Origin of the sequence: Bradyrhizobium sp. AUGA SZCCT0222, from assembly GCF_018130205.1 — a bacterium.
Taxonomy (GTDB): Bacteria; Pseudomonadota; Alphaproteobacteria; order Rhizobiales; family Xanthobacteraceae; genus Bradyrhizobium.
Genome location: NZ_JAFCLX010000019.1, coordinates 1 through 56,407 on the forward strand (window position 1 = coordinate 1; position 56,407 = coordinate 56,407).

The 56,407-nt window shown below is 63.3% G+C and carries 52 protein-coding genes, 1 tRNA gene and 1 riboswitch; of the genes, 22 read left to right on the plus strand and 31 right to left on the minus strand.

All coding sequences use genetic code 11. From position 1 onward, the window contains the following. Window positions 1-264: 264 nt before the first annotated feature. Window positions 265-666 carry a GFA family protein gene (locus JQ629_RS18185; RefSeq protein WP_212031907.1) on the minus strand — a complete coding sequence of 134 codons (402 nt, stop codon included), beginning with the start codon at window positions 664-666 and terminating at the stop codon, window positions 265-267. 156 nt (window positions 667-822) lie between these two features. Between JQ629_RS18185 and JQ629_RS18190 the strand changes: the two genes are divergently transcribed. Beyond that, a complete protein-coding gene (locus JQ629_RS18190) occupies window positions 823-1,308 on the plus strand; it encodes a DUF4240 domain-containing protein (RefSeq protein ID WP_212413838.1) in 486 nt (161 codons plus the stop codon). 45 nt (window positions 1,309-1,353) lie between these two features. Here the strand turns inward: JQ629_RS18190 and JQ629_RS18195 are convergent, their stop codons facing one another. The 8 genes from JQ629_RS18195 to JQ629_RS18230 all read right to left on the minus strand — a co-directional run bounded on the left by JQ629_RS18195 (window position 1,354) and on the right by JQ629_RS18230 (window position 7,705). Beyond that, window positions 1,354-2,166 (minus strand): DUF3658 domain-containing protein, encoded by an 813-nt coding sequence (locus JQ629_RS18195; RefSeq protein ID WP_212413839.1) that lies wholly within the window; start codon window positions 2,164-2,166, stop codon window positions 1,354-1,356. A gap of 197 nt (window positions 2,167-2,363) precedes the next feature. Further along, window positions 2,364-3,824: an ammonium transporter gene (locus tag JQ629_RS18200; RefSeq protein WP_212413840.1), complete on the minus strand. Its 1,461-nt coding sequence runs from the start codon at window positions 3,822-3,824 to the stop codon at window positions 2,364-2,366. Between the two features lie 36 nt (window positions 3,825-3,860). Beyond that, a complete protein-coding gene (locus tag JQ629_RS18205; protein ID WP_008142813.1) occupies window positions 3,861-4,199 on the minus strand; it encodes a P-II family nitrogen regulator in 339 nt (112 codons plus the stop codon). A 383-nt stretch (window positions 4,200-4,582) separates the two neighbouring features. After that, window positions 4,583-5,185 carry an ATP-dependent Clp protease proteolytic subunit gene (locus JQ629_RS18210; RefSeq protein ID WP_212389501.1) on the minus strand — a complete coding sequence of 201 codons (603 nt, stop codon included), beginning with the start codon at window positions 5,183-5,185 and terminating at the stop codon, window positions 4,583-4,585. 56 nt (window positions 5,186-5,241) lie between these two features. Further along, window positions 5,242-5,601, minus strand: a complete 360-nt coding sequence (locus JQ629_RS18215) for an SRPBCC family protein (protein ID WP_212413841.1) — start codon at window positions 5,599-5,601, stop codon at window positions 5,242-5,244. Then, a complete protein-coding gene (locus JQ629_RS18220; protein ID WP_212268531.1) occupies window positions 5,598-5,912 on the minus strand; it encodes an ArsR/SmtB family transcription factor in 315 nt (104 codons plus the stop codon). The genes JQ629_RS18215 and JQ629_RS18220 overlap by 4 nt, the downstream gene beginning before the upstream one ends. 55 nt (window positions 5,913-5,967) lie before the next feature. Next, the gene (locus JQ629_RS18225) at window positions 5,968-7,275 is read right to left on the minus strand and encodes an ammonium transporter (protein ID WP_212413842.1); all 1,308 of its coding nucleotides are present in this window, start codon (window positions 7,273-7,275) and stop codon (window positions 5,968-5,970) included. A 91-nt stretch (window positions 7,276-7,366) separates the two neighbouring features. Continuing rightward, window positions 7,367-7,705, minus strand: coding sequence for a P-II family nitrogen regulator (locus tag JQ629_RS18230; protein WP_192740630.1), 339 nt, complete (start codon window positions 7,703-7,705; stop codon window positions 7,367-7,369). Window positions 7,706-8,042: 337 nt separating this feature from the next. On the opposite strand from JQ629_RS18230, the gene JQ629_RS18235 reads away from it, so the two are divergent. Continuing rightward, window positions 8,043-8,960, plus strand: a complete 918-nt coding sequence (locus tag JQ629_RS18235; protein ID WP_212413843.1) for a DUF4339 domain-containing protein — start codon at window positions 8,043-8,045, stop codon at window positions 8,958-8,960. Between the two features lie 20 nt (window positions 8,961-8,980). Here the strand turns inward: JQ629_RS18235 and tesB are convergent, their stop codons facing one another. Beyond that, window positions 8,981-9,844, minus strand: coding sequence for an acyl-CoA thioesterase II (gene tesB / locus JQ629_RS18240; RefSeq protein WP_212413844.1), 864 nt, complete (start codon window positions 9,842-9,844; stop codon window positions 8,981-8,983). A gap of 179 nt (window positions 9,845-10,023) precedes the next feature. Here tesB and JQ629_RS18245 point away from each other — a divergent pair, with 179 nt between their 5' ends. Further along, on the plus strand, window positions 10,024-11,244 hold the full coding sequence (locus JQ629_RS18245) for a ubiquinone biosynthesis hydroxylase (protein ID WP_212413928.1): 1,221 nt from the start codon (window positions 10,024-10,026) through the stop codon (window positions 11,242-11,244). A gap of 120 nt (window positions 11,245-11,364) precedes the next feature. Here the strand turns inward: JQ629_RS18245 and JQ629_RS18250 are convergent, their stop codons facing one another. Then, window positions 11,365-11,559, minus strand: coding sequence for a Trm112 family protein (locus JQ629_RS18250; protein ID WP_212268540.1), 195 nt, complete (start codon window positions 11,557-11,559; stop codon window positions 11,365-11,367). 43 nt (window positions 11,560-11,602) lie between these two features. Then, on the minus strand, window positions 11,603-12,142 hold the full coding sequence (locus tag JQ629_RS18255; RefSeq protein WP_212413845.1) for a TetR/AcrR family transcriptional regulator: 540 nt from the start codon (window positions 12,140-12,142) through the stop codon (window positions 11,603-11,605). Window positions 12,143-12,236: 94 nt separating this feature from the next. On the opposite strand from JQ629_RS18255, the gene JQ629_RS18260 reads away from it, so the two are divergent. The 3 genes from JQ629_RS18260 (at window position 12,237) to JQ629_RS18270 (ending at window position 15,700) form a co-directional block, all read left to right on the plus strand. Continuing rightward, window positions 12,237-12,587: a hypothetical protein gene (locus JQ629_RS18260; protein WP_212210265.1), complete on the plus strand. Its 351-nt coding sequence runs from the start codon at window positions 12,237-12,239 to the stop codon at window positions 12,585-12,587. Window positions 12,588-12,653: 66 nt separating this feature from the next. Then, complete coding sequence (locus tag JQ629_RS18265; RefSeq protein ID WP_212413846.1) at window positions 12,654-12,980, plus strand: hypothetical protein; 327 nt, start codon at window positions 12,654-12,656, stop codon at window positions 12,978-12,980. Window positions 12,981-13,198: 218 nt separating this feature from the next. Further along, window positions 13,199-15,700, plus strand: coding sequence for a bifunctional diguanylate cyclase/phosphodiesterase (locus JQ629_RS18270; protein WP_212413847.1), 2,502 nt, complete (start codon window positions 13,199-13,201; stop codon window positions 15,698-15,700). A gap of 10 nt (window positions 15,701-15,710) precedes the next feature. On the opposite strand, the gene JQ629_RS18275 is transcribed toward JQ629_RS18270, so the two are convergent. Next, window positions 15,711-16,388, minus strand: coding sequence for an LON peptidase substrate-binding domain-containing protein (locus JQ629_RS18275; RefSeq protein ID WP_212413848.1), 678 nt, complete (start codon window positions 16,386-16,388; stop codon window positions 15,711-15,713). Between the two features lie 89 nt (window positions 16,389-16,477). Further along, window positions 16,478-17,401: a thioredoxin gene (trxA, locus tag JQ629_RS18280; protein WP_212413849.1), complete on the minus strand. Its 924-nt coding sequence runs from the start codon at window positions 17,399-17,401 to the stop codon at window positions 16,478-16,480. A gap of 469 nt (window positions 17,402-17,870) precedes the next feature. Here trxA and JQ629_RS18285 point away from each other — a divergent pair. The 6 genes from JQ629_RS18285 to JQ629_RS18310 all read left to right on the plus strand — a co-directional run bounded on the left by JQ629_RS18285 (window position 17,871) and on the right by JQ629_RS18310 (window position 24,991). Next, window positions 17,871-17,945, plus strand: a tRNA-Gly gene (locus tag JQ629_RS18285). 190 nt (window positions 17,946-18,135) lie between these two features. Continuing rightward, window positions 18,136-19,422 (plus strand): DUF2157 domain-containing protein, encoded by a 1,287-nt coding sequence (locus JQ629_RS18290; RefSeq protein ID WP_212413850.1) that lies wholly within the window; start codon window positions 18,136-18,138, stop codon window positions 19,420-19,422. Further along, window positions 19,422-20,033 carry a GDYXXLXY domain-containing protein gene (locus JQ629_RS18295; RefSeq protein WP_212413851.1) on the plus strand — a complete coding sequence of 204 codons (612 nt, stop codon included), beginning with the start codon at window positions 19,422-19,424 and terminating at the stop codon, window positions 20,031-20,033. The genes JQ629_RS18290 and JQ629_RS18295 overlap by 1 nt, the downstream gene beginning before the upstream one ends. Before the next feature lie 106 nt (window positions 20,034-20,139). Next, window positions 20,140-22,467: a T6SS phospholipase effector Tle1-like catalytic domain-containing protein gene (locus tag JQ629_RS18300; RefSeq protein ID WP_212413852.1), complete on the plus strand. Its 2,328-nt coding sequence runs from the start codon at window positions 20,140-20,142 to the stop codon at window positions 22,465-22,467. 485 nt (window positions 22,468-22,952) lie between these two features. Then, window positions 22,953-24,215 carry a PQQ-dependent sugar dehydrogenase gene (locus JQ629_RS18305; protein ID WP_212413853.1) on the plus strand — a complete coding sequence of 421 codons (1,263 nt, stop codon included), beginning with the start codon at window positions 22,953-22,955 and terminating at the stop codon, window positions 24,213-24,215. Window positions 24,216-24,412: 197 nt separating this feature from the next. Further along, the gene (locus tag JQ629_RS18310) at window positions 24,413-24,991 is read left to right on the plus strand and encodes a c-type cytochrome (RefSeq protein ID WP_212413854.1); all 579 of its coding nucleotides are present in this window, start codon (window positions 24,413-24,415) and stop codon (window positions 24,989-24,991) included. 136 nt (window positions 24,992-25,127) lie between these two features. On the opposite strand, the gene panE is transcribed toward JQ629_RS18310, so the two are convergent. The 4 genes from panE to JQ629_RS18330 all read right to left on the minus strand — a co-directional run bounded on the left by panE (window position 25,128) and on the right by JQ629_RS18330 (window position 28,340). After that, a complete protein-coding gene (gene panE / locus JQ629_RS18315) occupies window positions 25,128-26,048 on the minus strand; it encodes a 2-dehydropantoate 2-reductase (RefSeq protein ID WP_212413855.1) in 921 nt (306 codons plus the stop codon). A 148-nt stretch (window positions 26,049-26,196) separates the two neighbouring features. Next, complete coding sequence (locus JQ629_RS18320) at window positions 26,197-26,934, minus strand: SDR family oxidoreductase (RefSeq protein WP_212413856.1); 738 nt, start codon at window positions 26,932-26,934, stop codon at window positions 26,197-26,199. 106 nt (window positions 26,935-27,040) lie between these two features. Next, window positions 27,041-27,646, minus strand: a complete 606-nt coding sequence (locus tag JQ629_RS18325) for a 2-hydroxychromene-2-carboxylate isomerase (protein WP_212413857.1) — start codon at window positions 27,644-27,646, stop codon at window positions 27,041-27,043. Between the two features lie 88 nt (window positions 27,647-27,734). Next, window positions 27,735-28,340, minus strand: coding sequence for a DUF2239 family protein (locus JQ629_RS18330; RefSeq protein WP_212413858.1), 606 nt, complete (start codon window positions 28,338-28,340; stop codon window positions 27,735-27,737). 135 nt (window positions 28,341-28,475) lie between these two features. On the opposite strand from JQ629_RS18330, the gene JQ629_RS18335 reads away from it, so the two are divergent. Beyond that, a complete protein-coding gene (locus JQ629_RS18335; protein WP_212413859.1) occupies window positions 28,476-29,141 on the plus strand; it encodes a glutathione S-transferase family protein in 666 nt (221 codons plus the stop codon). Between the two features lie 94 nt (window positions 29,142-29,235). On the opposite strand, the gene JQ629_RS37540 is transcribed toward JQ629_RS18335, so the two are convergent. From JQ629_RS37540 to ggt, 4 genes are all read right to left on the minus strand, one after another. Next, window positions 29,236-30,096, minus strand: coding sequence for a serine hydrolase domain-containing protein (locus JQ629_RS37540; RefSeq protein WP_349631284.1), 861 nt, complete (start codon window positions 30,094-30,096; stop codon window positions 29,236-29,238). Beyond that, a complete protein-coding gene (locus JQ629_RS37545) occupies window positions 30,096-30,608 on the minus strand; it encodes a hypothetical protein (protein WP_283815942.1) in 513 nt (170 codons plus the stop codon). Before JQ629_RS37545 ends, JQ629_RS37540 begins: the two co-directional genes overlap by 1 nt. Window positions 30,609-30,639: 31 nt before the next feature. Beyond that, window positions 30,640-31,530: an SDR family oxidoreductase gene (locus JQ629_RS18345; protein WP_212413860.1), complete on the minus strand. Its 891-nt coding sequence runs from the start codon at window positions 31,528-31,530 to the stop codon at window positions 30,640-30,642. Between the two features lie 96 nt (window positions 31,531-31,626). Further along, entirely contained in the window at window positions 31,627-33,375 is a 1,749-nt protein-coding gene (gene ggt, locus JQ629_RS18350; RefSeq protein ID WP_212413861.1) for a gamma-glutamyltransferase, read from the minus strand. Between the two features lie 129 nt (window positions 33,376-33,504). Here ggt and JQ629_RS18355 point away from each other — a divergent pair, with 129 nt between their 5' ends. Then, entirely contained in the window at window positions 33,505-34,893 is a 1,389-nt protein-coding gene (locus tag JQ629_RS18355) for an MFS transporter (protein WP_212413862.1), read from the plus strand. Window positions 34,894-35,069: 176 nt separating this feature from the next. Here JQ629_RS18355 and purH read toward each other — a convergent pair whose 3' ends face one another. From purH to JQ629_RS18370, 3 genes are all read right to left on the minus strand, one after another. Continuing rightward, window positions 35,070-36,662, minus strand: coding sequence for a bifunctional phosphoribosylaminoimidazolecarboxamide formyltransferase/IMP cyclohydrolase (gene purH / locus JQ629_RS18360; RefSeq protein WP_212413863.1), 1,593 nt, complete (start codon window positions 36,660-36,662; stop codon window positions 35,070-35,072). Between the two features lie 19 nt (window positions 36,663-36,681). Beyond that, window positions 36,682-36,762: riboswitch (ZMP/ZTP riboswitch) on the minus strand. Window positions 36,763-36,811: 49 nt separating this feature from the next. After that, window positions 36,812-38,566 carry a heparinase II/III family protein gene (locus JQ629_RS18365; RefSeq protein WP_212413864.1) on the minus strand — a complete coding sequence of 585 codons (1,755 nt, stop codon included), beginning with the start codon at window positions 38,564-38,566 and terminating at the stop codon, window positions 36,812-36,814. A 116-nt stretch (window positions 38,567-38,682) separates the two neighbouring features. Further along, window positions 38,683-40,029 (minus strand): RsmB/NOP family class I SAM-dependent RNA methyltransferase, encoded by a 1,347-nt coding sequence (locus tag JQ629_RS18370; protein WP_212413865.1) that lies wholly within the window; start codon window positions 40,027-40,029, stop codon window positions 38,683-38,685. A 205-nt stretch (window positions 40,030-40,234) separates the two neighbouring features. On the opposite strand from JQ629_RS18370, the gene JQ629_RS18375 reads away from it, so the two are divergent. Together JQ629_RS18375 and JQ629_RS18380 are read left to right on the plus strand one after the other, a co-directional pair. After that, the gene (locus tag JQ629_RS18375) at window positions 40,235-40,459 is read left to right on the plus strand and encodes a DUF1674 domain-containing protein (protein WP_212413866.1); all 225 of its coding nucleotides are present in this window, start codon (window positions 40,235-40,237) and stop codon (window positions 40,457-40,459) included. 48 nt (window positions 40,460-40,507) lie between these two features. Then, window positions 40,508-41,095: a thermonuclease family protein gene (locus tag JQ629_RS18380; protein WP_212413867.1), complete on the plus strand. Its 588-nt coding sequence runs from the start codon at window positions 40,508-40,510 to the stop codon at window positions 41,093-41,095. Window positions 41,096-41,261: 166 nt separating this feature from the next. Here JQ629_RS18380 and JQ629_RS18385 read toward each other — a convergent pair whose 3' ends face one another. Next, the gene (locus JQ629_RS18385) at window positions 41,262-41,774 is read right to left on the minus strand and encodes a L,D-transpeptidase (RefSeq protein ID WP_212035715.1); all 513 of its coding nucleotides are present in this window, start codon (window positions 41,772-41,774) and stop codon (window positions 41,262-41,264) included. Window positions 41,775-42,155: 381 nt separating this feature from the next. On the opposite strand from JQ629_RS18385, the gene JQ629_RS18390 reads away from it, so the two are divergent. Next, window positions 42,156-42,653, plus strand: coding sequence for a hypothetical protein (locus JQ629_RS18390; protein WP_212413868.1), 498 nt, complete (start codon window positions 42,156-42,158; stop codon window positions 42,651-42,653). A 58-nt stretch (window positions 42,654-42,711) separates the two neighbouring features. Beyond that, the gene (locus JQ629_RS18395; RefSeq protein ID WP_212413869.1) at window positions 42,712-44,433 is read left to right on the plus strand and encodes a S8 family serine peptidase; all 1,722 of its coding nucleotides are present in this window, start codon (window positions 42,712-42,714) and stop codon (window positions 44,431-44,433) included. Between the two features lie 121 nt (window positions 44,434-44,554). Here the strand turns inward: JQ629_RS18395 and acs are convergent, their stop codons facing one another. Further along, window positions 44,555-46,501 carry an acetate--CoA ligase gene (gene acs / locus JQ629_RS18400; protein WP_212413870.1) on the minus strand — a complete coding sequence of 649 codons (1,947 nt, stop codon included), beginning with the start codon at window positions 46,499-46,501 and terminating at the stop codon, window positions 44,555-44,557. Between the two features lie 372 nt (window positions 46,502-46,873). Here acs and JQ629_RS18405 point away from each other — a divergent pair, with 372 nt between their 5' ends. Further along, a complete protein-coding gene (locus JQ629_RS18405; RefSeq protein ID WP_212413871.1) occupies window positions 46,874-48,055 on the plus strand; it encodes a DNA topoisomerase IB in 1,182 nt (393 codons plus the stop codon). Between the two features lie 101 nt (window positions 48,056-48,156). Here the strand turns inward: JQ629_RS18405 and JQ629_RS18410 are convergent, their stop codons facing one another. The 4 genes from JQ629_RS18410 to tsaD form a co-directional block, all read right to left on the minus strand. Continuing rightward, window positions 48,157-49,476 carry a GGDEF domain-containing protein gene (locus JQ629_RS18410; RefSeq protein ID WP_212413872.1) on the minus strand — a complete coding sequence of 440 codons (1,320 nt, stop codon included), beginning with the start codon at window positions 49,474-49,476 and terminating at the stop codon, window positions 48,157-48,159. A gap of 247 nt (window positions 49,477-49,723) precedes the next feature. After that, window positions 49,724-50,137 (minus strand): EVE domain-containing protein, encoded by a 414-nt coding sequence (locus JQ629_RS18415; protein WP_212413873.1) that lies wholly within the window; start codon window positions 50,135-50,137, stop codon window positions 49,724-49,726. Further along, the gene (locus tag JQ629_RS18420; protein ID WP_212413874.1) at window positions 50,138-51,118 is read right to left on the minus strand and encodes an NAD(P)H-dependent glycerol-3-phosphate dehydrogenase; all 981 of its coding nucleotides are present in this window, start codon (window positions 51,116-51,118) and stop codon (window positions 50,138-50,140) included. It lies immediately after the preceding gene. 2 nt (window positions 51,119-51,120) lie between these two features. Continuing rightward, a complete protein-coding gene (gene tsaD / locus JQ629_RS18425) occupies window positions 51,121-52,194 on the minus strand; it encodes a tRNA (adenosine(37)-N6)-threonylcarbamoyltransferase complex transferase subunit TsaD (RefSeq protein ID WP_212413929.1) in 1,074 nt (357 codons plus the stop codon). A 152-nt stretch (window positions 52,195-52,346) separates the two neighbouring features. On the opposite strand from tsaD, the gene JQ629_RS18430 reads away from it, so the two are divergent. Genes JQ629_RS18430 through JQ629_RS18440 form a run of 3 tightly spaced genes read left to right on the plus strand, consistent with a single transcriptional unit; the run spans window position 52,347 to window position 56,202 of the window. Beyond that, window positions 52,347-53,093 (plus strand): uroporphyrinogen-III synthase, encoded by a 747-nt coding sequence (locus tag JQ629_RS18430; RefSeq protein WP_212268605.1) that lies wholly within the window; start codon window positions 52,347-52,349, stop codon window positions 53,091-53,093. A 53-nt stretch (window positions 53,094-53,146) separates the two neighbouring features. Further along, window positions 53,147-54,421 (plus strand): COG4223 family protein, encoded by a 1,275-nt coding sequence (locus JQ629_RS18435; protein ID WP_212413875.1) that lies wholly within the window; start codon window positions 53,147-53,149, stop codon window positions 54,419-54,421. A gap of 8 nt (window positions 54,422-54,429) precedes the next feature. Next, window positions 54,430-56,202, plus strand: a complete 1,773-nt coding sequence (locus tag JQ629_RS18440; RefSeq protein ID WP_212413876.1) for a heme biosynthesis protein HemY — start codon at window positions 54,430-54,432, stop codon at window positions 56,200-56,202. The last annotated feature ends 205 nt before the right edge of the window (window positions 56,203-56,407 follow it).

The window sequence follows — 56,407 nt, forward strand, 5'->3', positions numbered from 1 at the left end:
CCAACGTCCGTGACGACGGCCGACGCCCTTCTGAGTAGGACGGGATGGGCGAATATATGCCCCTGATTTGTGTTCTGGTAAACAGAAATATTTTTAATCTTGGGGGCTTGACACGAATTCCGAAAAACAGAACTGATTTGCCCGTCGTGTTGTTTTTGTCACAGCTAAGCGTCATTGCGAGGAGCGAAGCGACGAAGCAATCCACAATCGCTATGACGCGCTATGGATTGCTTCGCTTCGCTCGCAATGACGATGCTGGAACACCTACCGCTGCGGCAACCGCTCGAAACTCGGCATGCCCTCGGGAATGTGGTGGAAGGGCTGCTTGTCGACTGTGTAGATGGCGATCTGCGGCGTGATCAAAGCAGGGTTATCGAGGGTTCCGACCTTCACCACCACGACCGGCCGCTGCGGCCGGGTCACCATATGCGTGCCGCATTCGGCGCAGAATTCGCGTGTCACCGGCTTCTCAAGGTCCTTGCGTGAAAACTGCTTCGGCCCACCTTTGGTGTATTTGAAGCCGTCGGGCGGCATCACAACGAACATATTGGGCGAACCGCCGGTAACGTACTGGCATTCGCGGCAATGACATTGCGCCTGCATCATCGGCTCGCCCTCGGCCACATAGCGCACAGCGCCGCAATAGCATCCGCCTTCGAGTTTCATGACGTTCTCCCGGTTATCGTTGCAGTCAATTCTGCGCCGCGTGCCGAATTTGGCAATGCTTTTTTAGCCCTGGTTTCTGTTCCATCGTGATTTCTGCCGTTCCCGGATTAGTCTGTGCATGACGCCGGAAGGCGAGCTCGTTGGCAGGAGCATGTGATGGACGAGGACCGTTTTTGGAAGATCGTGCAGCGCGCGCACGATAATTCGGGCGGCGACATGGATCAAAAATGTGATGTGCTGCGCCAGCAAATCGCAGCGCTGCCGAAGGACGAGGCGCTTGAATTCGCGCAGCACTTCGATGCGATGATGGACAAGGCCTATTACTGGCCGCTGTGGGGTGCGGCTTACGTCATCAATGGCGGCTGCAGCGACGACGCCTTCTCCGATTTTCGCGCGGCGTTGATTTCCAGGGGACGTCAGGCCTTCAAGCGCGCTCTGTCGGATCCGGACTCACTGGCGGACGACGGTTTTGATGAATTGGACTGGTTCTACGAAGGCTATCAATACGCCGTCACCGATGGCGTCGAAGCGGTTGCCGGCAATCCACCGCAGCGGAGTGCGCCGGCCCAGCCTTCCGGAACCGAGTGGCAGGAAGACGAGGTCTACGACCTGTATCCGAAACTCAGTGCGAAGTTCGGCTGACAGTTCGAGCAACGTAAGCGCTGCCGGGCTTTCGCTGCAGTTTGCCTATTGTGTTCTCGGCAGTCTCACGAGACTCTGCATTTCAAGAGCAGATTCGCCCTGAATTTCCAGCTGACCGCTCGCAGCCATGGCATCGATGCGTGCCGCCAGGACGACATCTCCGACCTGAAGGACTTCATCGTCCATCTCTGCAGCCAAAACCTCTCCGACGATCATCGCTACCTTTTGCCAGTCGTTCGTTGCGTAAGACATCAACCGCTCGTCGAAGAAGGAGATTGGCGCCGATACAAGCTCGCCACCTTCGATCACACGCAGCGGGGCGTTTTCGAAGCGAAGCCGCTGCCAGAGATCCCGATATCGCTGCCGTTCGGTCGCCGGCAAAGGTTCGGCCAAATCCCAAAGCTTCTCTTGGCGTATCGTGTTCGCGTTGATCAAGCCGAGACTCATGGGCAAGGCGGGCGGTCGAGATAAGCCATTCTCCGGTGGGCAGGCTATTCTGACTTCGCTCAGGTCGACTACTTCGCACGATGCGTCGTGCATTCGCCACAGCAACTCGAGAAAGCCGGCATATTCCATGGCCGATCGCCGCGACAGCCAGGCGACCTTTCGGCGGCCAGGGGAAAGCGCCTCGCGCCAGAACGCCTCTGTTTCGGGAGCGATTTTGTTCCATCCCGTCCAGCCAAGCTCATCCTCAACCCATTTCGATCGCAACGGCAATTCGAGAGGATTTATTGGCCCGAAGCTGAGGCAGTCGAACGAGGAGATGACCTGATCGTCGCGGCCGGCATCTTCCAACGCCGTTCTCAGGCTCTTGGCGCCGGAAGGCGTGAAAACGACGTGGAGCAGGCCGTGCGTCATCGAGAGTCCTCGGTAGATGCTTCCGATGCCATGGTCCGAGTTGAGCGTCCACTCAAGTTCGATTCAATTTCCAGAGGGCAACAAAAAGAAAGGGGCTCCAACTTGCGCTGGAGCCCCTCAACGGTCAGGGCATTGCCGGGTATGTGCCCGAACCGGAGTTGTGGGAGCGATCTTGTGAGATCGCTCCCCGGGAGAACTCACATATTGTAAGCGCGCTCGGTGTGCTCAGTGACATCGAGGCCTTCACGTTCGGTCTCGACGTTGACGCGCAGGCCGACGATGACGTCGACGACCTTGAAGAGGATGGCAGAACCGATGCCCGACCACACCAGCGTGGTGCAGACGCCCCAGAGCTGCGAAACCATCTGGGCTGAGAAGTCGTATTCCGCGATCTTGCCGATGGTGTAGTCCATGACGCCGGTACCGCCGAGCGCCGGGTTCACCAGGATGCCGGTGCCGAGCGCGCCGACGATGCCGCCGACGCAGTGGACGCCGAACACGTCGAGCGAGTCGTCATAGCCAAGCGCATTCTTCACCACGGTGCAGAAGAACAGGCAGACGACGCCAACCACGAGACCGAGCACGATCGCGCCCATCGGACCGGAGTAACCGGCCGCGGGCGTGACTGCCACGAGGCCCGCCACCGCACCCGACAACGCGCCGAGCACCGAGGGATGACCCTTGACGATCCATTCCGCGAACATCCAGGCCATCGCCGCCGCTGCGGTTGCAACGAAGGAGTTGGTCATGGCGAGCGCGGCGCCACCGGAGGCTTCGAGGTTTGAACCGGCATTGAAGCCGAACCAGCCGACCCAGAGCAGCGAAGCGCCGATCATGGTCATGGTCAGCGAGTGCGGAGCCATCAACTCCTTGCCGTAACCGACGCGCTTGCCGATCAGGAGCGCACCAACCAGACCGGCGATGCCGGCGTTGATGTGCACCACGGTGCCGCCCGCAAAGTCGATCGCGCCCTTCTTGAAGATCCAGCCCTGGTCATCCCCGAACGCGGTCTTCGCCGCATCGAAGGCAGCCTGCGCAGCCGCCTTGTCTGTCGCGGCTTCGAAGGTCTTGAGCGCGGCGGAGATCGCGTCCGGTCCGGCCCAGTACCAAACCATGTGCGCGATCGGCAGATAGATCAGCGTTACCCAGAGCGGCACGAACAGCGCGACAGCCGAGAACTTCATGCGTTCGGCGAAGGCGCCGACGATGAGTGCGGGGGTGATGCACGCGAAGGTCATCTGGAAGCAGATATAGATCAGCTCCGTGATGTTGACGTCGGCGGAGAAGGTCGCCGCCTGAGCGTCGAGAATCGTCTTGCCTTCCGGCGCGATCTTCAGGAACGCCTTGGAGAAGCCGCCGATGAAGTCCGATCCGCCGGTGAAGGCGAGGCTGTAGCCATAGACCGACCAGATCAGGGTGACGATGCAGACGGTGTAGAAAACCTGCATCAGGACCGAGAGCATGTTCTTGGAGCGGACCAGACCACCATAGAACAGTGCAAGGCCGGGGATCGTCATCAACAGCACCAGTACCGTCGACGTGAGCATCCAGGCGTTGTCGCCCTTGTTGACAGTGGCTTCCGCGTAAGCGGAGGTCGCGGCGAACATGCCGACGGCGAGGGCCGTCAATCCCGCGCTATAGGGACGTTTGAACGTCATTTGTTGTACTCCTGAGTGGTATGATTGAGCGCGAGATCAGAGGGCCGCGGCATCCGCCTCACCGGTGCGGATGCGAACCGCATGGTCGAGGTTGATGACGAAGATCTTGCCGTCGCCGATTTGTCCGGTTTTTGCTGCCGAGGTGATGGCGTCGATGGTCTTGTCGACCTGGTCCGAGGCCACCGCGACCTCGATCTTGATCTTGGGCAGGAAGCTCACCGCGTATTCAGCGCCGCGATAGATTTCCGTGTGGCCTTTCTGCCGACCATAGCCTTTGACTTCCGTCACCGTGAGACCGTGAACGCCAATGGCGGTCAGGGCGTCCCGGACTTCTTCGAGTTTGAATGGCTTGATGATCGCCATAACAATTTTCATGGGTCCTATCCCCGCTTGGCCCGGTTCAGACAGACCGGGCGTTCTCGACTGAGGTTCACCACGCGGAGAAGTTCACTTCGCGGGCACAGCCAGGACCCATAGAATCAAATGCCGTGCCAGAACGGCGGATTTCCCTAACGGTTTATGAATCCGGGGCTTTTCGGGGTTTCGGGGAGGGGAACCAAACTGCGCTATTCCGTCGCGCCTAAAAAATAGGCGCGTCTGGTCAAGGCGCGGGCACGCCAGACTCCGGACATAATCCTGCCCAGTGCGAGGGCAGGAAGGCGGTATCCAGATAGGTAGTTCTACTGAAGCGCCTCGCCGTGCTGCGAAATCTCCAAGCACTTTAGCTCCTGCTGCACCGAGACCTGGACGCGGACCCGTCAGGCGGCATCGCGTTCCGCGAGAACCTTGTCGATCAGTCCCCACGCGAGCGCCTGCTGGGCGGTCATAAAGTGATCGCGGTCCAGCGTCCGTTCCACCTCCTCTTCAGGACGTCCGCAATGCTGCGCATAGAGCCGGGTGATGCGCCGCTTGGTCTCCTGCATTTCAGTGGCATGGATCAGGACGTCGGACGCCTGGCCCTGGAAGCCGCCGAGCGGCTGGTGCACGTGAAGGCTGGCGTTGGGCAAGGCGGCGCGGTGACCGGGCTCGCCCGCCATCAGCAGGAACGATCCCATGGAGCGCGCGGTGCCCATGCACAGTGTATGAACCGGTGCCTTGATGAACTGCATGGTGTCGTACATCGCAAGCCCGCTGGTGATCACGCCGCCATAGGAGTTGATGTAGAGATTGATCGGCTTGTTCGGGTTCTCGGCCTCGAGGAACAGCAGCTGCGCGCAAACAAGTCCGGACATGGCATCATTGACCTCGCCGTTCAGGAAGATGATGCGCTCGCGCAAGAGTCTGGAATAGATGTCGAAGGAGCGTTCGCCGCGGGTAGACTGTTCAACGACCATCGGGACGAGTTGCATCATGTCGCGCATCGGCGACCTCCGTTTTAGTAGGTTGATGAAGTCTCAGAAGGTGATGGTGTCTGCGATCAAGCCGCGCGCATCATGCAGCCGCTCTTGCTGTTGCTGTTGGCTGGCCGCGGCCGAATTCTGCGGATATCGCAGGCCTCTTGAATGATGCGGAAGCGGGTGCCGCCGGCCTCGTTTGGCGCGATCTTGAAGGTGACGTGGCTTTCGCGGAACGGCGGTTCTTGCTCGCGCAGACGATAGCGGACCTCCTCGCCCGCGACTGACGATTCCGGTTCGGCTCCGGAAAGATCGCAATCGGGAAGCCAGCGTTCGCGCAGCGCAGGAATGGTCACCGCGCGCCAGACTTTCTCGGGCGGCGCATCGAGTTCGTATTCGAGCTCGAGGGCCTCAGTGTGATCAGGCTCGACGGCATCGCTCATTGATCCATGTCCTTCAAAAGGTCGGAGAGCGCCTCGATGCGCTTCGGCCAGTAGGCGCGGTAGCGCGCAAGCCACGTCCCGATGCTGGCGATACCGTCCGGATCGACTTCGTAGTTCACGAAGCGGCCGTGCCGCTGTTCGCGCACGAGTCCGGCCGCGCGCAGCACCGCGAGATGCTGCGACACCGCCGGTTGGCTGATCTCCATTCCATCGCGCAAGGCGCTGGCGTTGAGGCTTCCGCCGGCGAGCTTCTCAAAGACCTTGCGGCGGGTGGGATCCGCCAGCGCCTTGAAGATGTCGGTTTCGATCATGTCAACACATAAGCACACACTTATGTGTTGTGCAAGCCCGACGCGACGCGGCGGCTTACTGAAGCGCCTCGCCGTGCTGCGAAATATCGAGGCCTTCGAGCTCCTGTTGCATTGAGACCCGCAGCGGCACGAACGCGCTCACCAGCTTGAGCAGCACGAAGGTGACGCCGCCCGACCACACCAGGGTGACGCCGATGCCGTAGAGCTGGATCAGCACCTGCTGCGGATGGCCTTCGATCAGGCCGCCGGTGCCGCCGATGGCGGCGGTGGCAAAAACGCCGGCGAGCAGGGTGCCGGTCATGCCGCCGATGCCGTGGACGCCGAACACGTCGAGCGAATCGTCATACTTGAAGCGGTGCTTGAGCCAGGTGCAGGCCCAGAAGCACACCAGACCCGCCACCAGACCGATGATGATTCCGTGCCACGGTGCGACGTAACCGGAGGCCGGCGTAATCGTGCCGAGGCCTGCGATCGCGCCGGAGATCATGCCGAGCACGGAGGGCTTGCGCCGCGTTGCCCATTCGATCGCGCCCCAGGTCAGCGCGCCGGCGCAGGCAGCCAGATGCGTTGCGGTGATGGCCATGACGGCGCGCGAATTCGCGGCCAGCGCCGAGCCGCCGTTGAATCCGAACCAGCCGACCCACAGCAATCCGGTGCCGATGACGGCGAGCGACAGGTCGAACGGGGAGAGATTGTCGCTGCCATAGCCGTGACGCTGCCCCATCACCTTGGCGGCAACCAGACCGCCGATGCCGGCGGACAGATGCACGACGAGACCGCCGGCAAAATCCAGCACGCCCATGGCGGCGAGGAAGCCGCCGCCCCACACCCAATGCGCCAGCGGCACATAGACGAACATGAACCAGCCGATCGAGAACAGCAGATAGGCCGAGAACCGCATCCGGTCGGCTACCGCGCCCGCCACCAGCGCGACCGTGATGATCGCAAACGTCATCTGGTACAGCATGAAAAGCGCTTCCGGAATCGTCTTCGCCGCCGGGTTGACGCTGTCCATGGTGATGCCGATGAGGAACCAGCGGTCCAGCGTGCCGATCCAGGGACCGTCGCCGACGAACGCCAGCGAATAGCCGAAACACACCCAGAGAATGGAGATGATCGCGACCGCAGCGAGACTCTGCGCCATCGTCGCCAGCACGTTCTTCTTGCGCACCATGCCGGAATAGAACAGCGCCAGGCCCGGTATCGTCATCATCAGGACGAGCGCGGTGGCGACGATCATCCACGCGGTGTCGGCGGCGTTGATGGTCGATGTCTGCGCAAAGGCCGGCGTCGCCGGCGAGACGTTCATCGCAAGAATGCTGAGCGCAGCGATCTTCGCTGCACGAATCGAGAGTGCCCCCATGGAATTTCCCCGGCCTGTTGTCGTTCTGTTGTCGTTTTTTGTTCGCGCGTCAGGCGTCGTTGCCCGCGCGCGTTGAACTGAAATGAAAACTTTAGAGCGCGTCGCTGTCGGTCTCGCCGGTGCGAATGCGAAGTGCGTGATCGATCGGCGTCACGAAGATCTTGCCGTCGCCGATCTGGCCGGTGCGCGCATGCGCGGTGATGACCTCGACCGCCTTGTCCGCGACGTCGGAGGCGACCGCGATTTCGATGCGCAGCTTGGGCAGGAAGTTCACGACATATTCGGCGCCGCGATAGATTTCGGTGTGGCCCTTCTGGCGGCCGTACCCCTTGACCTCGGTGACGGTCATGCCGTGCACGCCGATGGCGGTCAGCGCCTGGCGGACCTCGTCCAGCTTGAATGGTTTGATGATCGCGACGACGAGTTTCATGGTCAGGCCTTCATGTCTCTTGGGATGCAACTCTTTGGAAGTTCGCTTGGAAGTTCTCGGATGGTCTTTTGGATGGTCTGTTTAGACGTTGTTTTTGACGATCTTTTTGACGTTCTTTCGGCGTGGCCGGCAGGCTGGCCGCCCGGCGGCTCGCTGCCAAAATCCAAATCTGGCATCTTTCTATGCAAATGGCACAAAAAACTTGCAGGTTTAAGGGGAAAACATTTGCAGCTGGTGACCTCAGTCCCTGTACAGGGAATATGATCCTCCGACAGAATGGGTTTTTCGCCAGCCGCCCCGCCGGCTTCCCCCGTTTCCACGACCAAAGGGATTTAAAATGTCGAACCGATCGTGGTTTTATGCAGCGAATGGCCAGCAACAGGGGCCCTTTCCGGAAGCCCAGCTGCGCGATCTCATCACAAGGGGCACGGTCAGGGCCGATACGCTGGTCTGGTCAGAGGGAATGTCCGGCTGGCAGCGCGCGGGGGAAATTCCCGGCCTGATGCCGGCAGGCGGCGCCCCGCCACCGGTTGCGCAACCGGGCGGCCCGCCGCCGATGAGCAGCGGCGCTGGCGGTGGCTATGCGGGCGGAGGCGGTTACGCCGGCGGTCCGCTTTCGATCGATTTCGGCATCCTGGAGTTTGTCTGGCGCAGCCTCGTGATGATTATCGGAATGCTGCTGGTGATCCCGGCGCCGTGGGTCCTGGTCTGGTACCTCAACTGGCTCGTGCCGTGCATCAAGGTGCCGGGCCGGCCGAACCTCAGCTTCACCGGCAATGCGATGACCATCGTGCCCTGGTATTTCGGGGCTATCGTGCTTCTCGTTGCGGTAACCTTCCTCGGCAGTGACGTGCTCAGCAATCTGGCGAACCTCGTCCAGTTTGTTCTCTACTGGCTTTTCCTGAAATGGTTCATCGCCAACCTCGCGTCCAACGGGCAGCCGCTCGGGCTCAGCTTCACAGGTTCGATCTGGGCCTATCTGGGATACTCGATCCTCGGGGTGCTCGCCATCTTCACCATCATCGGCTGGGCGTGGGTTTATACCGCGATGATGCGTTGGGCTTGTCGCAATATCCAGGGCACGCAGCGTGAGGTCCTGTTCATCGGCACCGGGCTGGAGTTCCTGTGGCGCGCGATCGTGGCCGGAATTGCCTCGATCTTCATCATCCCGATTCCGTGGGTGTATCGGTGGATGTGGCAGTGGCTGGCGTCGCAGACGGTGTTGGCCGAGCGAGGCGCGCAGCCGAACGGGTAAGGCGTAATCGCTCGAAAACGCTATGCCCGGCGCTGGCGGATCGAGCCTTCCTGGGCCACCGACGCCACCAGCGTGCCGTCGGGCTTGAAGATCAGGCCGCGGGCCAACCCGCGGCCGCCCTGTGCGCTCGGTGAATCCTGCGAATAAAGCAACCATTCGTCGGCGCGGAATGGCCGGTGAAACCACATCGCGTGATCGAGGCTGGCCGGCATCACGTTGCTGTCGAACAGCGTGCGGCCGTAGCGCGCCATCACGGCGTCGAGCAGCGAGAAATCCGACGCATAGGCCAGCGCGCACATATGCAGCGCCGGATCATCCGGGAGTTTTGCCGCGGTGCGGATCCAGACATTGATGCGGCCGTCGTCGATCCGCTCGCCGAAATAGCGGCCGAGTTCGACCGGGCGCAACTCGATCGGCCGGTCCATCTCGTAATAGCGCTGGATGAACTCCGGCATCTCCTTGAACACCGGCTGCTTGGCGACTTCCTCGGCGGAGAGTTTTTCCGGCGGCGGCACGTCCGGCATCTTGTCCTGGTGGTTGAAGGCGCCTTCCTCCTCGGCGTGGAACGAGACCATGATCGAGAAGATCGCGTTGCCATGTTGAATGGCGGTGACGCGGCGGGTCGAATAGCTCTTGCCGTCACGTAAGCGTTCGACCTGGTAGATAATCGGGACCTGCGGGTCGCCCGGCAGGATGAAATAGCAGTGCAGCGAATGCGGCAGCCGGCCTTCCACGGTGCGGCACGCCGCCACCATCGCCTGTCCGATCACCTGGCCGCCGAACACCCGCTGCCACGCCGTTTTCGGACTGTTGCCACGAAACAAATTCACCTCGATCGGTTCGATGTCGAGGATCGAAATCAGGTCGGTCACGCTTGCGGACATGGCGGCACTTTCGGTTTTTCGGGTCATTCCGGGGCGACACGTAGCGTCGAACCCGGAATCTCGAGATTCCGGGTTCACGCGAAGACGCGTGCCCCGGAATGACGTGATTACCCTTGTTTCTCACCTCTGTTTCACCCAGCTATACTCCGGTAGCAAGAGTATGAATGAAGCAGGTCCCTATGCCGGCACAGCGAAGTATTGTCATCTGCGGCGGCGCCTTTGCGGGGCTGGCGCTGGCGCTGGCGCTGCGTCAGGGCCTGGGCCGCGATATTCCGGTTATCGTGGCCGATCCGGCGCTGGCCTCAAAGCCGAGCCGCGATCCGCGCGCCACCGCGATCGTCGCCGCCTGCCGGCGGCTGTTCGAGGCGCTCGGCGTCTGGGGCCAGATCGCGCCCACCGCGCAGCCGATAACAGACATGGTCGTCACCGATTCCAAGCTGGATGACGCCACCCGTCCGGTGTTCCTCACCTTCGCCGGCAATGTCGAGCCCGGCGAGCCCTTCGCGCATATGGTCGAGAACCGCTATCTGATCGATGCGCTGGTGGCGCGCACCGAGGCCGAGGGCATCGAGCTGCGCGCGACCGCAATTGCCTCGTTCGATTCACGCCCTGACGGCGTCGACGTGACGCTCGCGGACGGCACGATCATCGAAGCCAGCCTGCTGGTCGCCGCCGACGGCGCGCGCTCAAAACTGCGCGAGCGCGCCGGGATCGCCACCCATGGCTGGGACTATGATCAATCCGGCATCGTCGTTACCGTCGGCCATGAGCGCGATCATGGTGGCCGCGCCGAAGAACATTTTCTGCCCGCGGGCCCGTTCGCGATCCTGCCGCTGACCGGAAAGCGCTCGTCGCTGGTGTGGACCGAGAACCGCACCGAAGCCGCGCGCATCACCGCGCTCGGCGAAGATGAATTTCACGGCGAGCTCGAACAGCGCTTCGGCCTGCATCTCGGCGAGGTCAAGGCGCTCGACAAGCCCCGCGCGTTTCCGCTCGGCTATTTCGTCGCGCGCTCCTTCATCGCCGAACGTCTGGCGCTGATCGGCGACGCCGCGCATGTGATCCATCCCATCGCAGGGCAGGGTCTCAATATGGGGCTGAAGGATGTCGCTGCTTTGGCCGAAGTCGTGGTCGATGCGGCGCGGCTCGGCATGGATCTCGGCCAGGCCGACGTGCTCGAACGCTACCAGCGCTGGCGGCGGTTCGACACCATGGCGATGGGAGTTGCGACCAACTCGCTGAACTTCCTGTTCTCGAACGAATCGACGCTGCTGCGCACCGTGCGCGACATCGGATTGGGCCTGGTCGATCGCGCGCCGCCGCTGAAAAGCCTGTTCATTCGCCAGGCGGCGGGATTGTCAGGCGAAGTGCCGCGGCTGCTGAAGGGCGAGGCGCTGTAGGCGGCTCTACGAGGCCGTCATTGCGAGCGAAGCGAAGCAATCCATAGCACGGCATAACGGATAGATGGATTGCTGCGTCGCTGCGCTCCTCGCAATGACGCGGAAGCGCCGGTGTTCTCTTCAATCGATCTTCCTGGCCTCTTCCGGCAGCATGATCGGGATGCCGTCGCGGATCGGGTAGGCGAGCTTGGCGGAGCGCGAGATCAGCTCCTGCGTGGAGGCGTCGAACTCCAGCGGGCCCTTGGTGATCGGGCACACCAGGATTTCCAGCAATTTCGGATCGACGGTGCTGTCGAGGCGTTCGGGCGAATTCATTTGTGATCTCCAGCTTGGCCGGTCCCTTAGCACACCAAATTTGTCATCGCGAGGTGGCTATCTGCAGCATTTCGTCGAGCATGGCCTGTTGCTGCGCTTTCGGCAGCGGCTGGTCCGACAGGGCAAAACCGAGAAACGCCCAATAGAGGATTTGCGCGCGGGCGCGGGCCACCTCCGCGGATAATCCGGACTGCGTCAACAGGCTCTCGACATAGCCGAGCCTGCGGCGGTCGATCGCCTGCACCGCCGCCCGCGCCGCGGAGTCGACGCTGGCCCAGGTGCGGACCGCGTTTTCCAGCGCCAGTCTTGCGCCGAACACCCGGCGCAGCAGCACCTTGAGCGGATTCTCGTTCTTTGATGCGGCTTCGACCCCGGCGATGATCTGTTCGGCGGCGATTTCGCGCCATTGCTTGAGGATCGCGGCATGGAACGCGGAAATATCCGCGAAATGCCAGTAGAAACTGCCGCGCGACACCCCCATCGCCTTGGCCAGCGGTTCCGCCTTCAGCGCCGTGAAGCCGCTTTTCGCCAGCGTCTTCAGACCCTGGTCGACCCAATCCTGCCCCGAGAGTTGATCGCCCATGTTCCCGTCCTGCGACATCCCACCATACACTACTGTATTGACAGCCGCCAGGCGGCAAGTCATAACCATACACAACTGTATGGAGACTTGTCCGATGCGCGATATCATTCTGCAATGCGCCGGCGTCGCCGGAATAGCGGTGTCCCTGATTCACGGCGTGCTCGGGGAAACCAAGGTGTTCGCCAAAGCGACCATTCAGCCCGAGAGCCTGCGGACCCTGATCCGGCTGGTGTGGCAGGCCGGCACGGTGGCGTGGATCGGCGGCGCAGTGCTGCTGATCGCGGCTCCTTCCTTCGGCTCAGAGAGCGCCCGGCACTGGATCGTCATTACGGTGATCGCGATCTACGCCTTTGCCGCCGCGGCGAATGCGTGGTGGTCGCGCGGACGCGGCTTTGGATGGAAGGCGCTCACCGCCGTCGTCGCACTGGCGGTCGCGGGATACTAGGCACCTTCCTGCGCCGCCGTGGAAACGGAGATGCCCATGGTCTGGGTGGGAGCAAGGAGAAGGGCCATGGGCAAGATGGATGCGCTTGATGCGGCGATGCTTGCGGCGATTGCTGAAGCCGGCGCCTGCCTCAAGCAAGACGGAAGCCTCCGCGCCGCCAAGCGGCTGCTCAATCAAACCGTCGCGCGTGACGCCTGCGAAGGACCCACCGCCGAAACGATGGAGCAGAAGGCTTTGCTCGGCAGTGCCAATCAAGTGGAGCGGTCCGGGCAAATGTTAATCAGCGCAGCGAACGCATCCAGGGCCCGCTACCGCGGTCCCGTATCACTACGGAGCAAGCTCCGTACCGCTACGGATGCGCAACTTCGCGAGTTCCATTTCGCGGCGCGATAAGTAGTTCCGCGCGCGGTTCCGGATCGGGCGATTCAATCAATCAAATGCACATTAGCGGGCAGATAGATCGAGATTTTCCGTAGAAACCCTGATGTATTCAACCATTATACATTCGTTCTTTACGCGCGGATAACTACGCCCTCGGAAGCTGCAAAGAAATTAGGGAGTAAAGAACCAGCGCGGGTAACCATGGTGACGAACAACCATGGCCGAATGACATGTTCCGCGTTCTTAGCTGCCTTACAGTCGAACACGACTGGCGACTGGTTCTCCTCGCCGGTCTCGTTTGCTTCGTCGCAAGCGTTGTCGCCATCCATATCTTTCATCGGGCGATCTCGTCGCATGCCAGGACGCGGCTGATCTGGATTGCAATTGCGGGCGCCGCGATCGGGTACGGGATCTGGGCGACGCACTTTATCGCGATGCTCGCCTACGAGCCCGGTGTCACGACCGGATACGGCGTGGCCTTGACCGGGCTGTCGCTCGCCGTGGCAATGATACTGACTTCCGGCGGGTTCGGCTTCTCCGCCAATGCGCCCGGCCGGTGGCGAGCGCCGATCGGCGGCGGAATCATCGGCGCGGGCATTGCCAGCATGCACTATCTCGGCATGTGGGCGCTCGAAGTCCCGGGCCGGGTCACCTGGTCGCTCGATCTCGTGTTCGCCTCCATCATTGTGGGCATGATGTTCGGTTATGCGGCGCTCGCGTTCGCGGTCCGCTACAAGGATCTGTGGGGAAGATTTGTCGCTGCGATTTTCCTGACGCTCGCAATTGTCTCGCATCATTTCACGGCGATGGGCGCGGTAGAAATTGTCCCCGATCCGACGCGGGGACCTGACGAGATGTCACTTTCTCCCGCATTTCTCGCGGTGGCGATTGCCGGCGTGGCTCTGTCGGTGCTCGGGATGAGCCTGGTCGGCGTGCTGGCGGATCGCCGCCTCGCCAACCGGACGCGCAAATTCGAGGAAATCATCGATCAGCTCTCGCTCGCGCGGCAACAGGTCGAAGGCTCCCAAAAGGAATTGCAGGAGCAGAAGCTCAGGCTGGATTCGGCGATCAACAACATGGGCGAAGGTCTCTGCATGTTCGATGCGGAGAAGCGGCTTGTCGTCTGCAACGATCGTTACGCCAAAATGTATCAGTTGCCGCCGGAACTGTTGCTGGCGGGGACACCACACCGCGAAATCATCGAGCATCGCATCAGCAACGGCATCCTCAAGGGTGGCACCAATGACAGCACCGCAAAGCAGGTGCTGTCGGCCCTGAATGCGCTGCCAAGCAACGTCCCGGCAAGTCGCGTCGACGAGCTCGCCGATGGTCGATTGATCTGTGTTACGAGGCAACCGATGCCCGGCGGCGGCTGGGTGGCGACGCACCAGGACGTCACCGAGCAGCGCAGGTCCGAGGCCAAGATCACGCATATGGCCCATCACGACGCGCTGACCGACCTGCCAAATCGCGTCCTCTTGAGGAAGCGATTGGAGCTCGCCCTTTCCATCACGCGCAGGGGAGGCGCCGATCTCGCGGTGCTCATGCTCGACCTTGACCGCTTCAAGGAAGTCAACGACACGCTGGGGCACCCCACTGGAGACGCGCTGTTGCAGGCCGTTGCCGCGCGGCTGCTGGCGTGCGTCAGGGAAACGGCGATGGTCGCGCGGCTGGGCGGCGACGAGTTCGCCGTCATCGAGTGCGTGGAAAATCCGCTGGTGGAAGCCGTGGCGCTCGCCGAACGAATCAAGGCCGAGCTTTGCGAACCTTTCGATCTTGGCGATCACCGGGTCACCGTCGGAACGAGCATCGGCATTGCCGTTGCGCCGCGCGACGGAACCGATTCCGATGAAATTCTCAAGAAAGCGGACCTCGCCTTGTATTCCGCCAAGAATGGCGGGCGTGGTTCCTTCCGTTTCTTCGAGCCGGAACTCGACGAACTCATGCATGCCCGCCGCAACCTCGAACGGGATATGCGCAGCGCGCTTGCCAATGATGAGTTCGAACTGCGCTACCAGCCGATCGTCAATTTCAAGAGCGGCAAGATCAGCGGCTTTGAGGCGTTGCTGCGTTGGCATCATCCCCAGCGCGGCTGGGTGATGCCCGGCGACTTTATCCCGCTTGCGGAAGAAACCGGTGTGATCGTGCCGATCGGAGAGTGGGTCCTGCGGACGGCGTGCGCGGAGGCGGCAAAATGGCCGGCCCATCTCAAGATCGCGATAAATCTGTCTCCGGCTCAGTTCAGAAGCAAGGACCTGGTTCGGGTCATCGTCAGCGCCCTGGCGAGTTCGGGAATTGCGCCACCAAGACTTGAGCTCGAGGTGACCGAAACGGCCATCATGCACGACAGCGAAGCCGTGTTCGCTGCGCTCGGTCAGCTGCACGAACTGGGCGTGCGAGTTGCCCTGGACGATTTCGGCACGGGTTACTCATCGCTGAGCTTTTTGCAAAAGTTCTCGTTCGACAAGATCAAAATTGACCGCAGCTTCGTCAGCGAGCTGACCAGCCCGCAGGAAGAGTCCCGCGTCATCGCGCGTGCGGTGGTTCGATTTGCCGTAAGCCTCGGCAAGACCACCACGGCCGAAGGCGTGGAAACCCAGGAACAATGGGACATCCTCCGCGGAGAGGATTGCGTCGAATCGCAAGGTTATTATTTCAGTCCGCCGGTAACGAGCGCCGAAGTTGCGAAAATGGTGCGCTCGCGGGCCAAGGCAGCCGCGAACGCGGCGTAGCCGGCGCGGTTTACTGCAGTCCCGTATCGCCGCCGCTGGTGCGCTTCTTGGCGAGGTCCATCTCGGTCACCGCGATCAGGATTTCCGCCCGCGTCTTCAAATCGGGCGCTTCCAGCATCGCCTGCTTCTCGGCGGGGCCATAGGGCGACATCATCGCCAGCGCATTGACCAGCGCCTCGTTGGGCGCGCTCTCGATGCCTTCCCAATCCACTTTCAAATTGTTGGCGTTGAGAAAATCGGTCAGCACCTCGAGCAGCGCCTCGCGGTCGACGGCCTCTTCGCCCTTGCGCGCGGTGAAGTCGTCAACGAAGGGGAAGAAATCCACCTTGCATTGCCGGTACGCGGTCAGCACCGTCAGCTCTTCGACCACCCGAAAGCGCGAGACGCCGGTGAGTTCGAGGATGTAGCGGCCGTCGCCCGATTCGGCGAGCTGGGTGATGCGGCCGACGCAGCCGACCTTGAACAGCATCGGCCGGGTCTCGTCCTTGCTGTGGGAAATATCCGGCTGGATCATCCCGATCAGGCGGTGGCCGTCGCGTAAGCTGTCGTCGACCATCGCCAGATAGCGCGGCTCGAAGATGTTGAGCGGCATCTGGCCGCGCGGCAGCAGCAGTGCACCCGGCAGCGGAAACACCGGAATGATTTCGGGAAGCTCGCCGGGTCCGCGGTATTCGGCATTGATCGGCATCTGCGGCCCCGGCTCTACTGCATGAGATGTCTATGTATTGTGCGTATTCTTATCGCAAAACCGGTGTCCGCGGTTACGGAATACGCAACTCACGAGAACAGGATCGTCGACAGCCGCCTGCGTCCATCCACGGTCGCTTCATCGGCGCCGCCCCACGCTTCGAAGAACTGCACCAGCTGCTTGCGCGCGCCATCCTCGTTCCACTTGCGGTCCCGCTTGACGATTTCGAGCAGCTGGTTGGTCGCTTCGGCACGGTTGCCTTGGGCGTTGAGCGCGGTCGCCAGATCGAACCGGGCCTGATGATCGAGCGGGTTTGCGGCGACTTTCTGTTCCAGCTCGGTGACCGGGCCGACGGATTGCGCCTGTTCGGCGAGATCGATCGAGACCTGCACGGCCTTGACGGCGGCGTCATTGCGTTTGGATTCCGGCACCATCGCGATGGTCTGCTTGGCCTGCTCGATGGCGCCTGTCGTCACGTAGCATTTCGCGAGACCCGCCAACGCGGCGATATTGGTGGAATCGATCGACAGCACCTCGGCATAGATCTGCGCCGCGGCAGCCGCATCGCCTTCCGCCAGCACGGCTTCGGCCTCCTGCAGAATTTCGGCAATGTTCGGTTCGCCCGGTGCGGCCATGCCCTTGGTGAGCTTGTCGATGAAGGCGGTGACCTGGCTCTCCGGCACCGCGCCCATGAAGCCATCGGCGGGCTGGCCGTTGACGAAGGCGATCACGGCCGGGATCGACTGGATTCCCATCTGGCCGGGGATCTGCGGATGCTGGTCGATGTTCATCTTGACCAGCTTGACCTTGCCCTTGGCGGCGCGGACGGCCTTTTCGATGATCGGTGTCAGCTGACGGCACGGACCGCACCACTCCGCCCAGAAGTCGATCAGCACCGGCTGGCGCTTCGATTCCTCGATGACGTCCTTCACGAAGGTCTGGGTGGTGGTATTCTTGATCAGATCGGGTACGGCCTGCGGCGCGGGGCCGCCGCCCTGCTCAATTATCGTCACGATGTATCCTCGCCTGATGTCTTGAGAATTGGTCTCGAAAGCTGTCCCAGAGATTGGCGCCCTTCTAGCACGGAAGGGCGCGAAGTTCTTATCCGCTAGATGGCGGCTTGGTCACAAAATTCAATCGGCCCCGGCCGCGACCGGGCCTCGTCCCAAGGGGCCCAGGGGTGGGCGGCCTCCCATCAGCGGCCCGGCCGGCGCGGCGAATTGACCGGCCGGCGGATCGGCGTGTCCGGGAGGAAGTCCGAATCGCGGCGAGATAGGAAGGCAATTTGACCCTTGGGTTGCCACCCTCCAGGCCGGGGAACCGATTAATGCGGTTTGGGCGTTGTTTCGGACCGATTCGCGCCAATTTATTAAGAAAATCCGCCTGTCGGGGTGGTTTCGGCCGTGTGCTGGCTGTTGCATTCACGGCCTGCATTTGGCATAGCTCTGCCGTTGCCGGCGAGCGATCGCCGACATCTCGGATGCGGGTGTAGCTCAGTGGTAGAGCACGACCTTGCCAAGGTCGGGGTCGAGGGTTCGAGCCCCTTCGCCCGCTCCAAGATTTCTCGCATGCCAAAGCAATGATTGAACGACAAGCCGCCGTCAGGCGGCTTTGTCGTTTGTGGTGGCGGGCGACCTGCCGCGGCTTGCTTCTTTCCACCGAACCTGCATGCCATCTTCTGATACCAAGCATTGCAGCGTCGTCTTGTGCCACGCCGCAAGGATCGTGACGCAAGCGGGGCTGACAATTGTTCGAACGTGGATATCGGCAGCGCCTTGAGGCGGACCTGGTCAAATGGGTCGCAGAGGGCGTGATTTCGGGCGACGCGGCCCATTCCATTCGCAAGGCGCGATTTGGCGAAGAGGCGACCTCGCGCCTGCCCGCCATCTTCGCGATGCTCGGCGCCCTGATGCTGGCGGCCAGCGTCAGCGCCTTTGTTGCCGCGAACTGGCAGGAGATCCCACGCCTGGTCAGGCTGGTCGGCATTCTCACGCTGATTGCGGCTTGTTTTCCCGTTGCCCTGCTACTCGGCCGACGCGCGATCCCATGGGGCGCCGATGCCGCCGTGACGTTCGCCACGCTGTGCTTTGGCGCCGGCGTGGCGCTGGTCGGCCAGATGTATCATCTGCCGGGCGACTGGCCGGCGGGCGCGATGCTGGTGGCGATCGGCGCGCTCATCGCGGCCGCGCTGACGGGCAAGAGCGGCCCGCTCGTGATTGCCTTTGCGGCGATGACGGTCTGGTCGTTCGGAAGGTTCGACGACGCGCAATGGCACGAAATCCATTGGCCGTTTTTCCTGCTGTTCGTTCCGGCATTTGCGTTGGCGCTGGGCCGCGAAAATCGCCTGGTGGCGCATGCGGCAGCTCTGGCGCTGGGCGTCTGGCTGGCCACACTGATGTGGGCGCCAGCGGATCGCCTGATCCAGGGCGGCATTGCGTTCTCGGTAGCCTACATCGCGATCGGGCTGCTGGCGCTGGACCGGGACTGGCCCGCCGAGTTCCGGGCGCTCCTGCCATGGGGTGGCTGGGCCTTCGGCGTGTTTCTCTGCTTTGAAATCGAACTCGTTCTGGAAAAATCAGTCCGCTCCGCGCACGCCATCGATGCACATCTCGGCCTTGCCTATGTCGCGGCGGCGCTCGCGCTTGCGGCCCTCGCGGTACTGGCACGGCACAGGGACAACGGGCGGCTTGTGATCATCGCGGCCTGCGCCATTGGCTTGACGATTCCGCTGATGCTGGCGGGCGGCCCCGCAATTCCGAGCCGCGTGCTGATTCCCATCGCCGTGCTCGTCAGCGCGGTGGCCTTGATCGCAGGCGGCCTGCTGGTCGGCTTGCGGACATTTGTCGTGGTCGGCTACGCGGTGTTCGGCGTTTCGATATTGATCCTGCTCTGGCGCACGGTCGGCACGTTGCTCGACCAGTCCCTGTTCTTCCTTGCCGCCGGTGTCGTGCTGCTGGGGCTCGCCTTGGGGGCGCGCAAACTCGCAAGCTGGTCAAGACATGCCAATGAGCAATCCTCAGGGAGTGCAGCCTGATGAGTACCGTCGACAGCCTGATCGGGCGCGTGCCGTTGCTCCCGCGCTACATCCTCGCCGTGCTGCTGCTCTGCGGACTGATCCTCGCGATGGTCTATCAACGCGCGGAAATATTGCGAAATGGCCAGGAAGTCCGGCTTGAGATCGTGCCCGTCGACCCGCGCGACCTGTTTCGCGGCGATTACGTCATTCTCGATTATCAAATCTCGTCAGTTGACCTGCCGAAGGACGCAACGAGTGAGTTCAAACGGGGACAAAAAGTATTCGTGACCCTGCGGCCCAACGAGAACGGCAAGGCGAGGGCGGTCGCGATCACATCCGAGCGGCCGGCAGTGTCCGGCGCCGATATCGTCATTCTGGGCAAGGTGGACGCGGGATCGGTTTGCCCGCCCAACGAGGAGGGGCTCAGAGTCTGCAAGCCCGGAATCCGCGCCGCCCTCGTGAAATACGGGCTCGAGAGCTATTTCGTGCCGCAGGGCGAGGGCAAGAAGATCGAGACGACCGAAAAGGCGCGGCTGGAGGTGGTTGCGGCCGTGACGCCTTCCGGCCAGTCGGCGATCAAGCGCCTGCTGATCGACGGCAAGCCCGTCTATGACGAGCCGCCGTATTGACTGAAGGCGCCCTGCCCGCGGGATGCTTCTCTATTCGAAGAGAACGTGGCAACCTCTAGTACCCTAGGTTGCATGTTCATTTCATGCCACGGGCGAGGCATGTCCCATGAGCCGAAAAATCATCCTGCTGTCCGACGGCACCGGCAATTCCTCGGCAAAAGTCTGGCGCACCAATGTCTGGCGCACCTTCGAGGCGCTGGATCTCTCCGGCAACGACCAGGTCGCATTGTATGACGACGGCGTCGGCACCTCGTCGTTCAAGCCGATGGCGATCCTGGGTGGTGCGTTCGGTCTCGGCCTGCGCCGCAACGTGATCGCGCTCTACAAATTCGCCTGCCGGAACTATCGCGACAAGGACGACGAGCTGTTCGGCTTTGGCTTCAGCCGCGGTGCCTTCACCATCCGGATCGTGATGGGGATGATCGACAGCCAGGGGCTCGTCAAAGCCGATAACGAGGTTGAACTGCACAGCCTGGCGAGTGCGGCCTACCGCACCTATCGCAAGGACCGCTACCCCAAACTGAGATTTGAACGGCCGTACCAGTGGATCCGCAACAAGTTCGGCCCGCACTACCCGCCAAGAGAGGTTCGCAGGAACGTCAAGATCAGGTTCATCGGGGTCTGGGACACGGTTGCCGCCTACGGCATGCCTGTCGACGAAATGACCCGCGGCATTCATGACTATATCTGGCCGCTTGAACTGCCGAACAAGCATCTGTCGCCGAGCGTCATGCGCGCCTGTCAGGCGCTGGCGCTCGACGAGGAGCGCACCACCTTCCACCCCCAGCTCTGGGATGAAACCGCTGGTATCCATGGTGCGGCATCGCCGGCCGAACCCGGCGGGAAGCGCTTCATCAAGAACGAACGCATCAGCCAGGTCTGGTTCGCCGGCGTGCACTCCAATGTCGGCGGCGGCTATCCCGACGATGCGCTGGCTCACATCCCCTTCGTCTGGATGATCACCGAGGCGAAACGCTGCGGGCTGAAATTCAAGTCGGATTATGCGGGCCAGCCGCCGAGCCCCGACCACATGATTGCCGATCCCGACACGTTCAAGAACGCGATCTCGAAGCGCGACAAGGACGGACGGCTGTACGATCCGCGCAAAGGCGTTGGCGGCTATTACCGCTACGGACCGCGCAAGCTGGTGCCGGCCTTCTATCCGAAGAAACTGGAAGAAGACGAGGTCGACGTCATCAGCGCCAAGATTCACGAGACTGTGTTCCGGCGCATCGAGAACAACGCGCATGCCTACGCGCCGGTCGGCCTGCCGCCGTACTACGAAGTCGTCAAGGAAGATGGCGAGATCGTCTCACCCGACACTTTCAGCATCGCGCCGTCGACACAACCGTTCGAGACCAGCGCGGCCGCGGCGCAGCGCGCACTGGCGCAGGAGCATGTCTGGAACTGGGTCTGGGCACGCCGTATCGCCTATTTCGCTACCGTCGGCGCGACGCTGTGGCTGATGATCTTCCCGCTGGTCTCCAGTGCGCCACGCTACGATGAATATACCAGTCCGATCCGGTGGGTGTCGGACTTCGTGCGCTTTGCGTTGGGACTTCTTCCAACCCTCGCATCGACCTGGGCCGACGGTTATGCACGCGCGCCAGCCTGGTTTCTGGTCATGGTGGGCCTGGTCTCGGCGCTGTTGTATGTGAACTCGTGGATCGCAGGCCGGACCTCGCGCTTGATGGCTTCGATCTGGCGAAAATCGCCGCAAGCGCCGACAGGCCTTCCCGACAACGGGATTTACGGTCTGCGCAGCAGTCCGCTTTACATCCATTTCCACGACAAATTGAAGACCATGATCGCGCCTTTCCTGTTCGCGGTGATGTTCATCTATCTCGGATTGGCGTTTGTCAGCCATCTCGCTTACGACGGCTTCGACACGGCCGGACTAACCTGCGTGCGTCGAGATACCGATCCGAAACCTGCGGTGCTGGCCGTCAACCAGACCTCGCGCGTCGAATTCAAGACGTCGGATTTGTGCAAGGCGACCGGCATCCTGCTGCAGCATCGCGGCCGCTATTATGTGACCATTCAACCCGGCGCCAAAAGCGGCGAAGACAAGCAATGGTTCAATGGCCTTGCCCGCATCGGCACGCCGGTCGGGGGCTTTTCCAGCAAGGAGCGGCCGCAATGGTACGAGCGGGTCTATCTCTGGCTATTGCTGCCGATGCGGCGGGAATTATCCAAGGACTGGTTCCGCATCGTGCTGCGTTTTGGCAATGTCGGCGGCGAGGAGGACTCCTACGAGCCCGATCCCTATGACGACATCATCCAGTTCAACATCACGCCGACGATTGCGCCCAACGGCAAGGAAGAATTGTTCGTCTTCGTCAACGACGCCGTGATCGGCATTCCCGGTCTCTATGATTTGCTCTACCGCAACAACCATGGCACCGCGGTGCTGTCGGTAACGCGAAGAAGGTAACGGGACGGTCTCGCGCGAGGTGGGCCGCGATTCCGTCGATCCGACGTCGCCGGCAATCGCATCACGCCAAATTGACCAAGCCTATTCGCGGACACGCCGGATCGCGCCCGGCTGAATGATTCTTGCTCGAGCCCAATGAGTTGCCGCATCCGCGGCAGAGCCGGTCAGGCCTGTCCCACCGAGAACTAACGCGCGCGCGATCTGCCTGTTTTGTGGAAGCCCGCCGTTCGGGACGCGCACCGTTCGATCCGGCCGCGGCGCTGGCTTCAGACGTATATTGCGGTGCAGCGCGTCTTTCGCAAAAAGTCCGAAAAATTTTCTTCGCAATCTAATTTCGTCTGACAGGGTAGCGCAGCCTACGCTTCTCTCCTGCAATGGATGTGCTAACATTTTGCAGTCTACTCGACCCCACCTGACCAAGTTCGCCTCTCAACGTTCAAAATAATAACAGGCGCAGCCCCCAAGGCTGCATAGGGAGTGACGCGATGAAATCGGCTTTCCATCGATCTATTCTTGCGCTCACGGCGATCCTCGTTGTCGCGGCGGCCAGCCAGGCCAACGCGCAACAGAAGCCGCTGAAGAAATACGAATCCGGCACCAAGGAATTCTGGACCAACCCGCCGCCCGACTGGTTCCTCGGCGACGAGACCGAGGCGCAGAAGGGGCAGGCGCCGCCGTCCGGACCGCCGACCGGCGCGACGGACGCCGAACTCGCCAAGCTGATCCCGAAAATCAAATTGCCGGCTGGCTTCAAGATCGAGGTCTACGCCTCGAACGTGCTTGCGGCGCGGCAGATGGCCTGGGGCGACAAGGGCACGCTGTTCGTCGGCTCCTTCGGCCTCGGCAACGTCTATGCGATCAAGGACAATGGCGGCAAGAAGGAGGTCAAGACCATCCTCAAGGGCCTCAACATGCCCACCGGCCTCGCGTTCCGCGACGGCGCGCTCTACGTCATCGCCGTCGACAAGCTGATCCGCTACGACAACGCCGAAGCCAATATCGACAATCTCGGCGCCGGCAAGGTGGTGTATGACGACATGCCGTCCTACGCCGCGCATGGCTGGAAATACATCGCGGTCGACAAGGAGGGCTGGTTCTATCTGCCGTTCGGACCTCCCTTCAACATCGGCATTCCGCCGACCAGCGTTTCGCAGATCCGCCGCGTCGATCCCAAGACAGGCAATGCCGAGATCTATGCGCTCGGCGTTCGCAACAGCGTCGGCGGCGACGTCGATCCGCGCACCGGCCGGCTCTGGTTCACGGAAAATGCCCGTGACTGGATCAGCGACGACTTGCCGAGCGACAAGCTCAACATGATCTCGAAGATCGGCGAGCATTTCGGCTATCCCTATTGCCACCAGGGCAATATGCCGGATCCGAAATTCGCGATGGGTCACAAGTGTTCGGAGTTCACACCGCCCGTGCTCAATCTCGGCGCGCATGTGGCGCCGCTCGGCATGAAGTTCTACACCGGCAGCCAATTCCCCGCCGAGTACAAGAACAACATCCTGATCGCCGAACACGGCTCCTGGAACCGGAAAAAGTACCAGGGCGCCCGGATCAAGCGCGTCATCGTCGGTCCGGACGGCAAGAACGCCAAGCAGGAGATCTTCGCGTCCGGCTGGCTCGAAGGCGACCAGGGCTATCTCGGCCGTCCCAACGACATCATCCTCGACAAGGACGGCTCGATCCTGGTGTCCGACGACTGGGCCGGTGCGATCTATCGCATCAGCTACGCCAAGAAGTAAGGCTTTGACGATCAGGGGCTGCGGTTGCTCGGGAACGAGTGGCCGCAGCTTCGCGTTTGTGAGGACTTCGATCGAACCCAACAGCCGTCATTCCGCGGCGCGCGAAGCGCGAGCCCGGAATCCATAACCACGATAATGCGTATGGATTCCGGGCCTGCGCCAAGTGGCGCATCCCGGAATGACGGAGGAGAGTGATGATGCGGACTACGTTAGCCGGAAGCCTGCTTGCAGCCATGATGATCTGCGGCCCAACCCATGCCGCCGATATCGCCGCCGGCAAGGCGAAGGCCGAATTGTGCGTCGGCTGTCACGGCGAGAACGGCATTTCGCAAATGGAAAACATTCCCTCGCTGGCGGCGCAGCCGGACATGTTCATCCAGTGGCAGTTGGTGTTCTACCGCGCCGGCGCCCGCAAGAGCGAGCAGATGCAGCCGGTCGTCGAGCAGCTCAACAACGAGGATATCCGCAATCTCGGCGCCTATTTCGCGCAGCTCCCGCCGCCGAAGGCGCCGCCCGACGACAAGCCGGATCTGTCGAAGAAGGGCGCGCAGGCGGCCTTGGGCGGGCGTTGCGCGTCGTGTCACCTGCCAGACTACGCCGGCACCAAGGCGGTCGCCCGCGTCGCCGGGCAGCGTCAGGATTATCTCATCAAGGCGTTGCACGACTACAAGTCAGGGGTGCGGTCCGGCGGCGGCATGGCGGCGATGGCGAGTGTCGCCTATTCCCTCAGCGAAGAGGAGATCGAGGCGCTGGCGCATTATCTGGCGCATCTCTAACCGTCGTCCCGGCGAAGGCCGGGACCCATACCCTGTGACACTTATTGTTTTAGAAGGCGTCCAACGTCAGCGTTCCCGCCGACAGGCCGCGGCGTCTGGGTCCCGGCCTTCGCCGGGACGACAACGAATAAAACCTTCAGCCCCGCTGCTTTTCATACGCCTTGAGATGGGTGTAGGTGATGCGCAGTTTCGGCACCGGAATTTTCGCAGCGTCGGCACGGGCGACGAGATCGCCGATGACGTGATCGGCTTCGACCGGGAATCCCGCCTTGACGTCGCGGAACATCGAGGCGGTCATGGGCGAGCCTTCCGCGGTCAACAAACCGCGGGTGCGCTGGAAGAACGGTCCACCGGGCGCAAAGCCTTCCGCTGACGCGACCGCGCTGCATTCATCGAGCATGCCGAGCAGGAAATCCTTGCCGCCCGTCACCGCCAGGATGTTGCCCACTGAAGTGCGCATCAGGCAGGTCGAGGCCGCCAGTGAGGCGAGGAATACCCACTTCTCCCACATGTCCTGCATGATGTGTTCGCTGGCAACAGCGCCAATGTTGCCGCTGGTGAAGATTTCAGAGATCGCACGGACGCGATCCGACATCTTGCCGTCGCGTTCGCCGAAATTGAGCGACTGCATCGGCGCCAGCTGAACCACCTCGCGCGCCTCGTTGAGCGTCGCGGCAATCGCGCACAGGCCGCCCAGCACACGCTCCGCGCCAAATCTTTCGTCGAGCACGTTCAAGTGCAGCATGCCGTTGAGCAGCGGGATGATCGAGGTATTTGGACCAACCGCCGGCGCAAAGGACTTGATCGCGTCCTCGAGGTCGAACGCCTTGCAGCTCAGCAAGACAACGTCGAACTTTTCGCTGAGCTTGTCGGCCTGCACCGTCGGCGGATTTTTCAGCGTGACGTCGCCGGCAGGGCTCTTGATGACGAGGCCGGCGGAGGCGAGTTCAGACGCCCGCTTCGGCCGCACCAGGAACGTCACGTCGCGCCCGGCCTGAAGCAGCCTGCCGCCGAAATATCCGCCGATGGCGCCGGCGCCGACCACGAGAATGCGCATTCTTAAACTCCTTCTTGTTCTTGCTTACTTGAGCCAGAGCGCCCGAAACACACTCTCGTCATGCCCGGCCTTGTGCCGGGCATCCACGTCTCAACACTGCAGAAGCAAGCAAGAGGTGGATGGCCGGGTCAAGCCCGGCCATGACGAATTACCACTTCTCCCCGAACGGACGAATCTCCAGCTCGAACGTCCAGGCGCTGCGCGGCTGTTGGTAGAGCTGCCAATAGGACGCCGCGACCGAGGCCGGCGGCATCAGCAGATCCGGATTGTTGAGGGCTTCCTTGCCCCAGAGCTGTTCGCGGCGCTCGCGCACCCAGGCGGTATCGACGCCGGAATCGATGATCAGATGCGCAACATGGATGTTCTTGGGGCCGAGCTCCCGCGCCATCGATTGCGCCACCGCGCGCAGGCCGAATTTCGCGCTGGCAAAGGCAGCAAAACCGCTGCCGCCGCGCAGGCTCGCGGTGGCGCCGGTGAAGAAGATGTTGCCCTGGCCGCGCGGCAGCATCAGCCGCGCCGATTCCCGGCCCGCCAGGAAGCCGGCCCAGCAGGCCATCTCCCAGACCTTTCGAAACACGCGGTCGGTGGTCTCAAGAATCGGGAAATTGACGTTGGCGCCGACATTGAAAATGCAGACCTCCAGCGGCGCGTGCGCGTCGGCGTCGTTGAGGAAGGCGGCGACCTCGTCCTCCTTGCGCGCATCGAGCGAGCGCGCCACGATCGCCCCGCCTGCTGCCTCGATCTCCTTCTTCAACGGCTCCAGCTTGGCGCCGTCGCGCCGGCCGGCGAACACGGTGAAGCCTTCGGAAGCGAATTTCTTGGCAATTTCGCCGCCGATGTAGTCGCCGGCACCGATCACCGCGACGGTGGCGTTTCGTTTTTGCATTGGTGAACTCCTTGCCGCGTCATTGCGAGGAGCGAAGCGACGAAGCAATCCATAGTCACTATGCCGCGCTATGGATTGCTTCGCTGCGCTCGCAATGACGGTGAGACTACTTCTTCGAAATCATCTCCTCGACTTCGCGCAACTGCTCCTTGCCGAAGAACATCTCCTTGCCGACAAAGAACGTCGGCGAACCGAATGCACCGCGCTCGACCGCGGCTTGCGTGTTCTCGATCAGCTTTGCCTTTACATCCGCGTCCTGTGAGCGGGCCAGCAGTTTGGCGGCATCGAGGCCGGATGAGGCCAGCGCCTTCGCCGCGACTTCCGGATCGTCCATCTTCTTCGGCTCGACCCACATGTGATGAAACGCAGCTTCGACATACTTCTCGAACACGCCTTCCATTTGTGCGGCGACCGCTGATCGCATCAGGTTCAGCGTATTGACGGGAAAGAATGGATTCCAGGTGTAGGGCTTGACGCCAAAGCGCTTGACGAAGCGTTCGGTCTCGATCGCGTGGAACTCGCGCTTGTTCTTGACGCCGGCGAGCGTCTCGGCCGGCGACTTGTTGTTGGTGGCCTTGAAGATGCCGCCCAGCAGCACCGGAACATATTCGAATTTCGCGCCGGTCCGCTTTTCGATCGCCGGAATCGCCTCATGGCTGAGGAAGGCGTTGGGGCTACCGAAATCGAACAAGAATTGCGGATTGGTGCTCAAGGCGGCCTCCCTCGGATGGTTCTTATATGATCCCTATCATTTCAATCAACCTAGCGGGTCCGATCAGCCGGATCAACCGGACTTCGTCTCAAGCTTCGCGATGAAATGCCGGAACTGCCAGCCTTGCAGCATGGTCCCGCACATCCGCGGGCCATTCGGCGATCAATTGCCCGAAACGTTTGGCGTCGCCCGCGAACAGCGCGCGGATCGCTTCCTCGAAATGCGGCCGGTTGCCGGCCATGGTCGACATGAAACGATAGGCGGCCTCCTGCGCAAGGCGGATGCGATCGCTGCCCTCGTTGTCGCGGCGCGCCTCGTCGACCAGTTTCCGGATTGCGACCGAGGCGCCGCCCTTTTGCTGCGCCAGCCAGTCCCAATGCCGCGGTAACAGCGTGATCTCGCGCGCGACCACGCCGAGTTTCGGGCGGCCGGGACCGCGCGGGGCGGCGAGGGCGGTATCTTCATCCGTGGACGGTGGCTCCGGCAGCGGAATCCGCGCCACGACGTCGTCGACCGAGCCGCGGAAGTCGACATCGACCAGCGCGCTGGTCCTGCCGTTGAAAATCAGGATCGAGGCCTGCGGCTGCCGCCCGAGCGCCTGCCTGGCGGAACGGGCGACCTCGCGCAGATCGCCCGATCCGACGCAGCTGTCTCCTTCAAAAGCGATGTACGCGGCATCTGGTGTGGGATTCACGGCTGTCCCTCGATTCTACCTTGGATATTACCCGGGTAAATTAGGTCTGTCAAAGTCCCATAACCCGCCTTGAAGCCATCTCGACTTTCCCGTGCTCCGCTGGCACCAACGCGGCGGTCAATTTGGGGAGCGGCTATGCTGACGGTGCACCATCTCAACAATTCCCGCTCGCAGCGCGTGCTGTGGCTGCTCGAAGAGCTCGCCGTGCCCCACGAGATCGTGCGCTATCAGCGCCAGGGCGACATGCGCGCGCCGAAAGAGCTGCTCGCCATTCACCCGCTCGGCAAGTCACCCGTGATCACCGACAACGGCAACACCATCGCGGAATCAGGCGCGATCGCCGAATACATCATAGGCACTTATGGCAACGGCAAGCTTATTCCCCCAGCGAATACGCCGGAGCGGCTGCGCTACACCTATTGGCTGCACTATGCGGAAGGATCCGCGATGTCGCCGCTGCTGCTGAAACTGTTGTTCACGCTGATGCCCAAGCGCGCGCCGGCCTTGCTTCGGCCATTGGTGCGCAAGGTCTGCAATACGGCGCTGACCACACTGGTCAATCCGCAGCTCAAGCAGCACATGGATTACTGGGAAGGCGAACTGGCGAAAAGCGAATGGTTCGCCGGCAGCGAATTCTCCGGCGCCGACATCCAGATGAGCTTTCCGCTGGAAGCCGCCGCCGCGCGCGGCGGGCTGGAGGTCGGTCACCCCAAGGCAATGGCGTTCCTCGAACGCATCCACGCCCGTCCGGCCTATGCGCGCGCGCTGGAAAAGGGCGGGCCGTATGTGGTGGGGAGGTGACGCAGTCATTCCGGGATGGTGCGAAGCATCGAACCCGGAATCTCGAGATTCCGGGTCTGGTCCTTCGGACCATCCCGGAATGACGACGTATCAATCACGGCCCCACCACCGCGATCACTTCCTTCACCAACCTGGCGAGCCCGCCGATATCGCCGGTCGGATCGATGCTGTCGCCGAGGCGCACGACGACGAGACGCTGTGACGGCATGATCATAATGCGCTGGCCGAGATCGCCGGCCGCAAAGAACGCGTCGCGGGGAATGCCTGATCGCACGCGGCTCCTGGCGCTTTCATGCTCGCTGCGATTGGTCCAGAACCCGGCGCCGTAGTCGGTGTCGAGGGTCGCCGCGGCCGAGAAATCCACCCAGTCCTCGTGCAGCAGGCGCTTGCCGCCGACAACGCCGTCATTGACAAACAGCAGTCCGAACCGTGCCCAGTCCCGCGCGCTCGCCAGCATGTTGGTCGATCCCTGCAGCGTGCCTGTCGCGTCGAATTCCAGCGTGACGTTGCGCATGCCGAGTGGATTGAACAATTCGCGCCACGCAAACGCCAGGCTCTGCTCCGGTCCGCCGGCGGCATCGCGAATGATCCGCGCCAATAGCTGCGTCGTCGGGCTGGAATAGGCCCAGCGCGTGCCCGGCGGCGCGACAAGCGCAGCCTTGACCGCGAAGCCGGCCATGTCGTCCCGCAGATAGACCATCTCACTGAAGCTGCTGGTTTCGTCGAGCGCCAGCCCGGTGGTCATGCGCAGCAAATGCTCGACCTCGATCTCGCGCCTGAGATCGCCGCGCCATTCCGGTATTGGCGCGGGCATCGAGGGCGTGACAAGCCCTTGCTGGGTCAGCACCCCGATCAAGGCATTGATCACCGACTTGGTCATGGAAAAGCTGAGCAGCGGCGTGTTGACGCCGATGCCGCTGGCGTAGCGCTCGGCGATCACTTTGCCGTCGTGCACTACGACGACAGCCTTGGTGCGCCGGAACGGCGGTTCGGCCGAGACTCCTCGAAGGCGTGATCGAGCGCGGCGGTCAATGCGGGATTGGCCGGCGCCACGACATCGGGGCCGGCAATCTCGCCGAGCAGCGGCGGCGATTTCGGTACCTTCAAGGCGTCAATGTCGCTCCTGAGGATATACGGCTCCTTCGTTCCGTGCCGCAGCACGCAGCCGAGCGCTTCATGATAGACAGCGCGGCTGCCGAACATCCACGCCGCCGACGCATCAACACTCATCGCGGTGCGATCAACGTGGAATCGTAGCGCCGTGCGCAGGCGGCGCAGGCCGGGACGCTCGATGGTTTCCGAAAACACCGTTTGCGGATCGAGGCCGGAGACGAAGGTCTTGGCGCAGACATTGTGCGCCACCAAGCCGGTGGCGATGCGGATCGTGCGATCGGGACGGAGGATGATGCAAGCCGTCGCCGACACGGTCAGCAGCAACGCGACAGCGGTCCAACTTCGCCAGCCCACACGCCTCTCCGCTATCAGTCAGTTTTCAGCGCTACGGTTTCGCGGCGCCAACCGAAGGCAGCGCCTGCACGGTGACGCCGGGTGGCGGGACGTCGTCATCGGGGACGAAGAAGTCCGGCATCAGAGGTACTGACTTGTCGACGCGGTAAGGCTCGAAGTCGCGCACGCCGCTGGCGTAGAGTACCTTGTCGTCGATGCAGAACTGCCCGGTGAATTCGCGGGAGGGTTTGGTGAAGATGACGTAGGCGGCATCGCCCATGATTTCGGGCGTGCGGCTGGCGCGCATCATGGCGTCGCCGCCGAGGAGATTGCCGACCGCGGCGGTCGCGATCGTAGTGCGCGGCCACAGCGCGTTGACGGCGACGCCTGCGGATTTCAATTCACCCGACAGCCCGAGCACGCACATGCTCATGCCGAATTTGGCCATCGTGTAGGCGGTGGAATGCTCGAACCATTTCGTCTTCATGTCGAGCGGCGGCGACAGCATCAGGATGTGCGGGTTGGAAGCCATTTTCAGATGCGGGATACAATATTTCGACACCAGGAAGGTGCCTCGCGTATTGATGCCCATCATCAGGTCGAACCGCTTCATGTCGGTCATCTGCGAATTGGTCAGGCTGATGGCGCTGGCATTGTTGACGCAGATGTCGATGCCGCCGAACTCGGCGACGGTCTTTTCAATCGCCGCGGTTACCTGCGCTTCGTCGCGGATGTCGCACAGCACCGGCAGCGCCTTGCCGCCGGCGGCGCGAACCTCGTCGGCGGCAGTGTAGATCGTGCCCTTGAGCTTCGGGTGCGGCTCCGCGGTTTTCGCCGCGATGGCGACATTGGCGCCGTCACGCGCGGCGCGCAGCGCAATCGCCAGCCCGATGCCGCGGCTGCCACCGGATACGAACAGCGTCTTGCCTTTGAGGGATGTCATGGGACGACTCCATTATCGACGCACAGTTATTCCGATAACCACGAAACAGAACAATCCTACGCCGATGGCACGATCAGGCAAATCGGCAATCGATCCCTACTGCCCCGCCGCTTCCGCGCCGCGGGTGCGCGGATCGGGTGCGCCGAGCAGGCCGGTAGCCGTCACGGCGATGGAGTTTGCCGAGGTCTGGCCGAGCGGCACGATCACCTGATGCCCTTTGGCCTTCAGCGCGTCGAGTGTCTCTTGTGGAAAGCCGCGTTCCGCCCGCACTTCGTCGGGCATCCATTGATGGTGCACGCGCGGCGCGGCGACGGCGGCCGCAACATCCATCTTGTAATCCAGCGCGTTCACGACGACCTGCAACACTGCCGAAATGATACGGCTGCCGCCTGGCGTTCCCGTCACCAGCACCGGCTTGCCGTCCTTCAGCACGATGGTCGGCGACATCGACGAGAGCGGCCGCTTGCCGGGGCCGGGCAGATTGGCCTCAAAACCCACCAGCCCGAAGGCGTTGGAGGCGCCGGGCGCGGCGGTGAAATCGTCGAGCTCGTTGTTGAGCAGGACGCCGGTGCCGTCGGCGATCAGGCCGACGCCATAGGGGAAGTTCAGGGTGTAGGTATTGCTGACGGCGTTGCCACTGGAGTCGACAACCGAATAATGCGTGGTGTTGCTGCCCTCGCGTTGCGGGGTAATCTTCAAGGCATCGGCCGACGGCGTTGCGCGTTCCGGATCGATGCTGGCGCGTTGCCTCGCCGCATAATCCTTGGCGAGCAGGACTTGCATCGGCGCGTTGACGAAATCGGGATCGCCGAGATAGCGGGCGCGGTCGGCATAGGCGCGCTTCATCGCCTCGATCATGACATGCAACGAGGGCGCCGAGCCCTGCTTCATGTCGGACATCGGAAATCCTTCGAGGATGTTCAGCGTTTCCAGCAACACCGTGCCGCCCGACGACGGCAGCGGCATCGAGACGATGTCGTAGCCGCGATAATTGCCGCGCACCGGCGCGCGGAGCAGCGCCTGATATGATTTCAGATCGTCTGATGTCATGATGCCGCCGGCATTGCTCACCGCCTTCGCCAGCTTTTCGGCGACCGGTCCTTCATAGAAGCCGCGCGGGCCCTGTTCGGCGATCGCGGTCAGCGTGGCCGCCAGATCAGGCTGGATCAGCCGGTCGCCGTCACGCAGCGGCTCACCATCGGCACGCGAGAAAGATTTTGCGGAATTCGGCCAGCGCGCCATCCGGCGATACATGTCGGAGAGTGTGTCGGCCATGTCGTCGGCGACAATAAAGCCGTCGCGCGCCAGTTCGATCGATGGCTGGATGATTTGTGCGAGGGTGAATTTGCCGGAGCCGTATTTTTCCAGCGCCAGCGCCAGGCCCGCCACGGTGCCGGGCACGCCGATGCCGAGCGCCGAATTGCGCGATTTGTCGGTGTCGGGTTTGCCGTCGGCGCCGAGATACATGTCGCGGGTGGCAGCGGATGGCGCGGTCTCGCGATAATCGATCGCGACATCTTCGTTGCGCTCGGCGGAATGAATCACCATAAAGCCGCCGCCACCGATATTGCCGGCGCGCGGATAGGTCACCGCGAGTGCAAAGCCGGTCGCAACCGCGGCATCGACCGCGTTGCCGCCCTGCCGCAGGATGTCGGCGCCGATACGGGCCGCGAGTTTTTCCTGCGCCACCACCATGCCGTGTTCGGCGGATACGGCGCGAACCGTGGCAAGGTCCGGCGGTGTATAGAGGCGGCGTTGCTCCTGCGCATAGGCCGTTGTGCCTGACGCAACGACGAGCGTGATGGTCACCAGCGCGCTACGCCACTTATTCGTGCAGAAAATCATCCAAAATCCGCCGCAGTTGGAGCCGGTGTGATGCCTGGCAATAGCACACGCATGATAATCGCATGCTATATGGGTTCGAATTCGACGGGCAAAACGCCTTGTCGTGATCGATGAAGGAAATTCCAGGGTATGACGGTGATTGCTCCTCAGGCATCTGGCGCTGATACTTCAAGAAAATATCCGCCCCGCGCCGCCGTCGTCAGCTGGATCTTCTTCGACTGGGCCGCGCAGCCTTACTTCACGCTGATCACCACCTTCGTGTTCGCGCCGTATTTCGCAGGCTTCGTCGCGCCGGATCCGGCGACCGGGCAGGCGCTGTGGGGATTTGCTACCGCAGCCGCAGGCCTGATGATTGCGCTGATGTCGCCGATACTGGGCGCGATTGCCGACGCCAGCGGCCGTCGCAAGCCGTGGATCGCAGGATTCGGCTTGTTGCTGGTGATCGGCTCCAGCCTGATGTGGTTCGGAAAGCCCGGCGATCCCAGCATTATCCCGACACTGCTGCTGTGTTATGCGATCGCAAGTGTCGGCGTCGAATTCGCCATCGTCTTCAACAACGCGATGATGCCGACCCTGGTGCCGCCGGACAAGATCGGACGGCTGTCCGGCACCGGCTGGGCCACCGGCTATGTCGGCGGTATCCTCAGCCTGATCCTGGTGCTTGGTTTTCTCGCCGCCAATCCGCAGACCGGACGCACGCTGTTCGGGTTCATGCCGCTGTTCGGCCTCGACCCGGTGACGCATGCGGGCGACCGCATCACCGGACCGCTGACCGCGCTGTGGTTCATGCTGTTCACGCTGCCGATGTTTTTGCTGACGCCGGACTATCCGGCAAAGCTTCCGATGCGCGCGGCGTTGCGCGAAGGTTTGAGCGAGCTGAAGCAGACGCTGCGCGAATTGCCGAAGCAGAAATCGCTGGCGACATTCCTGCTCGCCAACATGATCTATACCGATGGATTGGTCTCGCTGTTCGCCTTCGGCGGCATCTATGCGGCGGGCACGTTCGGCTGGCACACGATCCAGATCGGTACCTTCGGCATTGTCGCGGCGATCGCGGGCGTGTTAGGGGCGTGGCTCGGCGGCAAGCTCGATGATCGCGTGGGGCCGAAGCGCGTGATCGCGATCAGCCTCCTGGTGCTGCTGCTGGCGCTCGCCGCCATCCTGTTGGTCGACAAGGATTCGATCCTGTTCGTGAAGGTGGCGCCCCCCGTGCCCGGCGAACCGCTGTTCTCGGGTGCGGCCGAGCGCGCCTATCTCATCCTCGGATGCCTGATCGGCGGCGCCGGCGGTCCGCTGCAGGCGGCGTCGCGCACGCTGCTGATTCGCCTCGCGCCGCAAGATCGCATCGCGCAATGTTTCGGGCTGTTCGCGCTGACCGGAAAGGTCACCTCGTTCGTCGGACCGCTGCTGATCGGCGTTGTTACGGCGGTGACTGCGAGTCAGAAGGCCGGCATGGCGCTGCTGGTGGTGTTCTTTGTTGTGGGGCTGGTGCTGCTGTTGCGGGTGCGGCAGGAGTGAAGTTGCCGCGCTCTCTCAACACGTCGTCCCGGACAAGCGAAGCGCGATCCGGGACCCATACGCCGCAGCCTATCGGTGAGAACGCCGACGTTAGAGACTTTCTGCAACAACTACCGCCGCGGCGTATGGGTCCCGGCCTTCGCCGGGACGACAGCAAGGGGCCGGGACGACAGTAACTAATGCCGGAAATGCCGCACGCCGGTGAACACCATGGCGATGCCGTGGTCGTCGGCGGCCTTGATCACCTCGTCGTCGCGCATCGAGCCGCCGGGTTGAATCACAGCGGTGGCGCCGGCTTCGATGCAGGCCAGCATGCCGTCGGCGAACGGAAAGAACGCGTCTGACGCGACCACGGAACCCTTGGTCAGCGGTTCGGCGAGCTTCAGTTCAGCCGCCGCGTCCAGCGCCTTGCGGGCGGCGATGCGCGCGGAATCGACCCGGCTCATCTGGCCCGCGCCGATGCCGACGGTGGCGAGATCCCTGGCGTAAATGATCGTGTTGGACTTGACGTGCTTGGCGACCCGGAAGGCGAATTTGAGATCGCGCAGTTCGGCGTCCGTGGGCGCGCGCTTGGTTGCGACCTTCAGCGCCATGTCCTCGATCACGGCGTTGTCGCGGCTTTGCACCAACAGACCGCCAGACACGGTTTTGGCGGTGAGGCCCGGCTTGCGCGGATCGGGCAGGCCGCCGACCAGCAACAGCCGCAGATTCTTCTTTGCGGCGACGACAGCGATGGCTTCCTCTGTCGCGTCCGGCGCGATGATGACCTCGGTAAAGATTTCGGTGATGGCGCGCGCAGCGTCGGCGTCGAGCGTGCGGTTGACTGCGACGATGCCGCCGAATGCCGACGTCGAATCGCAGGCCAGTGCCCTTTTGTAAGCGCCGAGCAGATCGCTGCCCTCGGCAACGCCGCAGGGGTTGGCATGCTTGACGATGACGCAGGCCGCGGTGCGGGCCGGGTCGAACTCGGCGACGCATTCATAGGCAGCATCGGTATCGTTGATGTTGTTGTACGACAGTTCCTTGCCCTGGAGCTGGCGCAAGGTCGAAACGCCGGGCCGCTTGTCGGGCGTCGCGTAGAACGCCGCGGTCTGGTGCGGGTTCTCGCCGTAGCGCAGCGACTGGATCAGCTTGCCGCCAAAGGCGCGAAAATCCGGCGCGTCGTCTTTCAGCTGAAGCGCGAACCAGTTCGAGATCGCAGCGTCATAGGCGGCGGTGCGGGCGTAGGCTTTTGCCGCGAGGCGGCGGCGCAACTTCAATGACGTCGCGCCGTTGTTGGCGGCGATCTCGTCGAGCACGGATTGATAGTCGCTGGCTTCGACGACGACAGCGACATCGTCATGGTTCTTCGCCGCGGCGCGGATCATCGCCGGACCGCCGATGTCGATGTTCTCGATGCAATCTTCGTAGCCGGCGCCTTTGTCGACGGTCGCCTCGAACGGATAGAGGTTGACCACCAGCAGATCGATCGGCGCGATGCCGTGCGCCTGCATCGCATCAGTGTGTTCCTTGTTGTCGCGGATCGCGAGCAGGCCGCCATGCACCTTCGGATGCAGCGTCTTGACCCGGCCGTCCATCATTTCGGGAAAGCCGGTGAGGTCGGACACATCGCTGACCTTCAGCCCCGCGGCCGCGATCGCCTTGGCGGTGCCGCCGGTGGAGACGAGATCGACGCCGTGGCCTGCAAGCGCGCGGGCGAATTCGATCAGGCCGGTTTTGTCGGAAACGGACAACAGAGCGCGGGTGACGCGGCGGGGATGGTCAGTCATGGGCAAGATCCTCGGTTAAAGGGGGTGCCCAGGCGCGCGGCAGCTAGTCCCGCGCTTCCCGATGGTACTCCATCCAAGGTCGCCAGTCGCGCGAGCAGGGCTCGGTTAGCAGTTTTCGGCGAGTTTCACAACGGCAGGATCGGCTGTTTCTACAACGGCAATTCCGGCTCGCGCCTGGCGTTGCGCCTTGCGTTGGTGGCCGCGGCCGAGGTCGAGGAGCGCACAAAATTCCAGCGGATCGAGGTGGCCTGCCGCGAATCCTGCCGGATCACGATCTGGGCGGTGCGGCGGGGGCCGTCATTGCCGGCCAGGAAAACGCTGTCCTCGAGATCGACCTTGTCGTCGAGCGCCTCGAAGGTCCAGACGTCGCGGTTGGGCAGCACCAGCATGACGCCGCGGGCGTCGGAAAGCCGGCTCGCCTTCACGGACGGGTGCAGATGAAACCGCAAGGCAAAGTCGGTCCCGCTGCCCTTGAAGCGCGAGCCCGGCGCCGGCGACAGCGTATCCTCGCCGTCGAGCCGCGCGCCGTCAGGCGCTATCATCAGCACGCGGCGGTGCACGACGCCAAATCGCGGCAGATAGCCGTCATGCGATGTGGTCAGCATATCGCCGTTCTCCACAGATTCGCGATAGCTCTCCACATTGGCCGGGCCGCTGGTCACCGGCGCCCCCTGCAACAGCCGCTTCATCGCCGATATCTCGACGAACTGGCACGACGACGTCTCGTGATAGGTCAGGGTCGAATGCGCCGCGGTGCTGCGCGCAAAGGCGCGCCAATTGTCGCGGCCGGTCGAGGGCATGCCGCAATTGACGACGATCCGGCTCGGCCCGGAGGACAATTCGAACGCCAGGCAGCCGGCATGCGCGTCCTGGCTGATGTTCGGCGGCGGCGGCGCGCCGGTGTCCATGATGACGGTTGTGGTGCCGGCATCGAGGCGCTGAAAGCCGGTATGCGGCATGTGCGCCATCGGCACGCCGTGGGTGTCGTCATAGGCCAGCAGCGTCGCCACCAGATCGTTCGGCGCGTTGCTCATGCCGTTGAACAGCGCAAAGGCGCCGTCGCCATGGCGGAAGAAGCGCAGCATCGGCATCATGCGGTCGATCGCGTTGAGCAGCGCCGGCGGCGGCGCGATGTTTCGAGCAGCAAACGTCTGGCGCAGCGGCAGCATGTCGCTGAGGAGTTCGACCAGCGCGCCGGGATTGCGCGAGATGTGCCCGCCGTCGGGCAGGATCTGCCGCTGCAATTCGTCGGACAGCCGCCGGCTCGCGGAGCGGATATGTTTTGCCTGGTTGGCGAGGCACAGCGAGGCGTAGCAAAGCGCGATCAGCACCTGCACCCGCGGCACGCCGTCGGCGATGTCGAGCATGGTGTAGCGCAGATAGCGGATCTCGCGGGTCAGCCCGCGCAGATATTTGCGATAGAACTTGCCGTCGGTATCGCCGAGCACCAGCGGGGCCTGCGACAACAGCGAGATGACGCGGCGCGCCAGCACATCGGCGCGGCGCTCGAGCGGCCGCTTGCGGCCGGGATTCGAAATCCAGTCGTCGACCAGCGAACGGGCGTTGGCGCGGGTCAGCGCGGTATCGGCCGCGCGCAGATGGCGCAGCCAGCCGAAGCCGAGCAGCGCCACTTCCCAATCTTCCGACGGCGGTTCGAGATCGAAGATCGAGCGGCCGTGGCAGGTCACGATCTTGCCGGCGAACACAAAACGGCCGGCGTAGATTTCGGCGGCGCGGGTGGCGTCGGCGGTGCGCAGATCATGCGGCGCGATGATCAGCCGGTCGGCGCGGCCCGGCCACAGCCGCGACAGCCCGACGGTGCTGCCGCTGGCGCGCGCCATCACGCCCCGCGCAAAGCGGCTCGCGACCAGCGTCGTAATGCGTCTGCGTTGAGCGACCGACACGCCTAACCTTGATGGGAGGAGATCTTGTGGCGAATCCTTTTAATCCGGAAACGCGCCCAAGACACCATCTTGAAAGTGCGCGAATCACCCGAAGGTCGCGAAATTCCGGTGCAAAATCAGGATTTAACCAGCCGCGCGGCGTAAAATCCATCCAGCCCGCCAAGCCGCGGGTCGTCGTGGGGCAGATGGCAGGGCAGGGTACGCAAATCGCCGTCCGCGGTTACGATCTCGGCAAGGCCTGCGACTTCGCCGGCGTCGACCGGCGCGCGGCGCACGCCTGATTCGGTCGCGAGCAGCGCCGCCACCGCCTGCTCGCCTTCTTCCGGTTCCAGCGAACAGGTGCAATAGACCAGCGTCCCGCCCGGCTTGAGCAGAGCGACCGCCTTTTTCAGCAACCGGATCTGCAACGCGCTCAGCGCGGCGATGTCGGTTTCCTGGCGCAGCCAGGCCACATCGGGGTGGCGCCGGATGGTGCCGGTCGAGGTGCAGGGCGCATCGACCAGCACGCCGTCGAACGTGCCGTCGCCGCCGGGCCATTCGGCGCCATCGGCCACGACGTCATTGGCCTGCAGCGACAGCCGCGAAAGATTGTCGCGCAGCCGCGTCATCCGCGGCGCCGAACGATCGACCGCGGTGACGCGTGCGCCGCCTTGCGCGAGCTGGGCGGTCTTGCCCCCGGGCGCGGCGCAGAGATCGACGATGCTCTTGCCGTTGAGGTCGCCGAACAGCCGCGCCGGCAGTGCGGCGGCGGCGTCCTGTACCCACCACTGGCCTTCGGTGAAACCGGGCAGCATCGTCACGGAACCCTGCAACAAGGTGCGCACCGTCCCGGTCGGCAGCGTTTCGCCGTGCAGGCGGGTCGCCCATTGCGGCGCGTCCGACTTCACGGTGATGTCGAGCGACGGTTCATGGCCGATCGCAATTGCCATCTCGCGCGCGGTGGTCTCGCCATAGGCCGCGATCCAGCGCGTCAGCAGCCACGGCGGAATGTCCAGCGTCTGCGCCTTGACTTCGTCGATAAGCGGCTGGCCTTCGCGCGCACAACGCCGCAGCACGGCATTGACGAGCCCGGCATACTTCGCGGCGCGTCGGTCGGATTGCACCAGCCGCACTGAAAGGTCGACGGCGGCATGATCGGGCACGTCCATCCAGAGAATCTGCGCAGCGCCGATCAACAGCGCGCTTTGCGCGCGCGGCGCGTCGGTCGGAACGCCGCGGTCGAGCAGGCGCGACAACAAATGACCGAGCGTGCCGAGCCGCCGCAGGATCGTTGCAACCAGCCGCCGCATCAGCGCGCGGTCGCGATCGGCGAGCGATTTCAATCCGGGATGGGCGCCGGCGCCGTCGAGCTGCTCGTCGAGGGTGCGGTGCTTGTGCAGCACGCCGTCGAGAATGTCGGCCGCTATACGCCGCGCCGCGAGACCGGGAACTTCGGCAGGAACTGCGAATCTTGAAGGGGGCATGGAGAAGGAATATCTCGGAAGGTGCTGAACAGGGTTTCGGCGCATGCCATCGAAGTGAAGAACTTGGAAATGAAAAACTCGTTTGGCATGCGAATATGCCAAATGTAAGAATCGCTGCGCGGGTTTCACGATTGTGATGCCGGCATTGCGGTCATCCGTTTGCTAATGAGATGGGCCGCAGGAAAGTTTTGCCGGAAATTTCGCCATGACCGACGATCCCCGATCACCGTCTGCAGCTCTTCCCGGCGCCGCCCCCGGCAAGCCGCTGACGCCGGCCGCCCAGCGCGCGCTCGCCGAGGCCGAAGCACGCCGGAAAGCCGCCGAGGCCAACACCGCTCAACCGGCGCAAAAGGAATTGCAGGGTCCGAAGGGGCCCGAACCCACCCGTTACGGCGACTGGGAGCGCAAAGGCATCGCCTCGGACTTTTGAGGCGATGGGCCTTGCCGGAATAGCCGACTCAGTCCAGACTCTGGGAATATGTACCCATTTGAGAGAATAAATACTTATCGGGCGCCGCGCCGGAGTCCCTGGCGGCGCTGGTTCTCGGCGGCGCTACCCTGGGTCTTCGTACTCGGGGTCGCCGCGGGGACGATGCTGCCTCTGCGGCATTGGGTGCATTGGCCGTTTCCGCCTGCGGCTGACAGCCAGGCGGCGCGCGACGCCGAGATGATCTGGAAGAGCGCCGGCCGTCCCGATGTGCGTCACGCCGTCGACGTGATCCGGACCGTCGACGGCGACACGTTCGAGGCACGGGTGCATTTGCCTGACGGCCTTGCGCTGAACACACGGGTCCGCCTGCGCGGCATCGACACGCCGGAGCTGAAAGCGTCCTGTCCGCAGGAATTGCAGATGGCGGAAGCTGCGAGCGATGCGCTGCGCGGCCTGCTCCGCGAAGGCGCGGTCACGATCTCGAATATCGGGCCGGACAAGTATGGCGGCCGGGTATTGGCCGACGTGGCGACGAGGAAGACCACCAGCGTCACGGCTGCGTTACTGGCCGGTGGTCATGGGCGCAGGTACAGCGGCGGTCATCGCAACGGCTGGTGCGCGAACGCTGGCAAGTGAGGGAACAAGTAAAAGAAAAAGCCGCGCTGTTGCGCGGCTGATTTTTTCCACTTGTCATTCCGTGATGGTCCGAAGGACTAGACCTCAGGTGCGCAATTGCGCACCGGGGAATCTCGAGATTCCGGGTTCGATGCTTCGCATCGCCCCGGAATGACGGAGACTGATATCAGCGCGTCACCGTCACCTGCGTGCCGACCGAGACGCGCTGGTACAAATCGGTGATGTCAGCGTTGAGCATGCGGATGCAGCCATAGGAGACAAAACCGCCGACCGAGCCCGGCGCGTTGGTGCCGTGGATGGCGTATTCGCCGCCGGCCAGCGTCATCGCCGCGACGCCCATCGGGTTGCTCGGCGAACCGCCGGGAATGACGTTGGGCATGTTCGGCTTGTCGCGCTTCACTTCGGCGGGCGGCGACCATGCCGGGTTCTGATACTTGCCATCGATGCGGGTGGTGCCTTCCCACTGCTTGCCGGCGCGGCCGACGCCGACCGGATAGCGCACGGCGCGGCCCTGATCGAGAATGAGATAGAGGCGGCGCTCGCCGGTCTTCACGACGATCGTACCCGGCGTGTAATCGCCGCGGACGCCGACGATCTCCGGGCGCGCTTCTGCCGCCGACGACATCAAAATGCTCGCACCGATGGTGGCAGCCAGCGCCACCGCAATCCTCATCGACATCAATTTCTCCCGCCCACTCGCCCCCGTCAGGGGGTCCTCAAATGCCAACGCAAACCTATCAGAAATAGTGGTTTGCCGTCTCACCCACGCATTTTTAACCGCGTGTCTTAACCGGATGGTTTCCAAGCCGGCCGTGAGACCCGTTTCGATGGCGGAACAAAAGGAAATGTTCGAATTAAAGTAAATGACTTGAAAACAACACTCGTCCGGAAACGTCCCGGGCAGCGGTCGCCGCCCTGACGATTGCGTGAGGGGCACAGGGTGGGCAGGCAAAGTCGGGCAATTCGGGAGGCTGTCGGCGCCTATATAGTCCCCGACGCGCGCGGATTGCGCAACGATAGGTTTTGCAATGTGCTACCTTGGCGGCTGAAGGGAAATCGCATGGCCACTGAAAATTCGCGCGTTCCCGCAGGCGGCGTCGTCGTCATCGGGGCACTCTCCAAGGCAACGCAAGATCGTCTGGAAAAGGCTGCCGACGGCAAGCTTGCCAAGGTCGCGGATTCGCCCCCGACCCACGTTGTCGAAACCAGCGGCAGCGATCTGCGCAAATTGTCCGAGCGCATCAACAAGGTGGTCGGGATGGAAGGCATCGTTGCACCGATGCTCGCCGACGGCGAAGGTAACCGGTTATTGCCCACAGGCACGATGCAGGTGCGTTTCAAGAGCCCGCCATCGGACGACCTGCTGGCCGATTTCGCCGAGCGTCATAAGATCGAACTTGCGCAGCGCAACAAATGGTCCCCCCAGCAGGCGGAATTCGCGGTGCGTACGGATGACGTGCGTTACTTTCCGGATGTCGCTGCCGAATTGGAGAAGGACCAGACGGTCATGAGCGCGTGGCCGGACGTCCGTGCTGCGTTCCGCCGCGAAAAGGCGTGACTATCTCCAGTCGTAGACTATAATCCCCTCAATCGCTGGGCGCAAAGAGGGGCGGCTCATGAAACTGCGATTTGGCAAAGGCGAGTGGCTTAACCTGGAGCCCGTTCCACTGGAGTCGCACGTCGAGCATGGCGTCACGAGCTTTGCGCTCGCCGGGCCGATGCGAACGAAGTCTCCGGTGGCGCGGGCCGCCGCCAGTCGGGCAGCGGTGGTTGCGTCTCGGGTAACGACGCAAACCTTTCAGAAGGTTGTCTCACCCTTTGCCTCGCCCGCGGAACGCGCCACCGCCGGAATGGATAAGGTCGAGACGGCGGTATTTCGCGACCCTGCCGGTGCCCTGAGGGTGGTCTATCGTGAAGTCGTGATTCGATATGCGCCACAGACGTCGCGAAACCAAAAAAATTCTGTGCTCGACAAGTTCGGGCTGAAAATAAGGGACGCCAATCCGTTTCAAGAAGATCAGATCATTGCGTTTGATCCGAAGCGGAAATACGTCGCCGAGCGAATGATCGATCTGGCGAACGAACTGACCGAGACGGAGGAAGTTCTGTTCGCGTTCCCGAATTTCGTATCCGAGTTCAGGCGCAGCCTCGTCGCGCCTCAGCCGGTCACGGCCCAGTGGCACCTGTCAGTGGTCGCGGCCCGGCGGGCGTGGGGCAGTACCCAGGGCGCTGGAATCACTGTGGCCGTTCTGGACGATGGCGTCGATGTCGACCATCCGAATTTGAAGCGGAATATCAAACGCAATCCCGATCCGTCGGAACCGCGCGATGTTGTCGGACGCGATTTTTTTGTCGGCGACGATGCGCCCGATCACTTCGATCCACGGCCAAAACGTTTTCGCACGCCCTTCGACCAGATGCCGGGCAACGACATTCATGGGACATGCTGTGCCGGCGTGGTGGCTGCCGGCGGGACCGCAGGCGTCTTCGGCGTCGCGCCAAAGGCGAAAATTCTCCCGGTAAAAATCTTCCATGCCGACGATCTGGCGACGGAATCGCGCGTCGCCAACGCCATCCGCTATGCGTCGCGCTTCGCTGACATTCTGTCGTGTTCCTGGTCCGGGCCAGCATCGCCCGATATCGAATTTGCACTGCAGGAGGCCGGCGCCGGCCGAGGCGGCAAGGGCTGCGCAGTATTTTGCGCCACCGGCAACGACGCCGCTAATGCGGTCGGTTTTCCTGCACGATCGGCCTCGTCGATTGGCGTCGGGGCATCGACCGATGCGGAAATCCTGGCCGATTATTCCAATCGCGGCCCGCAGGTCTCGGTGGTGGCGCCTTCCAGCGGGGGCGCCAAGGGAATCTTCACAACCGATGTCAGTGTTGCTGGCCGCGGTTTCAATGTCGGCGATGCGGCAGCCGGCGGCGCCGATGGGCTAAATACCAACAGCTTTGGCGGTACATCATCGGCGACACCATTGACGGCGGGGATCGCAGCGCTTGTCCTGGCTGCCAATCCTAACCTTAGCCGGGACGAACTTCGCTCGATCCTGGAACGGACGTCAAAAAAAATAGGTCCGGCGTCGGCTTACAACGCGCAAGGTCACAGCAACCAATTCGGCTTTGGACGGGTAGACGCCGCAGCGGCCGTCGCTGAAGCCTTCAAAGCGGCAGTCGCCGCTAATGTCACGGGCGTTTCCGTGCCAAAAAACGCCCGTCGGAAAAAAGCCAAGAAGAGCAAGAAGGCCGTTGGAGCCAGCAAGACTCACAAAAAGAAAACCCCGGCTAAGCGAAAAGCCAAGGTTGCGAAAAAAGCGGCCTCGCGCCGCCGCCCGTAAGCATGGCCGCAAGCCTAGGTTTGATTCGCCGGGCCTTTGAGCGCGATCGGTTCGGAAAGCGGTATTGCTTTGCTGAATTGCGGTCTGGCGCCTCGTGGTTGAAACGCGCGAAAGTTTGCCCTCACGCGCCCTTCTTGTTCTGCCGGTTATGCACGAGATCGTCGACCACAGCGGGATCGGCCAGCGTCGAGGTGTCGCCGAGGGTTGACGGTTCGTCCTCGGCGATCTTGCGCAGGATGCGGCGCATGATCTTGCCGGAGCGCGTCTTCGGCAGACCCGGAGCGAACTGGATTAAATCCGGCGAGGCGATCGGACCGATGTCCTTGCGGACCCACGCCACCAGTTCCTTGCGCAGCGCTTCGGTCGGCTCCTTGCCGGTCATCAGCGTCACATAGGCATAGATGCCCTGGCCCTTGATGTCGTGGGGATAGCCAACCACGGCGGCTTCCGAGACCGCCTCATGCGCCACCAGCGAGCTTTCGACTTCGGCGGTACCCATGCGATGGCCTGATACGTTGATGACGTCGTCGACGCGGCCGGTGATCCAGTAATAGCCGTCGGCGTCGCGGCGGCAGCCGTCGCCGGTGAAGTACTTGTTCTTGTAGGTCGAGAAATAGGTCTGCTCGAAGCGGGCGTGGTCGCCATAGACCGTGCGCATCTGGCCCGGCCAGGACTTGGCGATGCAGAGATTGCCGCTGGTTTCGCCGTCCAGCACCTTGCCGTCGGCATCGACGATCTCGGGCACCACGCCGAAGAACGGCCGCGTCGCCGAACCCGGCTTGAGTTTTGTCGCGCCCGGCAGCGGCGTGATCAAAATGCCGCCGGTCTCGGTCTGCCACCAGGTGTCGACGATCGGGCAACGCTCGTCGCCGACCACGCGGTGATACCATTCCCAGGCTTCCGGATTGATCGGCTCGCCGACCGAGCCGAGCAGACGCAGGCTCTTGCGCGAGGTTTTCTTCACCGGCTCGTCGCCGCCCTGCATCAGCGCACGGATCGCGGTCGGGGCGGTGTAGAAGATGTTGACCTTGTGCTTGTCGATGACGTTCCAGAACCGCGAATTGTCCGGATAGTTCGGCACGCCTTCGAACATCAGCGTGGTCGCGCCGTTCGCCAGCGGCCCATAGAGGATGTAGCTGTGGCCGGTGACCCAGCCGACGTCGGCGGTGCACCAGTAGATGTCGCCGTCGTGATAGTCGAACACGTATTGATGCGTCATCGACGCGAAGACGAGATAGCCGCCCGAAGTGTGCAGCACGCCCTTGGGCTGGCCGGTGGAGCCTGATGTATAGAGGATGAACAGCGGATCTTCCGCGTGCATCGGCTCGCACGGGCATTCCGTCGTCACCATCTTGGCGGCTTCGTGATACCAGAAGTCGCGGGTCGGGTTCATGTCGACGGCGCCGCCGGTGCGCTTGACCACGACGACCCAGTCGACGCCGCCGCTCTTGGCAATCGCGGCATCGACATTGGCCTTCAGCGGCACCTTCTTGCCGCCGCGCAGGCCTTCGTCGGCGGTGATGACGACCTTGGATTGGCAATCGGTGATGCGCTGGGCGAGGCTGTCAGGCGAGAAACCGCCGAACACCACCGAATGAATGGCGCCGATCCGCGCGCAGGCCAGCATCGCATACGCCGCTTCCGGGATCATCGGCAGGTAGATGGTGACGCGGTCGCCCTTCTTCACGTTCCTGGTGCGCAGGATGTTGGCCATCTTGCAGACTTCGTCGTGCAGCTGGCGGTAGGTGATGTGTTTGGACTCGTTGGGATCGTCGCCTTCCCAGATGATCGCGGTCTGGTCGCCGCGCTTGTCGAGATGGCGGTCGATGCAGTTCCAGGCGACGTTCAGGACGCCGTCCTCGAACCATTTGATCGAAATATTGCCGGGCGCGAAGGAGGCGTTCTCGACCTTGTGGAACGGCTTGATCCAGCCGATCCGCTTGCCCTGTTCGGCCCAGAAGGCATTGGGGTCGGCGACCGATCTTGCGTACATCTCGCGATACTTGGCGTCGTCGATCAAAGCGCGCTTCGACCAGTCTGCCGACACGTCGTAAATCTTCTCGGACATCTTCCCCTCCGCTGATTGCGAGCCCTACCCGTAAGCGGTCGCAAGCCGTCTTGATTATTACGATGATTAGGCGTCGCAGGGGGCCCGGACAAGGCGGAAACATCTGCGACCTTGGTCGGTTCCCGCGCTTCCGCAGTGCCCCGGCCGGCCCGGTCCGGCCATCACTTTCGCGTTTTGGGCCGACCAAAAATCAACGGTATCGCGCGAATGGCTCCCATGACCGGTATCTAATAACCGGCAATCGCGGAATCGGGACTCGCAAAGGGGTTCGTTACCCCCTAAATGGCGTTTCCGGGGTGACGGGCCCCGCCGGAACCAAGCCGTAACAAGCGGCATTACCGGAAGAGCAGGCGGAGCAGGACAACGACGGTCATGATGGATCAGGTGAATTTCGAGGCTACGCGGCCCAATTCCGCTGATCCTGCCGTCGCTTTGGCAGAGGCGCTTGGCCAATTGCCGAAAGCGCCGCTGAAGGCGCCCGCCAAAATCCCCTCGCCGAAGGAAAAGCTCGCCAAGCATGAACCGAAGATTTCGGTCGAGTCGCTGGCGCAGGAACTCGGCCTCAAGCTCGGCGACCAGAACGAGCTGACGATCCGCCGCATCAAGCGTGGCAAGAACTATTCATTTGTTCGCGCCAACGGCACGGCGATACGCCACGCCGGTACCATCCGGCGCCTGAACTCGATGGCGGTGCCGCCGGCCTATCAGCGGGTGCGTTACTCGCCCGATCCGACTTCGCATCTGCAGGCGGTCGGCGTCGACGCCGCCGGCCGGCTGCAATACCGCTATCACGCCGATTGGGAAAAGGTGCGCGAGCAGCGCAAGGCCCATCGCCTGGCGCGCCTGGTCGCGGCCTTGCCGAAGATCCGCCGCAACGTCTCGATGCATCTGTCCGGCGACGAGCCGACGCGCGAGTTCGCGCTCTCGGCGGTGATCGAACTGATCGCGCGCACCGCGATCCGGCCGGGCAACGAATCCTACGCGCGATTGAACGGCACCCGCGGCGCCACGACGCTGCTGAAGTCCAACGTCACGCTGGAAGACGACAATCTGGTCCTGACCTTCAAGGCCAAGGGCGGCAAGGCCGTGCGCAAGGAATGCGACGCGGCCAAGCTCGTGCGCGCGATCGGCATCCTGCGCGGCGTGCCGGGCAAGCGCATGTTCCAGTATCGTGACAATTCCGGCACCGTGCGTACCGTCTCGACCACGACCGTGAACGGCTTCCTGCGCGAGATCGCCGGCATCAAGATTTCGCTGAAGGATTTCCGCACCCTGATGGCCTCGGCCGTGGTGCTGGAATCGCTGTCGCGGATTTCCCCGGCGGCCAGCGCCCGTGGCCGCAAGAAGCAGGTGCTGGAGGCGGTTCGAGCTGCCGCCGACGAACTGTCGAATACGCCGGCGATCTGCCGCAAGAGCTACGTCCACGACACCATCGTCACCGCCTTCGAGGACGGCATCCTCGAGCGCTTCGCGGCGACGATGAAGGGCTACCGCTCGCAGTCGAAGCGCGAAGCGCTGCTGGCGCAAGTGGTGACGGCTGCCGCGGCGGCGTAAGCCGCGACAGCCGTAGGGTGGGCAAAGCGAAGCGTGGCCACCATTCGAGATAAATCACACGGGACAGATGGTGGGTACGGCGCGATGCGCCTTTGCCCACCCTACGCGCGCTGCTTCGGCTGTTCCGCAACCGGCTGCGCACGAGGCGAATCCTCGCCGGCCGCATGCGCATTCGACAAAAACACAATATTCCTGCCGCCGCGCTTGGCGTCGTAGAGAGCGTCGTCAGCCCATTTGGCGACCATCTCCGGCGCGGCGTTTTCCTGCGCGAACGCGACGCCGAGGCTGATCGTCACCACGCTGGTCGAATCGTTTGCGGGATGGATTCCGGGATTGACGATGCCGAGCGCCTCCACCGCGCCGCGGATGCGTTGCGCGATCGTCCAGGCCAGATCGGGGGTGGCATGCGCGAGAACGACGAGGAATTCCTCGCCGCCATAGCGGAACACTGCATCGAGGCCCAACCGGACAGAGTCCTCGATCGTATCAGCCACCCGCCTGATGCAGGCGTCGCCAGCCGCGTGGCCGGCCGTATCGTTCAAGTGCTTGAACAGGTCGATGTCGGCCATGATGAACGCGATGCTGGCTTTCGGGACCGTCGGGTCGCGCCAGAGCCGGTCGATCAGATCGGTCGCCGAACGGCGGTTGCCGAGCCCGGTAAGCGGATCGCGCGTCGCCAGTATTTCCAGTTGATGGTTGGCGCGCCTCAGCGCGTCGCTGCGATACTGGTTGCGCAAGGACAGCAGGAAGGCTTTTTGACCAAGGATCGATTGCGTCTTGCGCGCGATCGTCGCCGCATACATGCCCATCGCATAGAAGATCGACGTTCCGATCGCTTCCTTGGATTCGATCGCGGGATTGAAGATCTCAAAGCCGAAGAAGATTCCGATCGAGCAGATCATCAAAGACAGCGTCCAGAGATAGTCGACGCTGAACACCACGATCGCGATCGTGTTGACGTACATGATGCAGGTGAGGAAGCGCTCGTAATTGCCGCCGGCCGCGACCGCAAGGAAGCCGTAGGCAATCATGACTGATGTCATCAACAGCAGCAGCGACAGGCCTTCGACCGCGGCGCTGCGCGGCTTTCGCCAGACCAGATAGGCACAGCCGTGCATCGCCGGAACCAGCAGGCCGCTGATGACGGTGGTGTGCATGATGAAGTCGGGCGCGAGCAGGTAGCTGATCGGAACGAACGCCATGCTGATCAGCCCGACCCAGACCATCCACGCGCGCGCGATCTTGCTGCGTTGCGGCCAGTCCTTCCTGCGATAGGCGCGAACCATCTCCGGAGAGAATCGGATGTCGCGGGTGCGCTGTGACAGCAGCCGCTCGGTCTCGGCTTCGAGCGCCGGCGTCACGAGCACGTCCGCCGCGTCGTCAAGCGGCGTCGCTTTCAGGCTGCTGGCACCCGATCTCAAGGCGTATCTCTCCCGCTGGCGTGCTTGCCGCACGTCCAGGAGTTAGCGCCCGAAATGCTAAATTTCTCCTGCAAAAGGGATCGGGGAGTATTACGGGATAAGGAATGGTTAAGGGCCCAGGATAAGGTGCTTCATTACCTTCCAGTAGGGGGCCGGATACTTTGCATGGGGTTGTTTTAGCGATTTTGTATCTGGCCCCGCCAGGTTCCACCCACAGCGCGTCGGCGCTGCCTGCCTCCGCGAAGCGTTACAATCCGCCCATCTTGCAGACCATCTTCCATTCGTCCGCGGTGACCGGCTGGACCGACAGCCGCGAATATTTCACCAGCGCCATCGCGGCGAGCTTCTTGTCGGCCTTGATCGCGGCCATCGTCACCGGGGTCTTCAGCGGCTTGTCGGCCTTGATATCGACGCAGACGAACTTGCCCGTCTTGTCGGTCGGATCGGGATAGGCCTCCTTGATAATCTCCGCGATGCCGACGATCTCCTTGCCCTCGTTGGAGTGGTAGAAGAACGCGAGGTCGCCCTTTTTCATCGCCACGAGATTCTGCCGCGCGGTGAAATTGCGCACGCCGGTCCAGGCCTCGCCCTTGGCGCCCTTCGCGACCTGCATATCCCACGACCACACCGAGGGCTCGGACTTCACCAGCCAGTACGCCATCTATTCCTCCGCCTTGAACGGCCGCGTCAGCAGGCCTTCGATCGCGGCATCGATCGTCACCTTGCCGGCCAGGATCGCCGCGACCGCATTTGATACCGGCATGTCGACATTTTGCGAAGCCGCCAGCTCGATCAGCACGGGTGCGGTGAATGCGCCCTCCGCAAGCTTGTCGCGCGCCGGTTGCTCGCCGCGCCCAAGCGCGATGCCGAGCGCGAAATTGCGCGATTGCAGGCTGGAGCAGCTCAGGATCAGATCGCCCAATCCGGAGAGCCCCGCCAGCGTTTCGGCGCGCGCGCCGCAGGCGCGACCGAGCCGTGCCAGCTCGCTGAAGCCGCGCGTGGTCAAGGCAGCCAGCGCCGAGGCGCCGAGCTTGCGTCCTTCAACGATGCCGGCCGCGATCGCCAGCACGTTCTTCGCCGCCCCGCCGATCTCGACGCCGCGGATATCCGTGGTGTGATAGGGCCGGAAGGTGGATGAGCCGAGCGCCTGCACCAGCGCGCTTGCCAGCGCCTCGTCCTTTGCCGCCAGCGTCACGGCGGTCGGAAGTCCGCGCGCGACATCGTCGGCGAAGCTCGGTCCCGACAGGATCGCAGGTATCGCGTCGGGGGCGGCTTCCGCGATCACTTCGGTCATGAATTTATGCGTGCCGCGCTCGATGCCCTTGGCGGTGGCGATAACCGGCGTCGCCTTCTTCAGATGCGGGGCCAGCGCCAGGGCCGCTTCACGCAAATTCTGCGCGGGCGTTGCGATCAGGATGATGTGGGCGCCGGCCGCGGCCGCGATGCGGTTGGTGATTTCGATGCGCTGGTCGAGGCGCATGCCCGGCAGCCGCGGATTGGCATGCGCCATCTTCATTTGCGCGGCGTTTTCGGCGTTGCGTGCATAGAGGGTGACATCGCGGCCCGCGCGCGCCGCGACGGCCGCAAGCGCGGTGCCCCAGGCGCCCGCGCCGATCACCGCGACGGTGTTCTCAGACGGCATCCTTAAAATCCCGCCCTGGTGTTGGTGTAGCCTGCCGGCGCCGCGGCATTGGCGTCGAGCAGCCAGCGCGCGCGGGGCGGCGCATCCATCGTATCGGTCAGCCCGAGCGCCATCCGCTCGGCGCCGGCCCAGGCGATCATCGCGCCATTATCCGTGCAGAGCGCCGGCGGCGGAATGATCAGCGTGGTCTGCGCTTTCGCCGCCACATCCTGCAGGGCGTCGCGGATCGCGTGATTGGCGGCGACGCCGCCGGCCGCGACCAGCGCGCGCGGCGGACCGAATTGCTCGTGGAACAGCCGCAGGCCGACGCTCAATCGATCGGCGGTGGATTCCAGCACCGCGGCCTGGAAACTGGCGCAGAGATCGCTGACATCCTGCGGCTCCAACGGCATCATCCGGCTGGCCTCGTTGCGCACGGCGGTCTTCAGTCCCGACAGCGAGAAATTCGCATCCGGCCGCCCGAGCATCGGGCGCGGAAACGCAAATCGTTTCGGATCGCCGCCGGCGGCCGCGCGCTCTACCTCCGGCCCGCCGGGATAAGGCAGCGACAGCATCTTTGCGACCTTGTCGAAGGCTTCGCCCATGGCGTCGTCGACGGTGGTGCCGAGCCGGACATATTTGCCGACGCCGACGACCGCCACGATCTGGGTGTGACCACCCGAGGCAAGGAACAGGCAATAGGGAAACGCCAGCGCGCAGGTCAGCCGCGGCGTCAGCGCGTGGGCCTCGAGATGGTTGACCGCGATCAGCGGCGTGTCGTGCACCATCGCGATCGCCTTTGCGGTGGTGAGGCCGACGATCACCCCGCCGATCAGGCCGGGACCCGCGGCGGCCGCGACCGCCGACAATTGCGCGTAGCCGATTCCGGCCTCTTTCATCGCGCTATCGACAATGCCGTCGAGCAGATCGACATGGGCGCGCGCCGCGATTTCCGGCACCACGCCGCCGAAGCGGGCGTGCTCGTCGGTCTGCGAGCGCACGATATTGGACAGGATCCGGCCGCTGCCGTCGCTCGCCCGCTCGATCACCGCCGCCGCGGTCTCGTCGCAGGTGGTCTCGATACCCAGCACCAGCATCGGCGTGTCGTTATCCAATTTGATCCCTTGCGTATCAGGTCAAAACAACGCTTCCGTAACCCGGTAGCATTACGAGGTCTCTTGGTGCAATCGCCGGTTAAAGCAAGGGTTGCGCCAAGGGTTGCGGCAAGACATTTTTGGAGATCTGAGGCATGGCCGTTCTCGTCACGCGCCCGCATCCGGACGATGAGGCCACCGCCACAGCCCTTCGCGCCAGGGGTTTTGAAGTGCTTCGGGCGCCGATGCTGCGATTTGAGGCGGTGCCGTTCCATGACGACGCCGATGCCCGTTACGGCGCCATCATCGTCACCAGCGCCAACGCGCTACGCGCCATCGCGCCGCATCTGGCCGATAGCCGGCTGTTGAAATTGCCGCTGTTCGCGGTCGGCGAACACACCGCCTCGGCTGCCCGGGACGCTGGTTTCAGCCAGGTGATCGCGGCCAGGGGCGACGCCGGCGCGCTGCGCGATCTGGTGCTGGGAGCTGTGAAATCGAAGCAACTCAAGAAAGCCAGCACGCTGCTCTATCTGGCCGGCGCCGATCTCGCGCGCGATCTTGCGGGCGAATTGGGCGAGAAGGGATTTACCGTCGTGACGCACACGACCTACCGGATGATTCCGGCGTCCAGCCTGCCGCAGGAAGTATGTGACGCTTTCGTGGCGAACCAGGTCGAGGCGGTGCTGCATTATTCACGCCGCAGCGCGCGCGCCTTTCTGAACGCGGCGCGGTCGGGCGGCGTCGAAATATCGGCGCTGGCGCTGCCACAATGCTGCATTTCCGCTGCCGTTGCCGCCGTCTTGCGCGACGCCGGCGCGACGCAGGTCACGGCGGCCGCCCAGGCCGACGAAAATGCCTTGTTCGAGGCTTTGAGCCGTGCTTTGCGGACCCGATTGGCCTAACCCCGTCCGATTCTGATAGGTTCAGGGCAACTCACGCTAAGGGAACCGCTGCGATGGTCGACGACAGGCCTGAAAATCAGGGATCACCGCCCGAATCGGAGCGGCCCAAGCGCGAGCCGCCGACGATCGATCTCGATGCCACCGAAGTGACCAGCGAGACCGCGAAAGCAGGCGATACAACGAGGTCGGATACCGCAGCACCCGAGACTGCTGCGTCTGAGATCGCGGCGTCTGAGGCTGCGGCGGCCGAGACCGAGACTGCAACCGAGGCGGCTGCGGCGGAACCGGCGCCGCAACCGGTGCCTGCGCCGGCGCCGGTTTCCCCCTGGATCGTTGCACCCGTCTCCGGCGCGGTGGCGGCCGCGCTCGTGATCGGCGTCGGCTGGATGCTGGGCTGGCCCGCCGTTCAGCCGGCGGCAGCGCCTCCCGCGCCGCAGCCTAGTGCTGCTGCGATCGACGGCCTCACCGCCCGTGTCGCGGGCCTCGAAACCAAAACCAGCAAGCCCGCCGCGCCGGTCGCCGATCCCGCTTCCCTGGCGCGGATTGATACGCTGGAAAAATCACTCACCGCGCTGCGCGGCGAACTCACAACCGCGCGCACGCAGAACGAAAAACTTGCCTCCGCGCTTAACGAGGTGAAATCCGCGCCGCGCGCCGACGGCGCACCCGCTCCCGCACCCGATCTCTCCGGGATCAACGAACAGATCGCAAAGATCGAAAGCGCCGTACAGGCGCAGGCCGCGGAGATCGCGCAGCAAGGCAGCAAGATTGCCGATAAGCCGGTCGATACGAAACCTGCCGACGATCTGCCGCTGCGCCGCGTGGTGGCGGCGGCGTTGCTCGATGTTCTCGTTCGAACCGGCGATCCCTATCCGGCGGCGCTGACCACCGCGAAAGCGCTGGCGCCCAACGCCGACGCGCTGAAGCCGCTCGAGCCGTTCGCGGCAACGGGCGTGCCGAACGCCGGCAAGCTCTCGGGCGAATTGCTGACACTGGTGCCGAAATTGTCGCCGGCGGTGCCGCCGGACACCGCCACGACAGGCTCGGGCATCGTCGAACGTCTGCAGGCCGGCGCCGCCAAACTGGTCCGCATCGAACGCACCGATACCGCAGGCAATGACCGCGGCGCGGTGGTGGCACGGGCGACCGCGGCGGCGTTGCGCAACGATGCCAATGAAGCGCGGCGCGAACTGAAAACGCTGGCGCCGGCCGATCGTGCCGCGGCGCAAGCCTGGCTCGACAAGGCCGACGCGCGCGATGCCGCGCTGGCCGCCTCCCGTCAATTTGCGGCCGACGCCATGGCGGTGCTCGGCAAACCGGCGCAATAAGGAATCCGATGGTCCGGATCATTCTGTTTCTGCTGTTGATCGCGCTCGGAGCATGGGGCGCAGCATGGGTTGCCGAGCAGCCCGGCGATGTGGTGCTGTTGTCGGGCAATCTGAAGATATCGACCACGTTGCCGAGGTTCGTGCTGGGGCTCGGCATCGTCATCGTCGCGGCCGTCATGCTGTGGGCGATCCTGCGCGGATTGTGGCGCACGCCGGCGAGAATCCGCAAGAATCGCCGCGAGAAGCGCCAAGCGCGCGGCCGCCACGCGATCACGCAAGGATTGCTCGCGATCGGTCACGGTGATTCCACCGCTGCCCGCGCGCATGCAGAAGTCGCGCGGCGCCATGCGGCGCAGGATCCGCTGGCGCTGCTGCTGGAAGCGCAATCGGCACAGCTCGATGGCGATCGCGAAGGCGCGCAGCGCGCCTTCCACGCCATGGCCGAGCGCGAGGATACGCGGCTATTGGGCCTGCGCGGCCTGTTCATCGAGGCGCAGCGCGCCGATGATCCCGTTGCGGCCGTGATGGTCGCCGAGGAGGCGCTAAAACTGTCGCCGTCATCGTCATGGGCGTCGCATGCCGTGCTCGGGTTCTGCTGCGCCAAGAGCGACTGGACCGGCGCGCTCCGCATTCTCGACAACAATCAATCCTCGGGGCTGATCGACAAGGCGACCTATCGCCGTCACCGCGGCGTGCTGCTGACGGCGCGCGCGCTTGAACTGGAGAAGGTCGATCGCGATCTCGCGCGTCAGAGCGTGATGGAAGCGGTCAAGCTGGCGCCGACGCTGGTGCCGGCCGCGGTGCTTGCGAGCAAATTCGAAAGCGAGGCGCATCAGGTGCGGCGTTCGATGCGTCTGGTCGAAACCGCGTGGCTGGCGCAGCCGCATCCTGACCTCGCTGATGCCTATGCCCATGTGAAGCTGGGCGATTCCGCACGCCAGCGGCTGGTGCGCGTCGAAACGCTGGCGGCAAAAGCGCCCGGCCATATCGAGGGCGCGCTCGCGATCGCGCGCGCCGCGATCGACGCCTCCGAATTTACGAAAGCGCGCGAAGCGCTGGCGCCGTTCGTCGCCGCGCCGACGCAGCGGGTGGCGCTACTGATGGCGGAGATCGAGCGCACCGAACATGGCGACAGCGGCCGGGCGCGGGCGTGGACCTTGCGCGCGGTGCGCGCGCTGCACGATCCGGCCTGGACCGCGGATGGCTATGTCAGCGATCGCTGGCGCCCGGTCTCGCCGGTCACCGGCCGCCTCGACGCCTTCCAGTGGCAGACGCCGGTCGCGGCCTTGCCGTCCGACAAGGGCCCCGCCATCGAATCCTCGCCGTTCGAAGAGGCGATGCTGGCGACGCCGCGCCGCGCGGTCGTGCTCGAGCCGCCGGCTCCAGCCCCGGTCGAAAGCGAGCCGGCGGAACCGGCAGCCCCCGTCGCGCCGGAGCCTGTTGTCGCGCCCGCAGCTGCGGCCGCCCAGGACAACGCGCCGCCGGCTGCCAGCGTCGAACCGGAACCGGCCCCTGCCGCGGAGCCTGATCCGTCACCCGCACCGGCACCGCCGCCCGCCCCACCGGCGCCAGCCGTTGCCGCGCCGCTGTTTCGCGCCCGCCAGGACATTCCGAAGGCGGTTCCGGTGCCGATTCCAGCCGTGATTCCCATTGTCCGGGCGCCGGACGACCCGGGAATCGATGAGGACGGCCCTCCGGACGAATTCGCCCAGCAAATCGGCCCGCCCAAGGCCCAGGCCGGCGGCTGGCGGGGATTTTTGTCCCGCTGGGGCGGGGAATAGGCTTCCAGAGCGTTTTCCAGCGAAGCATGCCCCCGGACTTGATCCGGGGGTGGATACCGGTTCGCGTCAAGAAAACGCGTCAAATCCAGAATCTGGAGCCCCGTTCCGATTCAATCCGAACGGAAAAAGGCTCTAGCCCAGCGTTTTTCTTGCCAAGGCAGGCGCTGCCCGATATCAGGTGGCACGCGTTTTCGGCCCAGTTGCC

Bases quoted from the DNA above. Each gene is read 5' to 3' on its own strand.
- JQ629_RS18185 (WP_212031907.1), bottom strand. From the start codon at position 666: ATGAAACTCGAAGGCGGATGCTATTGCGGCGCTGTGCGCTATGTGGCC.
- JQ629_RS18190 (WP_212413838.1), top strand. From the start codon at position 823: ATGGACGAGGACCGTTTTTGGAAGATCGTGCAGCGCGCGCACGATAAT.
- JQ629_RS18195 (WP_212413839.1), bottom strand. From the start codon at position 2,166: ATGACGCACGGCCTGCTCCACGTCGTTTTCACGCCTTCCGGCGCCAAG.
- JQ629_RS18200 (WP_212413840.1), bottom strand. From the start codon at position 3,824: ATGACGTTCAAACGTCCCTATAGCGCGGGATTGACGGCCCTCGCCGTC.
- JQ629_RS18205 (WP_008142813.1), bottom strand. From the start codon at position 4,199: ATGAAAATTGTTATGGCGATCATCAAGCCATTCAAACTCGAAGAAGTC.
- JQ629_RS18210 (WP_212389501.1), bottom strand. From the start codon at position 5,185: ATGCGCGACATGATGCAACTCGTCCCGATGGTCGTTGAACAGTCTACC.
- JQ629_RS18215 (WP_212413841.1), bottom strand. From the start codon at position 5,601: ATGAGCGATGCCGTCGAGCCTGATCACACTGAGGCCCTCGAGCTCGAA.
- JQ629_RS18220 (WP_212268531.1), bottom strand. From the start codon at position 5,912: ATGATCGAAACCGACATCTTCAAGGCGCTGGCGGATCCCACCCGCCGC.
- JQ629_RS18225 (WP_212413842.1), bottom strand. From the start codon at position 7,275: ATGGGGGCACTCTCGATTCGTGCAGCGAAGATCGCTGCGCTCAGCATT.
- JQ629_RS18230 (WP_192740630.1), bottom strand. From the start codon at position 7,705: ATGAAACTCGTCGTCGCGATCATCAAACCATTCAAGCTGGACGAGGTC.
- JQ629_RS18235 (WP_212413843.1), top strand. From the start codon at position 8,043: ATGTCGAACCGATCGTGGTTTTATGCAGCGAATGGCCAGCAACAGGGG.
- tesB (WP_212413844.1), bottom strand. From the start codon at position 9,844: ATGTCCGCAAGCGTGACCGACCTGATTTCGATCCTCGACATCGAACCG.
- JQ629_RS18245 (WP_212413928.1), top strand. From the start codon at position 10,024: ATGCCGGCACAGCGAAGTATTGTCATCTGCGGCGGCGCCTTTGCGGGG.
- JQ629_RS18250 (WP_212268540.1), bottom strand. From the start codon at position 11,559: ATGAATTCGCCCGAACGCCTCGACAGCACCGTCGATCCGAAATTGCTG.
- JQ629_RS18255 (WP_212413845.1), bottom strand. From the start codon at position 12,142: ATGGGCGATCAACTCTCGGGGCAGGATTGGGTCGACCAGGGTCTGAAG.
- JQ629_RS18260 (WP_212210265.1), top strand. From the start codon at position 12,237: ATGCGCGATATCATTCTGCAATGCGCCGGCGTCGCCGGAATAGCGGTG.
- JQ629_RS18265 (WP_212413846.1), top strand. From the start codon at position 12,654: ATGGGCAAGATGGATGCGCTTGATGCGGCGATGCTTGCGGCGATTGCT.
- JQ629_RS18270 (WP_212413847.1), top strand. From the start codon at position 13,199: ATGTTCCGCGTTCTTAGCTGCCTTACAGTCGAACACGACTGGCGACTG.
- JQ629_RS18275 (WP_212413848.1), bottom strand. From the start codon at position 16,388: ATGCCGATCAATGCCGAATACCGCGGACCCGGCGAGCTTCCCGAAATC.
- JQ629_RS18295 (WP_212413851.1), top strand. From the start codon at position 19,422: ATGAGTACCGTCGACAGCCTGATCGGGCGCGTGCCGTTGCTCCCGCGC.
- JQ629_RS18300 (WP_212413852.1), top strand. From the start codon at position 20,140: ATGAGCCGAAAAATCATCCTGCTGTCCGACGGCACCGGCAATTCCTCG.
- JQ629_RS18305 (WP_212413853.1), top strand. From the start codon at position 22,953: ATGAAATCGGCTTTCCATCGATCTATTCTTGCGCTCACGGCGATCCTC.
- JQ629_RS18310 (WP_212413854.1), top strand. From the start codon at position 24,413: ATGCGGACTACGTTAGCCGGAAGCCTGCTTGCAGCCATGATGATCTGC.
- panE (WP_212413855.1), bottom strand. From the start codon at position 26,048: ATGCGCATTCTCGTGGTCGGCGCCGGCGCCATCGGCGGATATTTCGGC.
- JQ629_RS18320 (WP_212413856.1), bottom strand. From the start codon at position 26,934: ATGCAAAAACGAAACGCCACCGTCGCGGTGATCGGTGCCGGCGACTAC.
- JQ629_RS18335 (WP_212413859.1), top strand. From the start codon at position 28,476: ATGCTGACGGTGCACCATCTCAACAATTCCCGCTCGCAGCGCGTGCTG.
- JQ629_RS18345 (WP_212413860.1), bottom strand. From the start codon at position 31,530: ATGACATCCCTCAAAGGCAAGACGCTGTTCGTATCCGGTGGCAGCCGC.
- ggt (WP_212413861.1), bottom strand. From the start codon at position 33,375: ATGATTTTCTGCACGAATAAGTGGCGTAGCGCGCTGGTGACCATCACG.
- JQ629_RS18355 (WP_212413862.1), top strand. From the start codon at position 33,505: ATGACGGTGATTGCTCCTCAGGCATCTGGCGCTGATACTTCAAGAAAA.
- purH (WP_212413863.1), bottom strand. From the start codon at position 36,662: ATGACTGACCATCCCCGCCGCGTCACCCGCGCTCTGTTGTCCGTTTCC.
- JQ629_RS18370 (WP_212413865.1), bottom strand. From the start codon at position 40,029: ATGCCCCCTTCAAGATTCGCAGTTCCTGCCGAAGTTCCCGGTCTCGCG.
- JQ629_RS18375 (WP_212413866.1), top strand. From the start codon at position 40,235: ATGACCGACGATCCCCGATCACCGTCTGCAGCTCTTCCCGGCGCCGCC.
- JQ629_RS18380 (WP_212413867.1), top strand. From the start codon at position 40,508: ATGTACCCATTTGAGAGAATAAATACTTATCGGGCGCCGCGCCGGAGT.
- JQ629_RS18385 (WP_212035715.1), bottom strand. From the start codon at position 41,774: ATGTCGATGAGGATTGCGGTGGCGCTGGCTGCCACCATCGGTGCGAGC.
- JQ629_RS18390 (WP_212413868.1), top strand. From the start codon at position 42,156: ATGGCCACTGAAAATTCGCGCGTTCCCGCAGGCGGCGTCGTCGTCATC.
- JQ629_RS18395 (WP_212413869.1), top strand. From the start codon at position 42,712: ATGAAACTGCGATTTGGCAAAGGCGAGTGGCTTAACCTGGAGCCCGTT.
- acs (WP_212413870.1), bottom strand. From the start codon at position 46,501: ATGTCCGAGAAGATTTACGACGTGTCGGCAGACTGGTCGAAGCGCGCT.
- JQ629_RS18405 (WP_212413871.1), top strand. From the start codon at position 46,874: ATGATGGATCAGGTGAATTTCGAGGCTACGCGGCCCAATTCCGCTGAT.
- JQ629_RS18415 (WP_212413873.1), bottom strand. From the start codon at position 50,137: ATGGCGTACTGGCTGGTGAAGTCCGAGCCCTCGGTGTGGTCGTGGGAT.
- JQ629_RS18420 (WP_212413874.1), bottom strand. From the start codon at position 51,118: ATGCCGTCTGAGAACACCGTCGCGGTGATCGGCGCGGGCGCCTGGGGC.
- tsaD (WP_212413929.1), bottom strand. From the start codon at position 52,194: ATGCTGGTGCTGGGTATCGAGACCACCTGCGACGAGACCGCGGCGGCG.
- JQ629_RS18430 (WP_212268605.1), top strand. From the start codon at position 52,347: ATGGCCGTTCTCGTCACGCGCCCGCATCCGGACGATGAGGCCACCGCC.
- JQ629_RS18435 (WP_212413875.1), top strand. From the start codon at position 53,147: ATGGTCGACGACAGGCCTGAAAATCAGGGATCACCGCCCGAATCGGAG.
- JQ629_RS18440 (WP_212413876.1), top strand. From the start codon at position 54,430: ATGGTCCGGATCATTCTGTTTCTGCTGTTGATCGCGCTCGGAGCATGG.